Consider the following 57,671-nt stretch of genomic DNA (forward strand, 5'->3'; position numbering starts at 1 on the left):
GGAAACGCCCGGTCCCATTCCGAACCCGGTAGCTAAGCTTCTCAGCGCCGATGGTACTGCACTGGTGATGGTGTGGGAGAGTAGGACGCCGCCGGACTTTACTTAAAGTAACGCCGCTGCCGACCTCGGCAGCGGCGTTACTGCTATATGGGGACCTGCCGGTGTGGTGGCACCCACGGGATGGGTCGGACGACCATGCCCAGTACGTTGTGAACCGGAGGTGGAGAGTGGCCGACGCAGGCGGGTACGGACGCGGCGACGCGCAGGGTGACGACCGGCGGGGCGACCGTCAGGGTGGTCCGCGCGGTGGTGGGCGTCGTCCCTCCGGTGGCGCCGGCTCCTCATCCGCCGGGCGAGGCCAGTCCCCACGCACCGGCACGTCCCGCGGCGGTCATTCTCCTCGCGCCGGTGGAGGCGCCCGGGGCACAGACGGTCCGCGCGCCGGTCGCCCCTTCCGCGACGGCGACGCTTCCCGCGGTCCAGACGCCCGCGGCGGACGTCCTTTCCGCGACGGTGACGCCTCCCGCGGTGGTCAGTCCCGCGGCGGGGACTCCCGCGGCGGCTATTCCTCCCCTGGGGACGACGCGCCCCGCGGTGACGGCCCCCGCGGTGGGCGTCCGACCGGCGGCGGTGCGCGCGATTCCCGGGGTGGCGACTCGCGAGAGGGCCGCGGACGTCCGGGCGGATCGCATTCCGGAGACGGCTTCGCAGGCCGGAGCAGTTCGGGCGGTGGCGCCCGCTCGCCCCGCCCGCAAGGCGCAAGCTTCACTCGTGGCGCCCGCCCGCACGGGTCCGGCCGATCCGGAGACTCGACCGGCCGCCCGCCCTACCGCGAGAACCGCGACGATCGCCCCCGGGGCAGCGACAGCCGGCCTCCCCGTTCCGACCGGAGTGAGGGCGTCAACCGCTCCTCCGGCGACCGTCCCGGAGACCGCGGCGACCGTCCGTCCGGACGTTCGTACGAGAATCGTCCAGACCGCCCGTCGGGCGACCGCTCCTACGGCGACCGGCCGAATCGTCCCCCGAGGGACAACGATCCGCGGGACAGGGACCGTCCGTATCGGAACGACACCGCGGGGCGCGGCGACCGACCGCAAGGCGGAAACCGCCCCTTCCGCGGCGGCGACGCCGGCGCGCGCCCGTTCCGCGGCGACGGACCGCACGGCCCAGACCGTTCCGCCGGCGGCGCGCGGTCGTACGGGTCGGAGCGCGGTGACTCCTCCCGCGGGAACCGCCCGCAGGGCGGAGACCGCCCCTTCCGCGGCGGTGGCGCGAACGGCGGAGGTCGCGGCGAGCGCCCCGTCCGCAGCGATCGTCCGCAGGGAGGCGGCCAGGGCTACCGCGGCGGCGACGCCGGTCGTGGCGACCGTCCGTCGGACAGCGACCGTTCGTTCCGCAACGAGACTTCGGGACGTGGTGACCGGCCGCAAGGAGGCGGGTACCGCGATCGTCCTTACTCCGGTGGCGACGCCGGTGGCGGGCGCCCGTACCGCGGCGACCGGGACAATGCCGCCGGCCGCGGCGACCGTCCGGATCGGGGCTTTCGCAACGACCGAGCAGACAGCGCGGGCGCGGCCGAGCGTCCGTATCGCGGAGATCGGTCCGGCGGACCGGGCCGCGGTGACCGTTCCGGCGGCGCGGGCCGCGGCGACCGTCCGTTCCGCGACGACCGGTCCGGAAGTGACCGGTCGTTCCCGGGTGGCCGGGGCGGCTCGTCGGGCTACGGCGACCGCGCGGCCCGGCACGGATCCGGCGAACGTCGTCCGGACGGGCGGGGCTCCGGTCCTCGGACGACGCGGCCCGGGTCCGACGGTCCGATCGTGGTCGGTGCCACCGGGCGCGTACGTCCGGTCGGACCGGACATCCCCGTCGACATCGAGGTCCGTGAGCTCGATCGGGACGTTCGCGCGGAGCTCCGTGCGCTCCCGAAGGGGGCCGCGGACACGGTCGCACGGCATCTGGTCGCCGCCGGTCGGTTCCTCGACACCGATCCGGCCCGTGCCCTCGAGCACGCCCAGGCCGCCCGCGCGCAGGCCGGACGGATCGCGTCCGTGCGCGAGGCCGTCGGGCTCGCCGCGTATCACGCCGGCGAGTGGAAGCTCGCGATCGGCGAGCTGCGTGCGTTCCGGCGCCTGACCGGTTCCGACGTGCACCTGGCCGTGATCGCCGACTGCGAGCGTGCGCTCGGGCGGCCGGAGAAGGCCATCGAGCTGGCCGCGAGTCCGGAAGCGGCGAACCTCGACACGGAGACGCGGGTCGAGCTCCTCATGGTGGCGGCCGGCGCCCGTCAGGACGCTGGTGACCTCGACGGGGCGCTGTCCACGCTCGAGGTGCCGGAGCTCCGGGCGAACCGGGCGTCGTCGTGGCTCGCACGTCTGCGGTACGCCTACGCCGAGCTGCTGCTGACCGCCGGGAGGGTGGACGAGGCGCGGGAGTGGTTCGTGCAGTCGGCCGATGCCGACGTCGATGGGGATACCGACGCCGACGAACGCATCCTCGACCTGGACGGCGTCCTCTTCACCGACGAGGGCGACGCCTCCGACGACGACGCCTCCGACGACGACGCCTCCGACGACGAAGCCTCCGACGACGAAGCCTCCACTGGCGACCCCTACGGCTATGCCGCCACCGGCGACGGCGACGGCGAGAACCAACCGTCCGCGACGGTCCCTGCCGACGAAGAGGAAGACGCCTACGACGAAGAAGGGCTCGTGAGCGGCGACGAGCAGATCGCGGCCAACCTCAACGACGACGGCGCCGACCTCGACGGCGAGGACGCACGGCTCGGCTCCGAGGGCGATTCGCGCGCGACGGGCCGCGCGGAGGACCTCGATGACGAGGACGACGACGAGGACGCGGCGGAGTTCGCCGCCGACGGGTCCGCAGCGACGGATCGCGCCGGCGAAGACGAGCAGGCCGCCGGCCAGTCCCGCTCCGCGACCGACCTCGACGCCGGGGACGAGGGCGAAGACCTCGACCACCCGGCGCCGGCTGACGTCAGCGACGACGACTGGAACGACGACGAGGACGTGGCCGAGTCGCCCACCGACGAGGAACTAGCGGTCGAGGCGGACGACGAGTCCCCCGATGCGGTGTTCAGCGACCGGGCGGCGACCAGCCGGCCCGACCCGTCCCCGCCCAGCACCCAGACACCCCCAGCACCCGCCCCGCACGTCACCGCCCCCCAATTCGCTGCCCCTCAGTTCGCCGCTCCCCAGTTCGCCGCCCCGGATTTCGAAACCCCCGACGTCAGCCCCTCCGACGTCGACCCCTCCGACGTCAGCACCCCCGATGTCAGCCCCTTCGGCGTCAGCGCCTCCGACGTCAGCCCCTCCGACGTGAGCGGTCCCACCGCCCCAGCGGACGGTGCCGTCGTCAGCGAGGACGACCGCTCCGGCAGCAAAGACGACCGCCCCGGCGCGGCCGACCCGAACGGCGGATAGCCCCACCCCTCTTCTCGCGGCCCCATCCCGCCGCCAGCACGCGCTCACCCCGGAGGCTGACGCATGACCGAGACCCCGGAACCCGGCACGCCGACCGGAGAAGCCTACGACTGGTTCCGCCGCGGCGAGGAGCTGCTGCGCCAAGGCAACGCGGCCGCCGCCGCCCAGTTGCTCCAGCGGGCGCTCGCGGCCGAGCCGGGCTCCCGCCAGGCCCGGGAAACCCTCGCCCGCGCCCTCTTCGACGCCAAGATGTACGAGGAGGCACGCGAGCTCTTCGCCGCGATCGTCGCGGACCATCCCTCCGACGACTACGCGCTCTTCGGGCTCGGCCTGGCCGCACTCCGCTCCGGCGATCCGAAAGCCGCCGTCGAGCACCTCTCGCTCGCGGTCGCGATGAAGCCGCACGACCACCACTACGCGACCGCGCTCCGCAACGCCCGGGCGCAGAACGCCGTCGATCCGGTCGGCGGCCCGGCCACCGCAGGCATCGCCGACCTCGACGTCCCCGCGCGCTCGGACGAGCTCAACGCCCCCTCGGAACTCGAGCAGTTGCTCCGCACCTTCGAGCCCGGCCCTGACCCCGGGAAAAATCCCGGCGACGACGCGAACGGAGCCCGGTGAGCACCAACTGGCTGCCCGGCAGCGACACCCCGCTGACCACCCGGTACGACGCCGCCCTGTTCGACCTCGACGGCGTCCTGTACACGCAGGAAGAACCGATCGACCACGCGCCGGCCGGAGTGTCGGCGGCCCGTGACGCGGGTATGCGGATCGGCTTCGTCACGAACAACGCCTCCCGCCGTGCGCCGGTCGTGGTCGCCCTGCTGGCGAAGGTCGGCGTCGACGGCACCGAGGACGAGGTCGTCACCGCGGCGCAGGCGTCCGCGGCGTTGCTCGCCGAGGAACTCGCGCCCGGCACTCCGGTGCTGATCGTCGGGGCCGAGGGTCTGGCCGGCGAGATCGCCGACGTCGGCCTGCGTCCGGTCCGGTCGGCGGACGAGAACCCGGCCGCGGTCGTGCAGGGCTACTCGCGCGAGGTCGGCTGGGAGCAGCTCGCCGAGGCGGCCGTCGCGATGCGCCGGGGCGCGCGCTGGGTGGCGACCAACCGCGACGCGACGATCCCGTCCGCGCGCGGCCCCGTCCCCGGTAACGGTTCGCTGGTGGCGGCGCTGGTCACGGCCATGCGCCGCGAGCCCGACGTCGTCGTCGGCAAGCCCCACCCGCGCCTGCACCAGGAGTCGGTCCGGCGCACCGGTGCGACGCGTCCGCTGGTGATCGGCGACCGGCTCGACACCGATATGGCCGGTGCCGTGAACGGTGGCTCGGACAGTCTGCTCGTGCTCACCGGCGTCACCGAACCGGCCGACCTGCTGCGCGCGGGCGCGGGGGAGCGTCCGACGTACGTCGCGGCCGACCTGCGCGGCTTGAGCGCCGTTCACCCGGCCGTCGCGGTCAGCGCCGAAGGCGCCTCCTGCGGAGGCTGGACGGCGCGTGCGGACGGCTCCGGCCTGGTCCTCACCGACACCGGCAACGACCATGTGGACGCTCTACGAGCCCTGTCCGTGGCCGCCTGGACGCTGACCGGGGCCGACGAGTCCGACTGGTCGGGCCCGACGTCGATCAAGCCCGAAGGCCCCTCCGCCGAGGCCGCCCTCCGCGCCCTGAACCTGTAAGCCCAAGTGCCGCCCGACCGAGCGCCACCCGACCGAGCGCCGCAGGCGCGAGCGTTCTGACCTGGAGCCCGCCGAGGACGAGGCTGGCAGTCGCGCGCGAGGCCGTCGCGACCTTCAGCTGGTCTCAAGGCCTCGCGCGACTGCCAGGCTCGCCCCCTCGGCGGGCCGCCCACCTAAAGAAGTTTGCGGAGTTGGAAAAGGTCCTTCATCCCCGCCTGCACCTTCACCTTGCCCGACGCCCAGGCCTTCGCGAAGTTCAGCTCCCCGCGGCTCAGCGCGACCAGATCGTCGCTGCTCAGCGTCAGTGCGATCTGCGCCTTGGGGTCGTCGCCGTCGGCGATGTCCCGGATCGTGCCGCCGGTGATGCGGGCGTTGAATCCGGTGCCGAGGTCGGTGATCCGGCACGCCAGCGACCGGTCGAACTTCGGCGGCTCGCGGTCGCCGGTGTCGCCGGACGCGATCCGGTCGGCCACGTCCTGCAGCGCTTTGCGGCACTCTTCCAGCGTCGCCATCGTCGTGGCCCGATCCCTTCGTTGCGAGGTACCCCCGGGACGTTACCTCGGACATCACAGCCTGCGACCGCCGCGACCGGAGGGGCCTGCGGCGTGTCCGGCCGATGTGGTCGATCAGTAGGCCTTCGAAGTGGGATTCTGCGCTCTGTCAGGCGTCCGTCGACCGCAGCGGTGTGCTGTTCGCTGAGACGGACGGGTAGCGTGGGGTGACTCGGCCGCGGGGCCAACGCGGCGCAGCGGAAGGTGTTTACCCAATGCAGGATGCTCTGAAGACCTACCTCGCCCTCGCTACGGGGCTCGCCGAGGTACCCAAGAAACAGGCCAAGGCGGCTGCCAAGAAGCTCGCGAAGAGCGGTGGCGCGACCGTCGAGCAGGTTCAGGCTCTCACCGAAGACCTCCTCGCGACCAGTCTCCAGAACCGCGAGTCGCTGATCAATCTGGTTCGTGCCGAGATCGAGAAGTCCCTCAACCGGGTCGGCCTGGCCACCGCCGACGAGGTCGGCCAGCTCACCGCCCGGATCAAGGAGCTCGAGGCCGCGCTGAAGGCGGCCGGATCCGGTGACGACTCGGCCGGTGGGCCGCAGGGCGACCCGCTGGCGGCTGCGGCCTCCGGCAAGGTCGCGAAGAAGGTGGCGGCCAAGAAGGTGGCGAAGAAAGCCGCCAAGGACGCGGCTCCGGTCGCGAAGAAGGCGCCCGCCCCGGCGCCGGTGAAGGTTCCCGCGACGTCGGCGCCGGTCCCGGCGTCCGAGACCGCGACGACCAGTGGCGCCCAAGGCGACCCGCTGGCGACCGCCGCCTCCCCGGCGAAGGCCGCCAAGGCGGCGAAGGCCGTGGCTGTGCCCGCGAAGGCGGCCAAGGCGACGAAGTCCGCGCCCGCCAAGAGCGCGCCCGCCCCGGCGAAGGTCGCGCCCGCCCCGGCCAAGGGCGCGAAGGCCGCGCCGGTCCCGGCGAAGGCCGCGAAGGTTGCGTCGGCTCCGGCGAAGGCTGCGTCTACCCCGGCCAAGGGCGCGAAGGCCGCGCCCGTCCCGGCGAAAGCTGCGAAGGTGGCGTCGGATCCGGCGAAGGCTGCGTCTACCCCGGCCAAGGCTGCGAAGGTTGCGCCGGCTCCGGCCAAGGCCGCGAAGGCTGCGTCCGCCCCCGCCAAGGCTGCAAAGGTTGCGTCCGCCCCGGCGAAGGTTGCGTCGGCTCCGGCGAAGGTTGCGTCGGCTCCGGCGAAGGCGGCCCCGGCCGAGGCCGCGAAGGCTGCGCCGGCTAAGGCTGCGCCCGCCTCTTCGGACGCGGCGAAGGCGGCTCCCGCGAAGTCCGCGACGGCATCGGCGCCGGCCAAGTCGGCGGCTCCGGCTCCGGCGAAGTCCGCCGCGGCCAAGACCACCGCCACCAAGGCGACGCCGGCGACCAAGGCGACGCCCAGCCCGGCATCCGCGGCCAAGGCGACTGCCGCCAAGTCCACCGCGGCCAAGACCGCCGCCGCCAAGTCCACCGCGGTGACGGCGACGCCGGCCCCGGCCGAGGCTGCGAAGGCGACGCCGGCCAAGGAGACGCCGACCAAGAGCACGGCGGCGAAGGCCACCGCGGCGAAGGCCGCTCCGGCGAAGCCGGCGTTCACGGCCGCGACGGCGCCGGAGACCGCTCCGGCGAAGTCCGCCGCCAAGGCCGCTCCGGCCAAGTCCCCGGCCGCGAAGTCCGCCCCGGCGAAGACGACTGCCGCGAAGACCACCCCGGCCAAGACGGCACCGGCCGAGTCCGCGCCTGCCAAGTCCGCGCCGGCCAAGTCCCCGGCGGCCAAGTCCGCGCCGGCCAAGGCGACCCCCGCGGCCACCGCCGCCAAGTCCACCCCCGCCAAGTCCCCGGCGGCGAAGACCGCGCCGGCGAAGACCGCGGCCGCCAAGTCGACCGCGGCCAAGGCCACCCCCGCACCCGCCACCCCGGCGACGGCGATGCCCGCCAAGGCCGCCGACGCGGTCGCGCCCCTGACCACCAGCTCCACCAACGGCTCCTCGGCGACCGCTCCCGCGAGCTCCGCGGGTGAGAGCAACGCGTCGTCGAGCGCCACTCCCACCAACCCCGCCCCGTCCGACGGGCCGAACGCCTCGTGACGTCCGAACCGGACGCACCGCCCCCCAGCGCCACCCCCGGCAGCGCCACCCCCGGCGGCGCTATACCTGGCGCCGCCACCTCCGGCGGCGCCAACCTCGGCGGCGCTACGCCCGGCGTGGCGACCCCCGGCGGCGCGCCTGGCGCCGCCACCTCCGGCAGCGCGACCTCCGGCAGCGCGACCTCCGGCAGCGCGACCTCCGGCAGCGCGACCTCCGGCAGCGCGACCTCCGGCAGCGCGACCTCCGGCAGCGCCGCGTCGGCCTCGCCCGCGTCGGGCCCTGTGATGCGACCGGGTCCGCCCACGCCCGGTCCCACCGCGCGGCCAGGTCCGCCCAGCCCCGGTCCGGCCGCGCGGCCAGGTCCGCCCAGCCCCGGTCCGGCCGCGCGGCCAGGTCCGCCCAGCCCCGGTCCGGCCGCGCGGCCAGGTCCGCCCAGCCCCGGCCCCACCGCGCGGCCAGGTCCGCCGAACCCCGGCCCGACTGCGCCGCCAGGCCCGCCTGGCGTCGGACCGGCTGTGCGGCCAGGTCCGTCCACCCCGAGCCTGACCGCGCGGCCGGGCCGGCCCGGCTCCGGTCCGGTGTCCGGACCGGCTCCGGGCGAGCCCGGCGTGGCGGCGGGGAACACGTCCTCTCCGCTCGCGGCTCACCGCGGGCGGGCGGCCGGTGCGCCGGACGGGGAGGCGGAGGCTCAGGTCTCGGCGGTCCTGACGCAGCTCGACGACCTGGACGCCCGTCCGGTCGCCGAGCACGTCGCGGCCTACGAAACCGTCCACCGCACCCTCCAGGACACCCTCGCCGCGGTAGACGGGAGCTGACCGACCCACCGTGGCCCGACGCACACGACTGGACGCGGAGCTCGTCCGCCGCGGCCTGGCCCGCTCCCGCGAGGACGCCGCCGAGCTGATCGCTGCCGGCGCCGTCAAAGTCGACGGCCGCCCGGCCGCGAAACCGGCCACGGCCGTCGACCCGGCCAGCGCGGTGACGGTCACGGTCGAGGACGGTCCTCGGTACGTCTCCCGCGGCGCCCACAAGCTGCTCGGTGCGCTCCAGGCGTTCACGGGCCTGACCGTCGAGAAGAAGCGCTGCCTCGACGCCGGCGCGTCCACCGGGGGCTTCACCGACGTGCTGCTCCGGGCCGGTGCCGAGCGGGTCATCGCGGTCGACGTCGGCTACGGCCAGCTGGCCTGGTCGCTGCAGACCGACGACCGGGTCACGGTGATCGATCGCACGAACGTCCGCACGCTTGAACCGGAAACCATCGGCGGCCCGTGCCAAGTGACGGTGGCCGACCTGAGTTTCATCTCGCTGGGCCTGGTGCTCCCGGCTCTGGCCGCGTGCACCGAACCCGACGGCGACCTGGTCCCGATGGTCAAGCCGCAGTTCGAGGTGGGCAAGGAGCGGCTGGGCTCCGGAGGGGTGGTCCGCAACCACGAACACCGCATCGAGGCGGTGCTCGGCGTCGCGGAGACGGCTGCCACGATGGGGTTCGGCGTCGCCGGGGTGGTGGCCAGTCCGCTTCCCGGTCCGTCCGGCAACGTCGAGTTCTTTCTCTGGCTGCGCCGGGACGCCCCGCCGGTGGACCCCGCCGCGGTCCGGACCGCCGTCGAGCAAGCCCCAGCGCCGTAATCGCCACAGGCAGGGAGGCCCACCCGAGATGAATCGGCAGGCATTGATCGTCACGCACGCCGGCCGAGCGCTCAACGTGGTCCACGCACGCAGAGTGGCGGCGCAGCTCGCGGACGCGGGATTCGGCCTGCGGGTACTGACCGACGAGGCACCCGACTTGAACATCGACGCCCAGGTCGTCCGTCCGGACGAGAAGGCGGCGGTGGGTGCCGAGATCGTGCTCGCGCTCGGCGGCGACGGGACGCTCCTTCGCGCGGCAGCTCTCGCACGTCCCTCCGGTGTTCCCCTGCTCGGCGTAAATCTCGGGCGGGTGGGGTTCCTGGCGGAGACGGAGGCCGAGCACCTGGAGGAGACCGTCCGGCGGGTCGTCGCCGAGGATTACGCCGTCGACGAGCGGATGACGCTGGACCTCACGGTGGGCAGGCCCGACGGGACCACCGCGCACGGGTGGGCGCTCAACGAGGCCTCTGTGGAAAAAGCCATGCGCGAGCGGATGCTCGAGGTGATGGTGTCGATCGACGGCCGTCCGCTCTCGCGCTGGGGGTGCGACGGGGTGGTCTGCGCGACGCCGACCGGTTCCACCGCGTATGCGTTCTCGGCCGGAGGGCCGGTCGTCTGGCCCGACGTCGAGGCGATGCTCGTCGTGCCGATCAGCGCTCACGCGCTGTTCGCGCGGCCGCTGGTCACGGCTCCGACCTCGACGATCATGATCGAGGTACTGGCCGACGGCGTGCCCGCGGTGGTGTCCTGCGACGGGCAGCGGGTGGTGGCGATGCCGCCCGGCAGCCGCGCGGTGATCCGCCGGGGGAGCGACCCGGTGCGGGTGGTCCGGATGAGCCCGCGTCCGTTCACCGACCGCCTGGTCGCGAAATTCGGCCTCCCGGTCCAGGGGTGGCGGGGCGACGCCGAAGCGGCCCGCAACGAGCGGGCTGTCGGTGGGGCTGGGTAGCCTCAGCGACGTGCTGGAGGAAATCCGAATCACCGGACTGGGCGTCATCGAAGACGCGACGCTGGAGCTCGTTGACGGATTCACCGTCGTCACCGGGGAAACCGGTGCCGGCAAGACGATGGTCGTGGCCGGTCTCGGCCTGCTCTTCGGCGGCCGTGCCGACGCCGGGCGGGTCCGCCGGGGCACCGGCCGGGCGCTGGTCGAGGGCCGGTTGCGGTTCGAGCCCGACGACCCGGCCCAGAAGCTCGTGCTCGATCGGGTGGCCGAGGCCGGTGCCGCGCCCGACGACGACGGCACGCTGCTGCTCGCCCGCAGCGTCGCCGCCGAGGGGCGCTCTCGCGCGCACGTCGGCGGGCGCACGGTGCCGGTTGGTCTGCTCGGCGAGCTGGCCGAGCAGATGCTGGCCGTGCACGGGCAGTCCGATCAGCTGCGGCTGCTCTCGGCGGCCGAGCAGCGCGCGGCGCTCGACCGGTACGCCGGCGAAGAGGTCACCCGGTTGCGGTCGCAGACCGCCGAGCAGTACCAGGCCTGGCGGGCCGTTTCCGCCGAGCTGCTCGACCGTACGAACCGGGCCCGCGAGCGCAGCCAGGAGGCCGACGCGCTGCGTTTCGGCCTCTCCGAGGTCGAGGCCGTCAACCCGCTGCCGGGCGAAGACGAGGAGCTCAAGGCCGAGTCGAAACGACTCGAGCACGCCGAGGAGCTGCGGATCGCCGCCTACACCGCGCACCAGGCCCTGGCTGGAGACCCGACGACCGACATGGAGTCCGCCGACGTCGCGGCGCTGCTCGGGGTGGTCCGGCGGTCGCTGTCCGGTGTGTCCGCTCACGACGCGACGCTGGCCGATGCGGCGCGCCGCGCCGACGAACTGGCCGCACTCTGCGGCGAGCTGGGCACCGAACTGGCTTCCTACACCGACAATTTGGACGCTGATCCCGCCCGGCTCGCGGCGGTGCACGAGCGTCGCGCCCAGCTGGCCGGCCTGACCCGCAAGTACGCCGACTCGATCGACGGCGTGCTGGCCTGGGCGCAGCAGGCGGCCGCGAAGCTCGACGACCTCGACACGTCCGAGGAGGCGCTCGACGCGTTGCGCGTCCGCCGCGACGAGCTGGCGGCGGAGCTCGCGAAGACCGCGGCGGCGCTGTCGGGCGCCCGGTCGGCCGCCGCCGAGCGGTTCGGCGAGCAGGTCACCGCCGAGCTCACCGGGCTCGCGATGCCGCACGCCCGGGTCGTCGCGGCGGTGTCCCAGAAAGAGGTCGCCGAGGGCGTTCCGTCCGTCGTCGTCGACGGCAGGAGGCTGGCGGTCACCACCGAGGGCGTCGACGAGGTCGAGCTGCGGCTGGCGTCGCACCCGGGCGCTCCGGAATTGGCTTTGCACCGCGGCGCGTCCGGTGGTGAGCTCTCCCGCGTGATGCTCGCGATCGAGGTGGTGTTCGCCGGTGCCGGTGGCCCGCCGACGATGGTCTTCGACGAGGTCGACGCCGGGGTCGGCGGCCGGGCCGCGGTCGAGATCGGTAAACGGCTGGCCCGGCTGGCGCGCACGCACCAGGTGCTGGTCGTGACGCACCTGCCGCAGGTGGCCGCGTTCGCTGACCACCACGTCGTCGTGGTGAAGGACTCGGACGGCTCGGTCACGACGAGCGGGCTGCGGTCGCTTCCGGAGGGCGAGCGTCCGCGCGAACTGGCCCGGATGCTGGCCGGTCTCGACGACAGCGATCTCGGCATCGCGCACGCGGAGGAACTGCTCGCGGTGGCCCGCGCCGAGAAAGACGCCGCGGCATGACGATCGAGGTCGTCCGGCTCACGCTCGAGGACGAGCGGTTCATCCAGCACGGCGCGCATCTGCTGCGGACGGCGTTCGGCGGTGACCCGTCCGGCGGCGAGGAGCGGGGCGTGCGCTACCGGCGTGCGGTCGAGCGCGACGTGGTGTTCGCCGCGGTCGAGGGCCGCGAGTTGCTCGGCGTCACGACGATCCGGCGGTACCGGCAGTGGTTCGCGGGACGCGACCTGGCGATGGGTGGCATCTCGTCGGTCGCGGTGGCGGCGCACGCGCGGCGCCGGGGCGTCGCCCGGAAGCTGCTGAGCCGGGCGACCGAGCAGATGCACGACGACGGGCAGCCGGTGAGCACGCTGTACCCGTCGATCCCGCCGGCGTACCGGGCGTTCGGCTGGGAGGTGGCGGGCGTGTTCGCCCGCATCGATCTCCCGGTGGCGGTGCTGGCGTCGGCCGGTGCGGCCGGTCCGGCCGGGGCCGGGCCGCGGGAGACGGTCACGCTCCGGGCGCTCGACCGCGAGGAACCGGCCGAGGCCGACCTCACGGCGATCCACGCGCTCTACACCGCTGCGGCGAGCCCGGCGGTGGGCCCGCTGACCCGGACCGGCCCGCTGTTCGACCCGGCCGAGCCCGCGGCACTGGACGGCGTGGTGATCGCGTCGGTCGGCGGCGTCGACGCCGGGTACGTGAGCTGGTCGCGGCAAGGCCACTCGGAGGAGCCCGCGCGGCTCGACGTGTTCGACCTGATCGCCGACCGGCCCGACGTGCGTGACGCGCTGCTGACCGCGGCCGGGTCGTGGCGGACGTCGATCCGCAGCGCGCGGGTCCGGCTGGCCGACCCGGCGGTGGCCGGGCTGGGGCTGCCGCGCGGCGGGCGCGCGGAGTACGAGCCGTGGATGCTGCGGCTGATCGACATGGAGTCCGCGGTCGCCGAGCGCGGGTTCGGGCCGCTCGGCGCGTCGGTGGACCTCGAGGTCACCGACCCGCAGGCGCCGTGGAACTCCGGGGCGTGGCAGCTCTCGGTCACCGACGGGCGCGGAAAGCTGACCCGTGGCGGCACCGGCGCGGTGCGGATCGGCTCGCGGGGGCTGGCCGCGGTGTTCACCGGGTACGTGGGTGCGGCGGCGTTGCGGAGTGCGGGTCTGGCCGAGGGCGACGAGGACGCGCTGGCGCGGCTGGCGGCGATGTTCGCGGGCCCGACGCCCTGGATGCTCGACGAGTTCTGAGCCGCGCGGCCGGCCCGATGGGGCCGGGCGGCCGGCGTGCCTCCTCGCGCGCAAGAAGGCACCAGAAGGGCGGTTATTTCCCAAAAAAACTTCTAGGGGCCTTTGTGGGGGTTTGCGAGATCAGGCGCGTCGCTGCCGAACCGAGTGGCGGGCGATGAGAGGATGCAGGAGATGCGCCTTCCGACTCTCCGACGCCCCCGCTCCGCCGACGGTGACACCGCGACGGCCGGGCCGGCGCGTCTCGACCGCCGGACGAAGCGACTGACTCAGCGGCTCAAGCCGGGCGACGTCGCGATCATCGATCACGTCGACATCGACCGGGTCGCCGGAGACGCGCTCGTCGCGTCCGGCGTCTCGGCGGTCGTCAACGCCTCACCGAGCATCTCCGGCCGCTACCCGAACCTGGGCCCGGAGGTGATCGTCGCCGCCGGCATCCCGCTCGTCGACTCGGTGGGCCAGGAGATCTTCGACCGCCTGCGCGAGGGCCAGCGCGTGCGCATCGAAGGGAAGTCGGTCTTCCTCGGCGACGAGGAGATCGCGACCGGCCAGCGGCAGGACACCGAGACGGTCTCGGCCGCGATGGCGGAGGCCAAAGCCGGGCTGTCGGTGCAGCTGGAGGCGTTCGCGGCCAACACGATGGAGTACATGAAGCGGGAGCGCGACCTCCTGCTCGACGGCGTCGGTGTGCCCGAGATCAAGACGCCGATCGACGGCAGGCACTGCCTGATCGTCGTCCGCGGCTACGACTACCGGGAAGACCTCGACGTCCTCGGCTCCTACATCCGCGAGTTCCGCCCGGTGCTGATCGGGGTCGACGGGGGCGCCGACGCGCTGGTCGAGGCCGGTTACACGCCCGACCTGATCGTCGGCGACATGGACTCGGTCTCCGACGACGTGCTGCGCTGCGGCGCGGAGGTCGTCGTCCACGCGTATCCCGACGGGCGGGCACCGGGCCTGGCCCGCGTCGACCGGCTGGGCGTCCGCGCGGTGGTGTTCCCGGCTGCCGCGACCAGCGAAGACATCGCGATGCTGCTCGCCGACGAGCGGGGGGCCACGCTGATCGTCGCGGTCGGCACGCACGCTACGCTGGTCGAGTTCCTCGACAAAGGACGCGCCGGCATGGCGTCGACGTTCCTGACCCGGTTGCGGGTCGGCGGCAAGCTGGTCGACGCCAAGGGCGTGAGCCGGCTATACCGCCAGCGGGTGTCGTCGATGTCGCTGTTCGTGCTCATCGCTTCGGCGCTGTGCGCGATGGCCGCGGCGTTGGCGATCTCGACCATCGGACGCACCTGGATGCAGCTGCTCGCCGAGCAGTGGGACAACCTGGTCTTCCAGCTGCAGAGGCTGTTTTCGTGATCAACTTCCGTTACCACGTGGTCTCGCTGACCGCGGTGTTCCTCGCGCTCGCCGTGGGCCTGGTGCTCGGCACCGCCGCGCTCAACGGCACCGTGCAGAACCAGATCAACGAGCAGGTCAGCGGCTTGCGCAACAGTAACGGCCAGCTGCGCGACCAGGTGGAGGAACTGCAGACCCGCGCGGCGTCGCAGGACCAGTTCGTCCAGCAGATCGCGCCCGGCCTGCTGGCCGGCCGGCTCACCGGCCGGACGACGCTGGTCATCAGCGGCCCGACCGCCGACAACGAAGACACGACCGCCGTCGTGAAGATGATCACGACCGCCGGTGGCTCGGTCACCAACCAGGTGCGGCTCAAAAAAGACTTCACCGACCCGAACAAAGAGGACGCTCTGCAGGACCTGGCCGCCCGCACCACACCGGCCGGGGTGACCAACCTGCCGAACAACGGCGTCGGCGTGGAGACGGCGACGGCGCTGCTCGCGACCGTGCTGCTGGCGAACAAGGCGCAGATCACCGACTTGAACCGGACGATGATCCTGTCCGCGTACGAGAACCTGGGCGTGCTCGACCTCGACGGTGAGGTCAGCAAGACGCGGCCCACCTCCGTCGTGATCGTCACCGGGGCCCCTGAGACCGGCAGCGACGCGGTGACCCGCAACAAGGCGTTCGTGAGCGTGGTCAAGCAGTTCGACGCGGTGGCGACGCAGACCGTGCTGTCGGCGCCGACCGCCGCCGGGGCGGGCAACCCCGTCGCCGCGGTCCGGGACGACGGTAGTCTGGCGAAGACCATCTCGACCGTGGACGGGGTGTCCCTCGCGGAGGGCCAGGTCGCCACCGCGATGGCGCTGGCCGAGCAGTTCAGCGGCCGCGCCGGGCACTACGGCACGGGCAGCGGCGCGAGCGCACGGATCCCGACGCTCCGCAGCTGAGGAGCCGCTGACGAGGAGGGAACGTGCTGTCCGCACGTCGTACTGTCACCGCGGTACTGGCCGGGGTGACGACGGGCGCCGCGCAGCGCGCGAGTTCGCGTCTGCCCGGGTCGGTGACCGAGGCACTGGCCCGCACCAATCACCGCGGCGAGGCCGTGACGCTGGCGGAAGGCCCCGCGGTGGCGCTGGGAGCCACGCTGGCGGCCGTGACCGGTAGCGCGCTGGCCGGTGCGCCCCGGACGGCGGTCGCGGCGGCTGTGGCCGGCCTGGGGGCCGCCGCCGTGGGGACGTACGACGACGTGGTGGGCGCGCGTCCGGATCAGAAGCGTGACAAGGGGTTCGCCGGGCACCTGCGGGCGTTGCAGGAGGGCCGGGTGAGCGCGGGCGCGGTGAAGATCGCCGGCGTCGGGGTGAGCGCGCTGCTGGCCGGACAGGCGCTGTCCGGCCGGTCGTCGGGGTTCGGGCGGGCGATCGACACCACGTTGTCGGCGATCGTCATCGCCGGCGCGGCGAACGTCGTGAATCTGTTCGACCTGCGGCCGGGGCGGGCGTTGAAGGTGGGCCTGATGGCGGCCGGTCCGCTGGTCGCGGGCCCCGACCGGGACGGTTCCGCCGCGGTCGCGGCCGCGGTCACCGGTGCTGCGGTCGCCGCGCTCCCCGACGACCTGGGTGAACGCAGCATGCTGGGGGACGCCGGGGCGAACGCACTCGGCGCCCTGCTCGGAGTCGGGCTGGCCGCACGTCTGGGGCGGCCCGGAAAAGCGCTGGTCGCCGCCGGGCTGATCGGGCTGATGGCGGCCAGCGAGCGGGTCAGCTTCACGAAGGTGATCGCGCGCACCCCGGCGCTGAACGCCGTGGACCTGTGGGGCCGGCGCCCGCCTTCCCGAGAGCCTGCCGTCGAAGCGCCAGCCACCCCGGTGGCCGAGGTCACGGCGGCACCGAACGCGGGGGACGTCACGGGCGCGGGGGACGCGGGGGAGCCTGGGGCGGGCGCCGGAGGGCGATGACCGTGCCGGATACCGCGGCGGCGCCCGACTCGACCGGGACGCCGCCGACCTCAGCCGCGGCCCGGGCGACGCGCACGCTTTTCGGGGCGGCCGGGCTGATCGCCGGTCTCACCGTGCTGGCCCGTCTCATCGGTTTCGGCCGGATCGTCGTGTTCACCGGCGCGGTCGGCTACCACGGTGTCGGCGACATCTACCAGGTCGTCAACACGATCCCGAACATCGTGTTCGAGATCGTCGCCGGTGGCGCGCTGGCCGCCGTCGTCGTGCCGCTGCTCGCCGGTGCCGCCGACCGCAACGATCGGCAGACCGTCGACCAGGTCACGTCCGCGCTGCTCACCTGGGCATTGCTCCTGCTCGTGCCGCTCTCGATCGTGATCACGGTGGCCGCCGGTCCGATCGTCGCCGGGCTGCTCGGTCCCGACGCCGCCGCCGCCGACGGCGCGTTCGGCCGGTTGCTGCTGCGGGTGTTCGCGCCGCAGCTCGTGCTCTACGGCGTCGGTGTCGTGCTGACCGGCGTGCTGCAGGCGCACCGCCGGTTCGCCGGGCCCGCGCTGGCCCCGCTGCTCTCCAGCGTCACCGTGATCGCGTCGTACGTGGTCTACGGGCGGCTCGAGCCGGGCGCCGACACGGCCGCGGAGGTGGGGCTGACGAGCCAGCTCGTGCTCGCGGTCGGTACCACGCTCGGCGTCGTCGTGCTGTCGCTGAGCCTGCTCGTGCCGTTGCGGGGCACCGGCGTCCGGATCCGCCCGACGCTGCGGTTCCCGGCCGGAGCGGTCGAGCGGGTGCGCAGCCTGGTCGGCAGCGGCGTCGCGGTCGTGGCCGGCCAGCAGCTGGCGACGCTGGTCGCGCTGCTGCTCGCGAACCGCTGGTCGGCGCCGGACGGCTCGGTCGTCGTCTACACGATGGCGCAGACCGTGTACCTGCTGCCGTGGGCGGTGCTGGCGGTGCCGCTGGCGACGTCGGCCTACCCGCGGCTGGCGGCGGCCTGGGACCGGGGCGACCGGTCCGCCTACCGGGCGACCCTGCGGACGACGACCACCGGTGTGCTCGTGCTGTGTGCGCTGGCCGTCGCGGCGATGATCGCCGGGGCCGAGCCGGTGGCCGTACTCGTCACCACGGCCGGAGACGGCGACGCCAGCCGTCCGGCGGTCGCGGCCGGTATCGCGTTCTTCGCGCCGGGGCTGATCGGGTTCGGGCTGTTCGCGGTCCTCTCCCGCGCCCTGTACGCGGCCGGGAAGGCCGGTACCGCCGCGTTCGCGGTGCTGGGCGGCTGGGCGGTCGCCGCGGTCGCGGACGTCGTCCTGGTGGCTCTGCTCCCGGCTCACGACCGGGTCGCGGCGCTCGCGGCCGGCAACACGATCGGGATGAGCGCGCTGGGCGTCGCTCTGCTGGTGCTGGTCGCGCGCGAGGCCGGTCTGGGCGCGTTGTCCGGCCTCGGTCGCCTCGCGGTGGCGCTGGTGCCGGCGACCGTGCTCGCCGCGGCCGGTGGGGCGGTGGCGCACGCGCTGCTGCCCGGGGACGGGCTTCCGATGGTGGTCGGGTCGGGTGTGGTGACCGCTGCGGTGGTTTTAGTGCTGTTCGCCGCACTGTTCCTGGCCGCGGCGAAGCTGGCCGGCGTCGATACCACGGGAGTGCTGCCCCGGCGGCTTCGTCCACAAGACCGCGGTTATCCCCAGGGGCGGGGCTCCGAGAGACACGGTCCGGAGCGGCAGGGCATGCTGGACCGGACCACTGAGCGAACCGGCGATGAAGGAGAGACGACGTGAGCGGCGCACGGCCACGGGTAGCGCTGGTGCTCGCGTCCAGCACCGGCGGCGTCGGGCGGCACGTGCGGTCGCTGGCCGAGCACCTCGTGCAGTCCGGGCACCGCGTCGACGTGCACGGCCCGGCCGCCACCGAGGAGCTGTTCGGCTTCCGGGCGGCCGGGGCGGGGTTCGCTCCGGTCGAGATCCCGGCCCGTCCGCACCCGGTGAAAGACGCCGCCGCGCTCGCGATGCTGCGCCGCCGCCTGCGGGCCGAGAAACCCGACGTCGTGCACGCCCACGGCCTCCGCGCCGGCCTGGTGGCCGCGCTCGCCGGCCGTCGTCCGCTCGTGACCACCTGGCACAACCTGCTGATGGGCGAGAACGCACGCAACCCGGTGCTGCGCGGGCTCGAGCGCGTCGTCGCCCGGTCGGCCGACGTCACGCTCACCGCCTCCGACGACCTGGTCGGCCGCGTGCTGCGGCTCGGCGGCCGTGACGTGCGGCCGTCGCCGGTCGCCGCGCCCGTGCTCCCGGCGCCGGTCCGCTCGGCCGCCGAGGTCCGCGCCGAGCTCGGCGAGGGTGACGTCCCGCTGGTACTCGCCGTCGGCCGGCTGCACCCCCAGAAGCGTTTCGACGTTCTGGTGGACGCGTCCGTGCGCTGGTCACCGGCCGTGGTGCTGGTGGCGGGCAGCGGTCCGGAGGAGTCGGCACTCCGGCGCCGGGCCGCCGCGCTCGGGGCGCCGGTGCGCTTCCTCGGGCACCGGCCGGACGTCGCCGACCTGCTCGCCGCGTGTGACGTCGCCGTCGTGACCAGCGACTGGGAGGCGCGCCAGCTGTTCGCGCAAGAGGCGCTACGGGCCGGGCGTCCGCTGGTCGCCACCGCCGTCGGCGGGCTGCCCGGCCTGGTCGGCGACGGAGCCCGGCTGGTGCCGTCCGGCCACCCGGACGCGGTGGCGGAGGCGGTGAGCGCGCTGCTGACCGACCCGGACGCGGCCCGTGAGCTGGCCGAACGGGGCGCGGAGGTCGCGGCGGGCTGGCCCGACGAGGCCACGGTCGCCGCGTCGATCGCCGCCGTCTACGACGAACTCACCGGCGAAGCCCCGGAGACCGCGGGGCTGCCGCCGGCCGGAGGCTCGGAGACCGCGGGGCTGCCGCCGGCCGGAGGCTTGGGGACCGCGGGGCTGCCGCCGGCCGGAGGCTCGGCGAGGCCGGGCCTATGAGAGGCAAGCCGGGCATCGGGGTGGCGGGGGAGCGGCCCATTTTGTTGCTGCTCCGGGTCGCCGCGGTGTGCGCGGTGGTGGTGATCGCCGCGATCACCGGTATCACCGCGGTCCCGGGCCTGCCCCAGGCGGCGCCGCGCGCCGTGATGGCCGCGACCGCCCACGTCGTGATCGTCGGCGTCCCCGGGTTGCGCTGGGACGACGTCGACGCGGCCCGCACCCCGAACCTCGACCGGCTGCTCGCCGAAGGCAGCGCCGGTTCGCTCTCGATCCGCACGGCCGGGCCCTTGACCTGCGCGGCCGACGGCTGGGTCACGCTCGGGGCGGGCAACCGGGCCCGCGGCCCGCGCCACGGCGCCACCTGCCCGGCGGAGTTCCCGCTGAACTCGCCGGTCACCACCCGCGACACCGGTGCCCGGCTCCCGCAGCAGAACGCGATCATCGCCCGCAACAGCGAGCTCTCCCAGGGCGCCCGGCCGGGTGCGCTGGCCGACGGCGTCCGGTGCGTGACCGCGGTCGGGCGCGGCGCGGCGGTCGCCGGTGCCCACCCGAGCGGCCGGATCGACCGGTACGCGGCCGTGCTGCCCGCCGACCCCGCCGATCTGCTCACCCGGTGCCCGGTGACGGTCGTCGAAGCGCCGACCGTCGCCGGTTCCGACACCCGCGCGACCGAGGCCGCGGCTGCCGACGCGTTCGTCGCCCGGGTCGACGCCGCCCGGCCGCCCGGGTCGATCCTGCTCGTCGTCGGTGTGGCCGACACGTCCGAGGTACCGCGCCTGCACGTCGCGCTCGCCGTGGGGCCGGGGTTCCAGCCCGGTGCCGAACTGTCGTCGCCCACGACCAGCAAGGCGCCATTCGTCCAGCTGATGGACGTGGCACCGACCGCGATCGCCGCGCTCGGGCTGCCCGCGGTGCCGGCGATGACCGGTGTCTCGGTACTGAGCGCGGGCACGCAGGCGGCCGACACCGCCACGGAGGTCGACCGGCTGGTCGACCGCGACAGGGCCGCCGGTGCCCAGCGGCCGCTGGTCCAGCCCTTCTTCACGATCATGGTCGTCGCCGTGATCCTGCTGCTGCTCGTCTCCTGGCGGGTGGTGTTCAGCCGCTGGCAGGCCGCGGTGGCCGCGGCCGGCACGATCCGTCCGGCGTCGTCGCGGTTCCGCTGGCCCCGGGCGATCGAGACGATCGAAGTACTGGCGGTCGCGCTGGCCACGGTGCCGGTGGCGGCCTTCGCGGCCAACGTGTTCGCCTGGTGGCGCTCGGACCATCCGCTGCTCACGGTGACCGCGCTGATCGGGGCCGGGGTGGCCGGGCTGACCGGCCTGGCCTACGGCGGCCCGTGGCGCGGGCGCCCGACCGGCCCGATCGGCTGCGTCGCGATCGGCACCGCGCTGGTGCTCGGTGCCGACGTGCTGACCGGTAGCAACCTGCAGCTCAATGCCCTGCCGGGGTACTCACCGCTGGTGGCCGGGCGGTTCACCGGCTTCGGCAACCTGGCGTTCGGCGTCTACGCGGCGGGCGTCCTGCTCGGAGTGGGCTGCCTGGCCCAGGCCGTGCCGGGCTGGCGGCGCCCGACTCTGTTCACGTTCGCCGGTGCGGCCGCCGTGGTGGTGGTCGGTGCCCCCGGCTGGGGCGCCGACGTCGGTGGCATCCTCGCGCTCACGCCGGCCGTCCTGCTGGCCGCGGTGCGCCTCAGCGGCCGGCGCGTGTCCGGCGGCGTCGTGGCGGGTGCGGCGGTGGCCGCGCTCGCCGTCGTGACCGCGTTCGCCGCCGTCGACTACGCCCGCCCGGAAGAGAGCCGCTCGCACCTCGGGCGCTTCGTCGCGCAGCTGTTCGACGGCTCGGCCGGCGCCGTGATCCAGCGCAAGGCCGAGGCCAACGTGACGCTGCTGCTGACCAGCCAGCTCACGCTCCTGGTACTCGCGGTCGCGGTCTTCGTGACGTTCGTGCTGCTCGTGCCGACCGCCCGCCTGCGTCGCGTCCTCGGCTTGTACCCGGCGGTGCGGTCGGGCATGGTCGGCCTGCTGGTGGCCGCGGTCCTCGGCTTCGCGCTGAACGACTCCGGCGTCGCGGTTCCGGCGTTCTCCGCGATGGTCGCGGTGCCGCTGGCCATCGCCCTGACGATCCGCGTCGCGGTGGCGGGCCAACGCACGGTCCGTCGCGACCCGTCCCGTCCCGCGCCCCCGGCCGCCGCCCCTCCCGATCCCGCCGACCCGGAACGCGCCCGAGCCGTTCCCGCCCCGGCGCCCACGGAGCCCCCGCCGACCCAAGCCGACCCCGAGCCCGCCCCTGCGAAGCCCGCCCCTGCGAAGCCCGCCCCTGCGGAGGGCGCGTCTCCGGAGGTCGCGCTTGTGGAGGCTGCGGCGCCGGAGGCCGCGCCCTCGTTCGGGGAGGCCACGTCTGCGACGCGCGCCTCCGCGACGCCCGCGTCTGGGGCGCCCGCGTCTGCGAGGCCCGGGTCCAGGGCGGCGTCTGCGTCTGCGACGTCTGCGTCTGCGACGTCCGCGTCTGCGGCGCCCGCGTCTGCGAAGTCCGCGGCTGCGTCTGCGGCGCCCGCATCCGCGACGTCCGCGGCTGCGTCTGCGGGGGCTGCGTCTGCGGGGGCCGGGTCTGCGGAGGGCGGGGCGGCGGCGGAGGGCGGATCGGGGCGCGGTGGAGCGGGAATTGTTGATGCGGAGGGCGGGGAGGGCACGGTGAGTGAGAGCGACGACCGTTCGTTGTCGGCGGCCGGGTCCCGGGCTCGGCCGCCGGCACCGCGACGGGACGCCAGTCCGCTGGGGCGGGTGGTTCGGTGATCCGCCGTAGCTGGGTCGCCGCGGTGGTGGGTTTGCTGGCCGCGCTCGGGCCGGCCGCTCCGGCGGCGGCGGGTCCCGCGGACGAGACGATCCGTTCGAACGCGGTGGTGGTCGTGGGCGTCGCCGGGCTGGAGTGGTCGGACGTCACGGCCGAGCGCACTCCCACGCTGGCCAAGCTGGCGTCCCGGGGATCGGTGGGGACGCTGTCGGTGCGCGCCGCACCGGCCGTGACCTGTATCGGCGAGGGATGGCTGACGCTCGGGGCCGGACGGTCGGCGGCGATTCTCGACCCCTCCGACATCGACTCGGGAGCCGGCTGCGGCCCCCGCACGGCCCCTCCGGTCACGGTGACCAAGAAGGGCGCCAGCGTCGTCGGCTGGGACGAACTGAGCGAGATCAACCACAACCTCCGGTTCGGCGCCCAGCCCGGCCTGCTCGGCACGCGCCTGAACTGCACCGGCGCCGTCGGCACCGGGGGAGCGCTGGCCGCCGCCGACACGTCCGGGAACGTCGACGTCTACCGGCCGACGTTGCCCGACGACCCCGGGCCCCTGCTGCGGGCGTGTCCGTTCACCGCCGTCGACCTGGGGATGCTCCCGGACGCCGCGGCTCACGGCGACCGGCGCGCCGACGCGCTGCGTCAGGTCGACACGGCGCTGGCGCAGATCGACGCCACCCGGCCGACGAACTCGACGTTGCTGGTCGTCGGGGTCGCGGACACCGACGCGACCGACGGGCGGCTGCACGTCGCGATCGCCGACGGTCCGGGGTTCGACGGCGGCTGGCTCCGTTCGCCGAGCACCGGGCGCACGCCGTACCTCCAGCTCGTCGACGTGGCTCCGACCGTGCTCGCCGCGCTCAACCAGACCGTGCCCGACGACATCGCCGGGCGACCGGTGTTCCAGTCCTCGGAGCACCGCCCGCAAGGCTTCGACGCGACCCGCACGGTGCTCGTCGACGCCGACACCGCGGCAGTGGCGCGCAAGCACCTCGTCGGGCCGTTCCTGGCCGGGTTCGTCGTGGTGTTCGCGCTGGTCATCGGCCTAGCGGCGGCGGTGCTCCGCCGCCGTCCGACCGCCGGCACACCCCGCCGCCGCTGGTGGACCGCCGCCACCGACCGGCACTCGGCCGACCGCCCTCGGCCCTCGGCCCCCGACCCCGGCGGGCACCCGGCGCCCGAAAGCGGCCCGCACCCGACCGCCGACCCCGACCCGCTCCCAACCGCTGCCGCCGGCCCGCACCCGGCCGCCGCCTCCGACCGGCACCCCGCCGCGACTGACCGGCTCCCGGCCGCCGCCTCGGACCTGCACCCCGCCGCTGCCGCCGACCGGCATCCCGCTGCCGCCGATCGGCTCCCGGCCGCTGCCTCCGACCTGCACCCCGCCGCCACCGACCGGCACCCCGCCGCGACCGACCGGCATCCGGCTTCCGGCACCGACCGGCTCCCGGCCGCCGGTACCGACCGGCTCCCGGCCGCCGGCACCGACCGGCATCCCGCCGCTGTCTCCGGGCACCACCCGGCCGGTGGCTCGCTTCGGGGGTGGCTCTCGGTCGCGGTGACCGCCCTGGGGGCGTTTCCGGTGGCCACGTTCCTGGCGAACCTCGTCCCCTGGTGGCGGGCCGATCCGCCGGCACCCGCGCTCGCGGCCACGATCCTGGGGGCGCTGGCGATCGTCACCGCGATCGCGATCGCTCCGCCGTGGGGGCGGACGGCGTCCGGGCGGATGGCCGCGGTCAGCGCGATCACGGTCCTGGTGCTGCTCGCCGACGTGATGACGGGCGCCCGCCTGCAGCTCAACAGCCTGCTCGGCTACACCGCGCTGGAGGCCGGGCGGTTCGTGGGCTTCGGCAACGTCGCGTTCGCGGTGCTCGGGGCCTCGGCACTGCTGCTGGCGGCAGCGCTGGCGACCGGACGCCCGCCCCGGTCGGCGGTCGCGGTGGCGCTCGCGGTGGCGGTACCGGTGATCGTGGTCGAGGGCTCGCCCGGCTGGGGCACCGACTTCGGCGGGATCCTCACGCTGGTCCCGGCGTTCGGCGTGCTGGCACTGCTGGTCGCCGGGCGGAAGGTCACCACCGGGAAGGCCGCGGCCGTACTCGGCGCCGGGGCCGGGCTGGTGGCGATGCTGGCGACCGCCGACTACCTGCGTCCGGAGGAAGACCGCACGCACTTCGGCCGGTTCGTCGCGACCGTCCTCGACGGCGACGGTCTGGCCACGGTCGACCGCAAGGTCCGGGCCAACCTCGACCTGCTGTTCGCCGGGCCGCACACGATCACAGCCGCTGTGCTGCTCGTGATCGCGGCGGCTGGGGTATTCCGACCACCGGCCGGTCTCCGGGCCGCCTACGTGGCTCACCCCGGGCTGCGGACGGGTCTCCGTGTCGTCGTCGTCCTCGGCCTGGTGGGATTCGCCGTCAACGACTCCGGGATCGCGATCCCGCTGAACGCCGCGCTCGTCGCGCTGCCGGCGGCGGTGGCCGCGTGGCTGCGACCGGCCCCATCGGTGAAGTTCGGTTCCGACCCGTCACCCGACGGACGAACCGACCCCGATGGCGCCGTGGCAGGCGTCGAACACAAGAACGGACAGGGAACGCCGGGCAGCAACCAGGTGACCACGGCGGGTGAAACCGACGGCGGGAAACCGGCGGACACGCCCGCGCGCTCCGCGGAGGCCACCGCAGACGTGTTACCGTGAAATTCCGTGGGCGCGCGGGCCACCAGGCCGCGCCATTACCGCGGGAGTCCCCTTGTCGCTGTCGTCGCAGGCGACCACGCATGTCTTCGTCACCGGGGGAGTCGCATCCTCGCTCGGTAAAGGTCTGACCGCGAGCAGTCTGGGCAATCTGCTCAGCGCTCGCGGGTTGCGGGTCGTGATGCAGAAGCTGGATCCGTATCTCAACGTCGATCCCGGCACGATGAATCCTTTCCAGCACGGAGAGGTGTTCGTCACCGAGGACGGGGCCGAGACCGACCTCGACGTCGGTCACTACGAACGGTTCCTCGACACGCAGTTGCGTGCGAACGCGAACGTCACCACCGGCCAGGTGTACAGCCGGGTGATCGCGAAGGAACGCCGCGGTGAGTACCTGGGCGACACGGTCCAGGTCATTCCGCACATCACGAACGAGATCAAGGAACGGATCCGCAGCATGGCCGCCGCCGGTCCGGACGGCGTCGTGCCCGACGTCGTGATCACCGAGGTCGGCGGCACGGTCGGTGACATCGAGTCGCTGCCGTTCCTGGAGGCGATCCGGCAGGTCCGGCACGACGTGGGCCGGGACCGCGTGCTGTTCCTGCACGTCTCGCTGGTGCCGTACCTGGCGCCGAGCGGCGAGCTGAAGACCAAGCCGACCCAGCACTCGGTGGCCGCGCTGCGCAACATCGGCATCCAGCCCGACGCGATCATCTGCCGGTCCGACCGGGAGATCCCGGAGGCGCTCAAACGCAAGATCAGCCTGATGTGCGACGTCGACGCGGACGCGGTGATCTCCTGCTCCGACGCCGCCTCGATCTACGACATCCCGAAGGTGCTGCACCGCGAGGGTCTGGACGCGTACGTCGTGCGCCGGCTCAACCTGTCGTTCCGTGACGTCGACTGGACCCGCTGGGACGACCTGCTCGACCGGGTCCACCGGCCGCACCACGCGGTGACGATCGCGCTGGTCGGGAAGTACATCGACCTGCCCGACGCCTACCTGTCGGTGACCGAGGCGCTGCGCGCGGGGGGCATCGCCAACTACGCGAAGGTCAACATCCGCTGGGTCCCGGCCGACAAGTGCGCGACGCCCGCCGGTGCGGCGCAAGCCCTGGCCGACGTCGACGGGGTGCTGATTCCGGGTGGCTTCGGCGTCCGGGGCATCGACGGGAAGCTCGGCGCGATCAAGTTCGCCCGCCAGAACCGCATCCCGACGCTGGGCCTGTGTCTCGGGCTGCAGTGCATGGTGATCGAGGTGGCCCGGTCGCTGGCCAAGCTCGAGGGCGCGGACTCGACCGAGTTCACGCCGGACGCGCCGCACCCGGTGATCTCGACGATGGCCGACCAGAAGGACGTGGTGGCCGGCGATCGGGACATGGGCGGGACGATGCGGCTGGGGGCGTACCCGGCCGCGCTGGTGCCGGGCAGCGTCGTGGCCGAGGCGTACGGGTCCACGAGCGCCTCCGAGCGGCACCGGCACCGGTACGAGGTCAACAACGCCTACCGCAAGCAGCTGACGTCGGTCGGGCTGGAGTTCTCGGGCACGTCGCCGGACGGCACGCTGGTGGAGTTCATCGAGCTCGACCGCGAGCAGCACCCGTACTTCGTCGCGACCCAGGCGCACCCGGAGTTCAAATCCCGGCCGACCCGCGCCCACCCGCTGTTCCGGTCGTTCGTGGCGGCGGCGCTGGAGTACAACGACGCCGGTCGGCTGCCGGTCGAGGTGCCGGTGCAGGACACGCCCGCCGGTGCGCTGTCGTGACGTACTCCGTGGTGTCCCGGACGCCGCAGTTCTCGTCCGGCCGGGTGATCGACGTCGTGACCGACGAGGTGACGATGCCCGGCGGGGGTACGGCGCTGCGTGACTGGGTGCGGCATCCGGGCGCGGTCGGGGTCGTGGCGGTCGACGACGCCGACCGGGTTCTGCTGGTGCACCAGTACCGGCATCCGGTGGGGCGTGAGCTGTGGGAGCTGCCCGCCGGCCTGCTGGACGTCGACGGTGAGAAGGCGGTGGTGTCCGCCGGACGCGAGCTGGCGGAGGAGGCGGATCTGCGGGCCGCGCGGTTCGAGGTGCTGGTGGATCTGCTGACGACGCCGGGGGCGTCGGACGAGGCGATCCGGCTGTATCTGGCGCGGGGGTTGTCGCCGGTGCCGGCGGAGGCGCGGTTCACCCGGACCGACGAGGAAGCCGGGATGACGACCCGCTGGTTCGGCCTCGACGAGGCGGTCGATCTGGTCCTGGCCGGAACGATCGAGAACGCCGCCGCGGCGGCCGGAATCCTCGCCGCGACGGCGGCCCGGGCCCGCGGCTGGAAGGGCCTGCGAGGCGTGAACGCCCCCTGGGCCGCGCGCCCGTCCCGGGTCTGACGATTCTCGGCGGGGCTGTCTCCGGCCCCGCTGCGTCGGCGGCCCGCCGGAAAAGTCGGCGGCCCGCCGGGAAAAAATAGAGCGCCGCGCCCCCAGGGGGCGCGGCGCTGGGAACGGGGATGCTCAGTTGGGACGCAGCGGGCGGCCCTGCGCGTCGGTGCCGCCGTTGACGAGGATCATGATCCCGTCGATCAGCGGCCACAGCGCACCGAGGCCACACGTGAGCCACGTCGCCGCGATCTGACCGATCGCGATGCCGGTGTGACCGGTGTAGAACCGGCCCGCGCCGAAGCTGCCGAGCAGGATGCCGAGCAGGCCTGCGATGAGCTTCGACTTGTCGGAGTACGGAAGGCCGGTTGCCGGGTCAACGTCGCCGTAGCCGGGCTGTCCGCCCGGGTAGCCGCCCGGCTGACCGCCGGGGTACCCGCCCGGCTGACCGCCGGGGTACTGGCCAGGAGGTGGAGAGTAGGTCATGGCGCCGCAGCGTAGCGACCTTTGGTTACGTCAGACGATCGGGTAGGCGACACCAGTTAATTCGTGTCCGATAACTGTCTCATTGACCGGCGATATGTGACGTTCGCTCCGATCGTTCCCTCACGCATCACGGAGGGCGTTCTCGCTGACCGTCATGGTTTCTCCACACAACCGGCCGAGAGGCGGCTCGAACGCCCGATCTCACGGTCTTTTCCTTCCCGGACAGAAGAAACCATTGTAACCTCGCGCGGGGAGTCGCTGTTTCCGTGGTTAAGGGCATGAAAAGCCTCGGTTTCGGTGGTCCGGAACAACCAACTCGAGGCTTAGACTCAGCCGCGCCGAGCCTCGTCGAAGGAAGGTGGCCTACGTGAAGATCGGTGTTCCGGCAGAGGTGAAGAACCATGAGTACCGGGTGGCGCTCACGCCGGCCGGCGTCCAGGAACTCGTCCGGCACGGGCACGACGTCGCGGTCGAGGGCGGAGCGGGGCTGGGGTCCTCGCTGACCGACGCCGATTTCGCCGGCGCGGGCGCGCGGATCGTGGACGGTCCGGAGGCGGTCTGGGCCGAGGCCGACCTCGTGCTCAAGGTCAAGGAGCCGATCGCGGAGGAGTACGACCGGATGCGGGAGGGGCAGACGCTCTTCACGTACCTGCACCTGGCCGCGTCGAAGGAATGCACGGACACGCTGGTCGACCGGAAGATCACCGGCATCGCGTACGAGACCGTGGAACTGCCCGACCGGTCGCTCCCGCTGCTGGCGCCGATGAGCGAGGTCGCCGGGCGGCTCGCACCGCAGGTCGGCGCCTACCACCTGATGGCCTCCGGCGGCGGGCGCGGCACGCTGATGGGCGGCGTTTCGGGCGTGTACGCGGCGAAGACCGTCGTGATCGGCGCCGGGGTGTCCGGGATGAACGCGGCGGCGATCGCGCTGGGCATGCAGGCCGAGGTGCTGCTGCTCGACACCGACATCAACAAGCTGCGCGCCGCCGACCGCATCTACCAGGGGCACCTGCAGACCGTCGCGTCCAACAGCTACGAGATCGAGCGCGCGATCATGGACGCCGACCTGGTCATCGGTGCGGTGCTGGTGGCGGGGGCCCGAGCGCCCAAGCTGGTCACGAACGCGATGGTCGCCGAGATGAAGCCGGGCAGCGTGCTCGTCGACATCGCGATCGACCAGGGCGGCTGCTTCGAGGACTCGCGCCCGACCACGCACGCCGACCCGACCTACCGGGTGCACGAGTCGGTGTTCTACTGCGTCGCGAACATGCCGGGCGCGGTGCCGCACACGTCGACGTACGCGCTGACCAACGTCACGCTGCCGTACGTGCTGACGCTGGCCGACCACGGCTGGAAGGACGCGCTGCGAGCGGATCCGGCACTCGCACTGGGCCTGAACACCTACGCCGGCCAGGTCGTCTACGAGCCGGTGGCGGCCGCGCACGGGCGTTCGGTACTGCCGTTGGCGGAGGTCCTAGCCTGACCCCATGGAGGCAGCCGTCCGGGGGTATCTCGACCACCTCGCGGTGGAGCGCAACCTCGCCCGCAACACGCTGACGGCGTACCGGCGCGACCTCGGCCGGTACGTCGCGTTCCTCCGGTCGCGGGGCATCGACGGCCTGGCCGGGGTCGGGGAGCGGGACGTCGGCGAGTTCCTCGCCTCGCTCCGGGCCGGCGACGACGAGCATCCGCCGCTCGCCGCCTCCTCCGCGGCCAGGGCGGTGGTGGCGGTCCGCGGCCTGCACCGGTTCGCGGTCCGTGACGGCCGCGCCGGCACGGACCCGGCCCGCGACGTCCGGCCCCCCACGCCCGCGCGCCGGTTGCCCAAGGCGTTGCCCCTGTCGGAGATGGAAGCCCTTCTGGACGCCACCGGGCCGGCCGACGGCGGGCCGCTCGTGCTCCGCGACCGGGCGCTGCTCGAATTGCTGTACGGCACCGGGGCGCGCATCTCCGAGGCGGTCGGCCTGGTCGTCGACGACGTCCCCCCGCCCGACGGCGAGCGGGACACGGTGGTCCTCACCGGCAAGGGCGACCGGAGCCGGCTGGTGCCGATCGGGTCGTACGCCCGGCGCGCGGTCGACGCCTACCTGGTGCGCGCCCGCCCGGCGCTGGCCACCGCCGGCCGGGGCACACCGGCGCTGTTCCTCAACGCCCGCGGCGGAGGCCTGACCCGCCAAGGTGCCTGGGGGATCCTCGCGGCCGCGGCCGGGCGGGCCGGGCTCGGCGGGAAGGTCTCGCCGCACACGCTCCGGCACTCGTTCGCGACGCACCTGCTCGACGGCGGCGCCGACGTCCGGGTCGTGCAGGAACTGCTCGGGCACGCGTCGGTGGCCACGACCCAGATCTACACGCTGGTCACGGCCGACCGCCTGCGCGAGGCCTACGCGGCGGCCCACCCGAGGGCCCTGGGCTAGGCCGGCGTTTCCCGGGCCAGCAGCTCGCCGTGGCCGAGGCCGAGGCGACCCGGCCGAACCCCCGGGTAACCCCTGAGAGCCGGATCCGGGTCGAACCGGGGCGAGTCCGGATGGGGCCGGGCCGGGTTTGCCGAGACTCTGGGTGCCGACACGAGGAGGTCGGCGATGGACGCGCGCACGGGTGGACGGATCGCGGCGGTCGTAGGACTGGTCGCGGCCGCGGCGCTGCTCAGCGGCTGCGATCAGATGCTGCGGGAGAGGCACGACGAGCACTACGAGGTCACCGGCGACGTCCGGACGCTGTCGGTGGCGGGCGACGGCGTCACGCTCGACGTGGTGGCCGGCAACGGGCCGGTGTCCGTGGACGAGGTCGTCCGCTACCGGGGCGACCGGCCGGAAACCCGGCACCGGGTGGACGACGGCGTCCTGACGCTCGACTCGCCGGGATGCGAGGGCAAGAAGGCGTGCAAGGTCGAGTACCGGGTGACGATGCCCGCCGGCACCGCGCTGAAAGTGGACGTCGACGCCGGAAAGGTCGAGACGACCGGCCTGGCGGCCTCCTTCGACGTCCGGATCGACGCTGGGCAGGTCACCACGCACCGCTCGAGGAACAAGTCCACGGACGTCCGGCTGGACGTCGGCGACGTCGACCTCGGGTACGCCACGGCTCCCGACAAGGTCGCGGTCACCACGAACACCGGGGCGGTCTCGCTGCGGCTTCCCGGCGCCGGCCCCTACGCCGTGCAGACCCACACCGAGGTCGGCGACACCGACATCACCGTGCCGGTCTCGGCATCGTCGAAACGGGCGGTTTCGGTCCGGGTCGACGTCGGCCAGATCACCGTCGCGCCTGCGTAGGACACAAAGGACCGCGCACCGTGCGGTCGCGGTCGCGGAACGACACGCCGAGCGACTTGCGGTTTTATCGACAATCTTTGCGTTGGCCCCACCGGCTCCCTAGGGTTCCGTTGCAAGTTCGGCGGCGGGAGCTGGTGAGATGTCAACGAACCCGGTGATGAGCGACGACGCGGGCGCTCTGGAACAGGCCACCCTTGACCTGGCAGCGCTGGGCATCGTCCACGAGCCGCGGCGTGACCGCCGCCCGGACGAAGCCCTCGCGCCCAAAGAAGGCCATGGCCCGGCCCGGATCATCGCGCTGTGCAATCAAAAAGGCGGCGTCGGCAAGACGACGAGCACGATCAACCTCGGTGCCGCGCTGGCCGAGTGCGATCAGCGTGTGCTGCTCGTCGACTTCGACCCGCAGGGCGCGCTCTCGGTCGGTCTGGGCGTCAACGCCTACGACCTCGAGCTCACGGTCTACAACCTGCTCATGCAGTCCGGCATCCGGACCGAGGACGTGCTGGTCAAGACCAACGTCACCGGTCTCGACTTACTGCCGTCCAACATCGACCTGTCCGCTGCCGAGGTGCAGCTGGTCAGCGAGGTGGCCCGGGAGCAGACGCTGGAACGCGCGCTCCGCCAGGTCAGGGACGACTACGACTACATCCTGATCGACTGCCAGCCGTCGCTGGGCCTGCTGACCGTCAACGCGCTCACCGCGGCCCACGGCGTCATCGTCCCGCTCGAGTGCGAGTTCTTCTCGCTGCGTGGTCTGGCGATGCTCATCGACACGATCGACAAGGTGAAAGACCGGCTCAACCCCGATCTCGAGCTCGACGGCATCCTCGCGACGATGTACGACTCGCGCACCGTCCACTCTCGCCAGGTACTGTCCCGCGTCGTGGAAGCGTTCGGCGACAAGGTGTACGACACGGTGATCTCGCGCACCGTGCGGTTCCCGGAGACGACGGTGGCCGGCGAGCCGATCACCACCTGGGCTCCCGGGTCCGGTGGTGCGAAGGCGTACCGGGCATTGGCCCGCGAGGTGCTCGACAGGTGAGGCGACGGGTTCAACTCCCCGGCGCGTCCGAGCTGTTCCGGATGACGACCACGCCCTCCGGTGCCAGCACGGTCGAGGTGATCGGGGGGACGCCCGCAGGTGCGTCCCGTCCGGCTCCGCCTCGTTCGGCGCCTCCGGCGTCGCCGCGCCCGCTCCCGAGGGCGGACGGTCCTCCGGCGGATGTGACGCCGATCCGCGCGTCGCCGCGGTCTCCGAGCGGCCGGCAGCGGCACGATGAGAAGATCACCGTGTACCTGTCCTCCGGTGAGCTGCTCGAACTCGAGCGGACCCGGCTGGACCTACGGGCTCGTCACGGCATCGGCATCGACCGCGGCCGTATCGTCCGGGAGGCGATCGCGATAGCGCTGGCGGAGTACGACGCGAACGGAGAGCACTCGTTGCTCGTCCGGCGGCTCGCGAGCGGCCACTGACGTGCTGTTCGCGCTCCAGTCGCCGGTAGCGCTGGCCGGCCTGCTGCTGGCGTTCGTCCTCGGGCTGGCGATCCGGGTGGTCGCCATCCGGCTCGTCCAGCGCAGGCGGGTGCCCGCGGGCTGGGACGTGCCCCGGCGTTCCGGCGGCAAGCTCGTCGACGTCCGGCGCGACGTGGACATCTTCGGGGTGGTCGCCGCCGTGGTGGGCGGCACCGGCTGGGGCAAGCGGGTGGAAGACGCCGGGATGGCGCCGGCGCCGTTGCGGGTACTGCTGGCCGGCCCGGTCGCGGTGCTCGTGGCGTCCCAGCTCGCGTTCCTGTCGTTCATCGTAGTCGCCGGCCCGGTGTCGCTCGGCTCGCTGAGCGCGTCCAGCGTCCTGCGCGGCGACCTGGTCGGTGGCACCAGCGTCGAGCTGTTCCTGCTGTCGTTCGCCGTCGGGATGCTGTGTTTCGGGCTGCTCGACCTGGTGCCGCTGCCGCCGCTGGACGGCTGGGGGCTGCTGCGGCACGCGGTGCGGCGTCCCGGAACCGGATTCCAGAAGGCCCGGTACTGGCTCGAGGACCAGAACGTCGGCATCGCGATCCTGCTCGCCGGGATGCTGTTGCCGCTGTTCCGGGGCCTGCCGCTGTTCCTGTTCCTGCTCGACATCGTGTGTTGGCCGTTCTTGCTGCTCTGGGGTTGACGGTACGGTTCTGCTGTGACCGAGAGCCCGCCCGACGCCGAGGCGCCGCCGGAGGAGGCTCCGCCGCCGCTGCTGCCGGAGGCGGCTCCGCCGCAGGGGTCGGGGTACGGCGAGAAGTTCCACATCCGTCTCGACAACTTCGAGGGCCCGTTCGACCTGCTGCTCCAGCTGATCAGCAAGCACAAGCTGGACGTCACCGAGGTCGCGCTCAGCCAGGTCACCGACGAGTTCATCGCGCACATCCGGGCGATGGGCGACGACTGGGACCTCGGACAGGTCAGCGAGTTCCTGCTGATCGCGGCGACGCTCCTGGACCTGAAGGCGGCCCGGCTGCTGCCGTCCGCCGAGGTCGAGGACGAGGAAGACCTGGCTCTCCTGGAAGCCCGTGACCTGCTGTTCGCGCGTCTGCTGCAGTACCGGGCGTTCAAGCAGGTGGCGTCGTTCATCTCCGAGCGCGAGCAAGAGGGTGCGACCCGCTGGCCCCGGGCGGTGCAACTCGAGCCCCGGTTCGCGGCGGCGATGCCGGAGGTGCTGCTCGGGCTCGGCCCGGAACAGTTCGCGGCACTCGCGGTCAAGGCGATGTCGCCGAAGCCGGTACCGACCGTGTCGATCGACCACATCCACGCGCCGCGGGTCTCGGTGCGGGAGCACGCGGCGATCCTGCGGGAGAAGCTGACCCGTCTGGGCCAGGCGTCGTTCCGGGCGTTGTGCTCGGACTGCACCACCACGCTGGAGATCGTCGCCCGGTTCCTGGCGCTGCTGGAGCTCTACCGCGAGGGCGTGCTGCATTTCGACCAGGTCGAGCCGCTGGGCGAACTCCACGTACGCTGGGTAGGCGGTGGCGAGCGCGAGGCGGTCGAAATCGACGAGTACGGCACGGACGAGGTGCAGGCCGGCGACGGGATTCCGGCGGTGCCTGCCAGCCGCTCGGCCCCCGAGATCGAGACGAAGGAACGTGGGTGAACGAGGAAGGCGTGCTTTTCGGATCGCCGGAACCCGAGCGTGACCGGATCGAACCGGCGCTCGAGGCGATCCTGATGGTCGTCGACGAACCGGTGACCGAAGGGCTGCTCGCGCAGACCCTGGGCTGTCCGGTGCCCGACGTGACCACCGCACTCCGGGGCCTCGCCGGGGAGTACGACGAGGCCGGCCGTGGTTTCGAGCTGCGCCAGGTCGCCGGTGGCTGGCGCCTTTACACGCGCTCGGAATACGCGCCGTACGTGGAACGGTTCGTGCTGGAGGGCCAGCAGGCCCGGCTCACCCAGGCCGCGCTCGAGACGCTGGCCGTGATCGCCTACAAGCAACCGGTCACCCGGTCGTCGGTGGCGGCGATCCGGGGCGTCTCGGTGGACGGGGTGATCCGGACGCTGCTGTCCCGCGGGTTGATCGAGGAATGTGGTACCGATCCGGAGACCGGTGGGTACCAGTTCCGTACGACCACGTTGTTCCTCGAGAAGCTCGGCCTCAACTCATTGGATGAACTGCCGGCCCTCGCGCCGCTGCTGCCCGGAATGGATGCCCTGGATGATGTCATCGCCGCGTCGTAACCCCACGCCCCGCGGGAGCGGTCGCACAGGGGACGCCGCCTCGCGCGGCACCGACGCACGCCGCGGGAGCGGCGCCGGCTCCCGCCGTGAGAGCGCGGGTCGCTCGGACGCGCCCCGCCGCGCGACCGGCGACGGCGGGGCTCGTGACGACGCCCCCCGTCGAACCGGCAGCGGCTCCGGCGGCAGCGGCTCCGGCGGCGGCGCCGGCCGGGGTGGAAGCGGCGGCGGCTCGGGCCGGGGAGCCGCTCCTCGGCGCTCCGCCGGTGGCGGCCGCGACGGCGCCGGCCGCGAGGTCGGTGGCCGTGACGGCGCTGGCCGTGACGGCGCTGGCCGTGACGGCGCTGGCCGTGACGGCGCACCCCGCACCGGCGGAGGCCGGGACGGTGCCCCGCGCACAGGCGCCTCCCGCACGGGTGGCGGCTCCCGCACAGGTGGCGCTTCCCGCACCGGTGGCGGCGCACCGCGCACCGGGGGTTCACGATCGGCGGAGACGCCTCGGCGCGCGAGTTCCTCGGAGCCGCTCGGCCGCGACGGCGCTCCGGCCCCCCGGAGTGCTTCGCGCACGGTCGGCCGCGGCAAGGCCGCCACTGACAATCGTCCGTACCAGGACGTGTGGGAAGAAGAAGAGGGCGACCCGAACTGGGCCGCGAAGCTCGACGAGCCCAAGGAAGGCGAGCGCCTGCAGAAGGTGCTGGCGGCAGCGGGCATCGGGTCGCGCCGCGCCTGTGAGGAGCTGATCGAGCAGGGGCGGGTCAGCGTCGACGGCAAGATCGTCACGGTGCAGGGCAAGCGGGTCGACCCGCTGACCGCGGTGATCCACGTCGACGGCCAGCGGGTCATCGTCGACGACCGCATGGTCTACATGGCGTTCAACAAGCCGACCGGCGTGCTGTCCGCGATGACCGACGACAAAGGCCGCCTGAACATCGGCGACTACGTGGCCGACCGCGACGTCCGGGTGTTCCACGTCGGGCGGCTCGACGCCGAGTCCGAGGGGCTGCTGCTGCTCACGAACGACGGCGCGCTCTCGCACCGGCTCACCCACCCCTCCTACGGGGTGCTCAAGACGTACCTGGCCGAGGTACCGGGCCCGATGCACAGCGACGTGAAGAAGCGTCTGCTGGAAGGCGTCGAGCTCGAGGACGGGATCGTCAAGGTCGACGACTTCCGCGTCGTCGACAACCTGCCCGGCAAGCTGCTCGTCGAGGTCGTGATCCACGAGGGCCGCAAGCACGTCGTCCGGCGGTTGCTCGAGGAGGTCGGGCACCCGGTCAGCCGCCTGGTCCGGACGGCGATCGGCCCGATCAAGCTGGCCAACATCAAACCGGGCAAGGCGCGGCACCTCAGCCAGGCCGAGATCGGTCAGCTGCACTCGGAGGTCGGGCTGTAGTGCGCCTCGGTTAGGCTGCCGGGGTGGCGGTCAGAGCACTTCGCGGAGCGATCCAGGTCGACGAGAACACGCGCGACGCGATTCTCGAGGGCACGACCGAACTGATCAAAGCGGTCATGCACCGCAACGCGATCACGCCCGACGACCTGATCAGCGTCATCTTCACGGCGACGCCCGACCTCGACGCCGAGTTCCCGGCATACGCCGCGCGGCTGCTCGGATTCACCGACGTCCCGCTGCTGTGCACGACCGAGATCGGGGTACCCGGGGCGATGCCCCGGGTGCTCCGCATCATGGCGCACGCCGAGGTCGACCGGCCCCGCGCCGACCTGCACCACGTGTACCTACGAGGCGCCGCGGCGCTGCGGAGGGACCTGCCTCAGTGATCTCCCCGGTGGTCCGAGCGGTGGCGCTCGGCGTTCTGCTGATCGTCCTGGTGGGGTTCCTGCTCACCTACGGCGTGCCTGAGCCGTCGGCTCTCCGCTCTTTCGTGGCGGACGCCGGCCCGTGGACGCCCATCGGGGTGGCCGCGGTCGCGGTGGTGACGTCGGTGGTGATGGCGCCGCGCGGCGTGCCGGCGTTGCTGGCCGGGCTGCTGCTGCCGCCGGTGGTAGCGGTGGGCGCCGCGTTGTGCGGCATCGTGATCGGCGCGTCGGTGGCGTTCCTGCTCGGGCGCTGGCTCGGGCGTCCGTTCCTGGCCGGGCGGACGCAGGCGGCGGGGCCGGACGCGCGGCTGACGCGGCTGCAGTCGTGGCTCGACCGGGACGGGACGCGCGCCGTGGTCTATGCGCGGATCCTGCCGGTGTTTCCGTTCGGGTTGTTGAACTACCTGTTCGGGGCGACGACCGTGAAGATGCTGCCGTTCGTGCTGGGAACCGCGGCCGCGATCGTGCCCAGCACGACGGCGTACGTGCTGGTCGGGGCATCGGCGAGCCATCCGGGGTCGCCCGCGTTCCTGTTGTCGGTCGGGCTGGTCGCACTGGTCGGAGCGCTGGGGCTGGCACACGCCTGGTGGTCGCGGCACCGAGCGCGCCGAGCGTCCGTGGCCGCGTCACCCGAGCGCGTTCTGGCCCTCACCGCCGCCGAGTAGAGCCGGGTGGCCGGTTCGGGCCATCGCACGGAGATGGCCGGTTCTCGGGACGCGGCGGGTGGTCGTCGCTGCGTACAACTGGGATATCCGATCGAGTGATATCGCAGGAGTCATGATGCTGTTGAACCGCGCCTTCGCGGCGGTTTACGACCCGTTTCTCGCGCTCGGCGAGAAGCGGACGATGGGACGGCAGCGGGCCGAACTGCTCGCGACCGCCAAGGGTGACGTGCTGGAACTCGGCGCGGGCACCGGGCTCAACCTCGGCCACTACCCGGAGAAGCTCACCACGCTGACCGTGTCCGAGCCGGACGCCGCGATGCGGGCCCGGCTGCAGCGGCGGGCCGGACGGGTCCGGACGAGCTACCCGGTGACGGTGTCGCCGGACCGCGCCGAGGCGCTGTCGTTCCCGGACGCCGCGTTCGACGCGGTCGTGTCGACGCTGGTGCTGTGCACGGTTCAGGATCCGGCCGCGACGCTGACCGAGGTGCGGCGGGTGCTGCGGCCGGGCGGGCGGTTGCTGCTGATCGAGCACGTCAGCGCGCCGGCCGGGAGTCGGCTGGCCCGGTGGCAGCGCCGCTCGGCCCGGCCGTGGAAGGCGTTCGCGGGTGGCTGCCGGTGCGACCAGGGGACGGTCCGGCTCCTGACCGACGCCGGGTTCAGCGTCGCCGCGCTGAAGGAGGAGACCTGGACCGGGATGCCGAAGATCGTGGCGCCGCTGGTGGTCGGGTCGATCGGGGACGACGTCTGGGCGTGCTGAGCGCCCCGCTCAGATCAGGCCGAGGCGAATCGCGGTGGCCGCCGCCGCCGCCCGCGACGGCTGGCCGAGCTTGCGGCGGATGTTGGCGACGTGCCGGTGCACGGTGTGGGTGCTGAGCACGAGTTCGGCCGCGATCTCGGCGTCGCTCCGCCCGGCGGCGACCTCCCGGAGGATCTCGCGTTCCCGCTCGGTGAGGGCCGTGCTGTCTCCGGACGGCGACGGCTCGGCCCCCGGGACGTCGGCGGCCAGGAACGGCAGCAGCGCGCCGAGCACCGGGGCGGAGTCGCCGAGCCAGGGCGGATGGATGTTGCCGTCCAGGGGCACCAGGCGAGCACCGGGAATCGCCGCGGCGACCTCGCGGCCCAGTTCGAACGGGATCGCGCGGTCGCCGCGCCGGTGCAGCACCAGCGTCGGAGCCCGGATCGCGCCGAGCACGTCCCGGATGTCGACGTCGTAGACCGCGGCCAGCACCGCTGCCGCGGTCTCGCCGTCGGAGGCGTCTCGCTGGAGCCGCACGAACCCCTCGCGCACCGACGCGTCCACGCCCGGCATCCAGACGTCGGCCAGCACGCGCGATCCGGCGCCCCAGTGCGCGCGGATCGTCGCCAGGATCGCGGCCCGCAGCGCCTCCGGTGCGGTGCGCGCGCCGTCCGCGTAGCCGCCGGAGATCGCCAGCCGGGTGATTCGCCCGGGGTGCGCGGCGGAGTAGCAGAGCGCGGCACACGCGCCGATCGAGAACCCGAACAGCGCGGTCTCCGCCAGCCCGAGGCCGTCGATGACCGCCGACAGCACCGCGGTGTCGTTCGGGACGCTCGGCGCCAGCGCCCCGGTCAGCGCGGGACGATCGGACAGCCCGCAGCCGAGCCGGTCGTACCGGATCACCCGGTGCGTGCGGGCCAGCGCACCGAGGAACGCCCGGAACTCCGGCCCCTCCCAGTCGCGCTCCAGATGGCTGATCCACGGCGTCGGCAGTACGAGCGGTGGGCCGCTGCCGACCTCGGCGTACGCGACCCGGCCGCCGGGCGCGGCCACGAAGCCGATCTGCTGGTCGGTCACTCGAGTGCCTCGGCCAGCCGGTCCAGGAACGTGACCTGGGCCTTGATCAGCTTCTCGCGTGCGGTGTCCAGATCGAACCACTCCACCCGGTCGAGTTCCGGGAACTCCTGCATGCGGCCGGAGCGCGGTGGCCACTCGGTCGTGAACGTGCCGGGTACGACGTCGTCGGGGGAGAGGTCACCCTCGATCGCCCACACCGTCACGACCTTGCCGCTGGACTGCTTCACGTCGCCGAGCGGCAGCAGCGCGCCGTCCGGCGCGGGCAGGCCGAGCTCTTCCAGGAACTCCCGCCGGGCCGCCGCCTCGGGCGTCTCGTCGCCTTCGTACTCGCCCTTCGGTACCGACCAGGCCGCGGCGTCCTTGCGGGCCCAGAACGGGCCGCCCATGTGCCCGAGCAGCACCTCCGGCCGCCCACCGCTCGTCCGGTACACCAGCAGTCCGGCACTTCGCTTCGGCGTCGAGCGCGGTGAGGGCATGCCCGAACGCTAGCCCGGAACTCGCGTCCGTACGGGCACGTCGTCGGGGGCGGAGCCGCTTCGGACGAGCGGCGTGATCCTTGACACGTCCGGCGCATTGGCCCCATCCTGCCTTACGCGAACGTTCGCCTAGAGGATGTTTGCGGTCACATGCGCGAAATGAGGTGACCCCGTGTACGTCTCGTTGAAAGACGTGGCCGAGCGCGCCGGGGTCAGCTTCCAGACCGCCAGCAAGGTCCTCAACGGAAATTCCGCAGTCGTCTCCGCGGCCACCCGCGAGCGAATCCTCGATGCGGCCCGCGAACTCGGGTACGTCCCGAACGCGCTCGCCCGCGGCCTCGTGCGCCGCGACTCGCTCACCGTCGGTATCCTCGCCGACGACTTCTCCGACGTCGCGCTCTCCCGGTTCGTCGTCGCCGCCCAGCAGGCGATCGAGCGAGAGGGCCACGCCGCGCTGGTGACCACGACCGGTCCCGGGCGCCAGGAACCGCTGCGGACCCTGCAGGAACACCGCGTCAGCGGCGTCCTCGTCATCGCCCCGAGCCTGGAGGGCGACGTCGGCATCGGCGAGTACCTCCGCGGACCGCTGCCGGCCGTGACGCTCAACCACATCCCCGGCGGCGGCGTCCCCGCCGTCGGGTCCGACCACCGGCAGACCGGAGTGCTCGCGGCCGAGCACCTGCTGGCCCTCGGCCACCGGGCGATCGGCACGATCACCGGCCCGACCGGCCGCCGCGTCGTGGTCAGCCGTCTCGACGGCTTCCGGGCGACGCTCGCCGCGTCCGGGGTCGAGCTTCCCGGCCACCGGATCCACCCGACCGGCTGGGAGGCCCGCGACGCCGCCGAGGCCACCCATCATTTGCTGGACGCCGATCCGTCGATCACCGCGGTCTTCGTGCACAACGACAACATGGCGTTCGGTGTGCTGTCCGCGCTCCGCACCCGCGGAATCCCGGTGCCGGCCCGGCTGTCGATCGTCGGCTGCGACGACGCGCCGCTGGCCGAGTTCGCGGCACCACCGCTGACGACGGTCCGGGTGCCGTTCGAGGCGACCGGTGCGCGCGCCGCCGCGCTGCTCCTCGCCCGCATCCGGGGTGAACCCACCGACCGCAAGAACCTGCTCCCGGTCGAACTCGTCGTCCGCGAATCCACTGCCCCGCCTGCCTGACCCCCGGGAAGGACAAAGATGACCTCTCCGCCACGTTTCTCCCGACCCTCTCCCTTATCCCGACGAGCTCTGCTCCGCGGTGCCGCCGGCGTCGGAGCTCTGGCCGCGCTCAGCGGCTGCGGCTCGGTACTCGACGGGCTGTCGACCGCCGGCGAATCCGCCGACACGCTGCAGTACTGGGACCTGTTCGGCGGCGGGGACGGCGTCCGCATGCAGTCGATGCTGGACACCTACCGGAAGCAGAACCCGGGCATCACGTTGAAGGGCACCACGTTCAACTGGGGCAACCCGTACTACACGAAGCTGTCGCTGGCGACGGTCGGGAACAAGCCGCCGGACGTGGCGGTCGCCCACCTGACCCGGGCCAAGTCGATGGTCGAGGGTGACCTGCTGCAGGAGCTGACTCCGGACGCCTTGGAGCGGGCCGGCCTGTCCGCCGACAAGTTCAACAGCAAGGTCTGGCAGGCCGGTCTGGTCGACGGCAAGTCGTACGTGATCCCCCTCGACACGCACCCGTTCGTGATGTTCTACAACACCGAGATCTGCAAGCGGGCCGGCCTGCTCGGCGCCGACAACCTGCTCAAGCCGATCAAGGGCGAAGCGGCCTTCATGGACGCCATGAAGAAGGCGAAGACCGCCAGCGGAGGGTACGCCGGCGCGATCGCGCTCGGCTCCGAGGTCGTGACGGCCTGGCGCGCGTTCCAATCGCTCTACTCCCAGCTCGGCGGTCAGATCCTGGCCGACAACGGCACGAAGGTCGTGCTCGACGACGCGAAGGCGCTACGGACGCTGACGTTCCTGCGTGGGCTGACCAAGAGCGGCCTGTTCCCCGAGGCGACCGACTACCAGGGCTCGATCGCCGACTTCGCGGCCGGCCGGACCGCGTTCCTCTTCCAGGGGGAGTGGGAGATCACGACGTTCCAGACGGCGAAGACACCGTTCTCGATGACGTTGTTCCCGCACGTTTTCGACGAAGGCCCGTACGCCGTGCAGGCCGACTCGCACACGCTCGTCGTCCCCAAGAGCCCGAAGCTGACGCCGGCCCGGCTCGACCGGGCGCTGAAGTTCGTCCGCAACCTGCTCGACCAGAGCAAGACCTGGGCCGAGGGGGGCCACATCCCGGCCTGGCTGCCGTACCGCGACAGCGCCGAATACCAGTCCCTGCAGCCGCAGGCCCAGTACGCGGCGGCGGCCGACAGCGCGGCCTACGACCCGGCGGGCTGGTACTCCGGCTCCGGGTCGAACTTCGAGACCGTCACCGGCTCCGCGGTCGGCGCCACGATGGCGGGCCTCACCGAGGCCGGGCAGGCGCTCGACGACATGCGCACCAAGCTCGACAACCTCGCCGCCACCGCCTCGCCGATCTGACCGGGAGTCAACGATGACCACACCCGCGACGCGGCCGGGCCGCGCCCCCGGGCAGGGGCGTTCCGCCGCTGCCTTCCTCGCCCCGTTCCTCCTCCTGTACGTCCTGTTCATCGTCGGGCCCGCCCTCTACGGCCTGCTGATGAGCTTCTTCGACACGTCGATGGTGAAGTCGGGTCTGTCGACCTTCGCCGGTCTGCAGAACTATGTGGACGCGTTGGGCAGCTCGGACTTCTGGTCGTCGCTGTGGCACACCGTGTGGTTCACGATCCTGACCACACCGCCGCTCGTGATCATCGCGCTGGCGCTGGCCCTGCTCGCGAACCGGGTCGGACGCGGCCAGTGGTTCTACCGGCTGGCGTTCTTCCTGCCCTACGTGCTGCCGTCCGCGGTCGTCGCGCTGATCTTCATGTGGATCCTGTCGCCCGGTATCGGGCTGCTGGACACCTCGCTCGGAAAGATCGGGATCACACCGCCGAACTGGCTCGGCGACGAGAACTGGGCGATGCCGGCGCTGGCGTTCACCACGGTCTGGTGGACGATCGGCTTCAACTTCGTGCTCTATCTGGCCGGTCTCCAGGAGATCCCGCGGGACTTGTACGAGGCGGCCGCGCTGGACGGCGCGACCCCGTGGCAGCAGATCCGCCACGTCACGATCCCGCTGCTCGGCCGCACGACGACGCTGGTGGCGGTGTTGCAGGTCATCGCGTCGCTGAAGGTGTTCGACCAGATGTACATCATGACGTCCGGCGGACCGAACTACTCCACCCGGTCGCTGCTCGAGTACGTCTACGACGAGAGCTTCACGAATTACCGGGTCGGCTTCTCCTCCGCGGTGTCGATGTTGTTCTTCGTCGTCGTGCTCGCGGTGTCGGTGGTCTGGTTCCGGCTCGTCCGTTCGCAGCAGAAGGAGGTCTGATCATGGCTACCGAGACGCTGGCGCCTCCTCTGCGGGCCCGCGTGGTCACGGTGGAAACCGTCGATCGGCGGGTCGCGATCTTCAACCGCGTCTGCATCGGGGTGTTGATCGCGTTCGCGCTGCTGTGGCTGGTGCCGATCCTGTGGGCGCTGGACACCGCGATGAAGCCGAACGCCGAGACCGTCAACACCACGTGGTGGATCGAGAACCCGACGTTCGCCGCCTTCGGGCGGGTCTTCACCGACACCGACATGCTGCGGTGGTGGGCGTCGACGTTCATCGCGTCGGCGCTGTCGACGGTGCTGACCGTGGTGACCGCGAGCCTGGCCGCGTTCGCGCTGTCCCGGATGCGGTTCCGGTACCGGAACCTGGTGTTCTGGTTCATCCTCGCCGGCATCATGGTGCCGTCGCAGGTGCTGATGGTGCCGCAGTTCCGCGAGTTCCAGTCGCTGGGCCTGCTGAACACGTTCTGGGCCGTCGCGCTGCCGCAGGCGCCCACCGCGATCGCGGTCTTCATCTTCAAGCAGTTCTTCGACGGGTTGCCCGCCGACCTCGAGGAAGCGGCCCGCGTCGACGGCGCTTCGTTCTTCCGGATCTACCGGCAGATCGTGCTGCCGCTCTCCCGGCCGGCGGTCGCGGCGGTCGCGATCTTCTCGTTCGTCTGGGCGTGGAACAGCCTGTTGTGGCCGCTGCTGGTGCTGACGAATCCGGACCTGATGACGATCCCGGTGGGGCTGGCGACCGTGCAGGGCGCGTTCGGCATCCGGTACGCCGACACGATGGCCACCGCGGTACTGGGCGCGGTGCCGCTGGTCGCGCTGTTCCTGCTGTTCCAGCGCAACATCGTCGAGGGCATCGCGGGGACGGGGATCAAGGGATGATCAGGGCGTCGTTGTCGCTGGACCCGGCCTTCACGATCGGGGACGTCGATCCGCGGCTGTTCGGGTCGTTCGTCGAGCACATGGGGCGGTGCGTCTACACCGGCATCTACGAGCCGGGCCATCCGTCGGCGGACTCGGACGGCTTCCGCACCGACGTGCAGGAGCTGGCCCGTGAGCTCGGGGTTCCGCTGATCCGGTATCCCGGCGGGAACTTCGTGTCCGGGTACAAGTGGGAGGACGGGATCGGGCCGTCCGCCGACCGGCCCACCCGGCTCGATCTGGCCTGGCGCTCGCTGGAGACGAACCAGGTCGGCGTCGACGAGTTCGTGCCCTGGGCGTCGGGTCTCGGGGCCGAGACGATGATGGCGGTCAACCTGGGGACGCGGGGGATCGACGCGGCCCGGGACCTGATCGAGTACTGCAACATCCCGGGCGGCACGTACTGGTCGGATCTGCGCCGGAAGAACGGATCTCCCGACCCGTACGGGATTCGCACCTGGTGCCTCGGCAACGAGATGGACGGGCCCTGGCAGATCGGCCACAAGACCGCCTACGAGTACGGGCGGCTGGCGTCGGAGACCGCGAAGGCGATGCGGCTGGTCGACCCGTCGATCGAGCTGGTCGCCTGTGGCAGCTCGAACTCGTCGATGCCGACGTTCGGGTCGTGGGAGGCGACCGTGCTGGCCGAGACGTACGACCAGGTCGACTACGTCTCGATGCACGCGTACTACGAGCAGCGCGGCGACGACCGGGACAGCTTCCTCGCGGCCAGCGTCGACATGGACCGGTTCATCGACGCGGTGGTCGCGACCGCGGACCACGTCCGGGCGGCGCAGCGCAAGAAGAAGCGGATCGACGTCTCGTTCGACGAGTGGAACGTCTGGTACCTGAAGAAGTTCGGGGGAGAGGCGTCGCTGTCGATCGAGGAGGCTCCGCGGCTCATCGAGGACGTCTACTCGGTGACCGACGCGGTCGTCGTCGGGAACATGCTGATCAGCCTGTTGAAGCACGCCGACCGGGTGAAGATCGGGTGCCAGGCCCAGCTGGTGAACGTGATCGCACCGATCCGCGCCGAGCCGGGCGGTCCGGCCTGGAAGCAGTCGACGTTCCACCCGTTCGCGCTGTCGTCGCGATTCGGGCGGGGCACGGTGCTCCGGGCCGAGCCGCGGTCGCCGCTCTACGAGACGAAGTGGCTGGGGGAGGTGCCGCTGCTGGACGCGGTCGCGGTGCAGAACGCGGACGAGGGCCTGTCGGTCTTCGCGGTGAACCGGTCGCAGACGTCGCCGATGGTGGTGGACGTCGACCTGCGGGCCTGGCCCGGCTACCGGGTCGGGTCGCACACCGCGATCGCCGACGACGACCCCGACGCCGTCAACACCGCCGTCGACCCGGACCGCGTGACGCCCCGATCGCTCGACGTGCCGGAGGTCGACGGCGGCCGGGTGGCGCTCGAACTCCCGCCGCTCTCGTGGAACCTGGTGCGTCTCGTGCGGGGTCAGTAGCGCACGGCGTGGGATTCCAGGTGGGCCATCATCGTCTGGTTGGCGGCCCACCCGTCGGGGAACTTGACCGGGTCTCCCAGGTGCACGGGCGCGCTCGACGGGTGGGCGTCCAGCAGGTCGCGGATGCCCGCCCGGGCCACCACGACGCAGGCCTGCCGGTGTCTCGACGCCAGCACGCACAGCCGCCCGGCCTCGAGGTGGAACGCGGTCGCGTCCCGGCGTCCGGACAGGGGGTGCAGGAAGACCGTGACGTCGTACTCCCGGCCCTGGAGCCGGTTCGCGGTGTCGACGGTCACCGGCACGTCCCCGAGGGCGGCCCGGATCGCGGCGACCTGATCGCGGTGGGCGGCCCCCACCGCGATCCGGTCCGGGCCGACCGGGGCCGACGACGTGCCGCTGCGGGCCACCGCACCGCGCTGCAGCAGGCGGGTCGTCACGTCGGCGACGGCCTGGACCGCCTCGGCGTCGGTCCGCATCGTGTGCCGGGCCGGCAGTTCGAGCAGGCCCCAGCCGGACTCCGCGGCGAGCCCCAGCACCCCGTCCAGGGCGTTGCGCCCGAACCGCGGGGTCGTGAACGACAGCTCGCGCTCGCCCGGGCCGGTTCCGGTCCGGAAACCGGTGTACGGGTAGAACGCCGACGCGACCACGTCCTGGGCCGAGTGCGGCAACCGCCACGACACCGGCAGCCGGTGGACGGGCACGTCCGGGTTGTTGCGCAGCAGCACCGACACCGCGCTCTGCATCGGGTCCCACAGCAGGCCACGCCAGCGGTCGTTCTCCACCGTCGAGAACGGATCGAGCTGCCCCGGGTCGCCGACGAACAGCGCCCGCTCGAAGCGGGGGGCCAGCGTCAGCAGCGCGTCCGAACGCATCTGGTAGGCCTCGTCGACGATCGCCCACGGCCAGGTGCGGTCGCGGACGTGGGCCCACTTCGCCGCGGTCGCGATCGTCACCAGCGGGTCGTTCAGATCGGGCAACCCACTGCCCACGACGACGTTGGCCAGCGCGGACAGACGTGGCGGCGCGAGGAAACCGGCCCGCGACAACCGCCCGACGCGTGCGTCCGGGCGCAGTACCGCCAGATCCGGCGCCAGCCGTACGATCAGGTCGTCCACCTGCTCGTTCGTCTGGGCGACGATCATGATCGGCTGCCCGCTGGTGGCCAGTTCCAGGGCGGCCCGCACGACCAGGGTCGACTTTCCGGCGCCGGGTGGCGAGTCGACGACCACGCCCCGGTGCGTACCCGAGACCAGGTCGGCGAGGATCGCGTCGGTCACCTCCGCGGCCGCTACGGCGGGGGCGGTCACTCCCAGACCTCCCCGGCGTCGTCGTCCGACGGCACGTACGGCTCCGGCGGGCCGCCGTGGGTCCACGGTGTCTCGTCCGCGGCCGGGAGCGCCGGTCCGCGAATGGCGGACGCCAGCACGCTGCTGTACGTGATCGCCTCGCCCACCGACGGCAAGACGCCCGGTGCCGGGGTCTTCCCGCGCCCGAAGCCCTTGTCGAGCTCGATCGTGACCAGCCCCGACGTCACGTCGAGTACGCTGCCGCTCTGTTTCGGCCGGGCCGGCGCCGCGACCGTCGTCCCGGGTGCCAGGTGCACCGGGTCGGCGGACTGCACCAGCACCAGCGGACGCGTCACCAGGTTGCCCTTGTCGTTGGTCACCCGCCGGGTGGCGTCCACCGAGAGGACGGTGCCGGCGAACGCCTCCCCGGTGACCCGGTACCCGGCCATCACCAGCGGATCGTCGAACGAGCGGGCCACGTCGTAGGACGCCTGCGCCCGCTCGAGCTGGGCCAGCCGCCGGGCCGCGGCGACCGCGCCGTCACGGCGGGCCTGCGGCAGCCCCTCGGCGGCGAGGTAGGTCGAGAACCCCGCGTACGACGAGCAGTCGGCTTCCCAGCGCGCGGCCACCGACGCACCGGCCGGCAAGGCGGCCAGCAGCGAGACGGCCTTCCACATCAGCCCCCAGGTGGGCTCGAGCTGCGACGCCAGCGCCTTCTCCAGCGCGGACACCGAACCTCCGCGGATCAGCGGCCCGAGCACCTCGTTGTCGAACGTCGGGTCGGTCGTCGGCCCGGCCGGCGGCCACTCGAGCGGGTCCTCGGCCTCCCGTGCCGCCTGGGCGCCCGACAGGCCGACCGGCGGCGCGATCCACCCCAGCAGGGCGGCCAGGTTGTTGTCTTCGAACGCACTCTGCCCGGTGGCCCAGTGCAGCGTCAGCGCCTCGGTCGCGGCCAGCGCGGTCGACGACCCGGGGTGCTCCGACCGCTCCGCGAACCAGGTCAGCCAGCGGCCCAGCACCGGCACCGACGGGTCGACCGGATACGGCCCGGTCACCCGCCGGAACCGCGTCGAACGGCCCAGCAGCCGGACGAACGCCAGCCCGGCCCGGTTCGGCACCAGCAACTGCGGCCCGTCGGCGGCGGTCGGCGACTCCTCGTCCGAGGGCGCCGGCGAAACCGGGAACGACTCCAGGTAGTCCACGAACACCCGCGCCAGCGACGCCGCGAACGCGAACCGCAGCGCCCGGTCTCGCGGCTGCGGCACCACGAGCAGCCGCCCGTCCGACCCGGACGTGCCGATCAGCGCGGCCAGCGGGGCGTTCGCCTCACCGGCCAGCGACAACGGGACGAACACCAGCGGCCGCGCGGACACGTGCACGTGCGCGACGGTCGCGATCGGCTGGGCGACCCCCGCCGCTACGGCGCGAGCTTTGGCGTAAGCGCTGATCACGGGACGGGCACCACCGGTGCCGGCAAAACGCCGGGCCCCGAAACGCCGGGCCCCAGAGCGTCGGTATATACGCGGAAAGCCGAACGCAGGACCTCGGCCGCCTCGGTCTGGTCTTCGGGCACGGCCTGATCGCCGTGGGCGATCCGCAGGACCTCGGCCACCGTTTCCACCCCACCGAGCTGTTCGCGGACGCTCGTGCCGAGCGCATCGGTGCAGCCGGCGGACTCCTCGCGGCAGAAGAACCCGAGCTCACAGCTCGACAGACAGCCCGGGGCATAGCGCGCCTCGAGCGGGCCGAGCGCGGCGCTCAGCGCCGGAGCGGGCTGCCCGAGGTCCAGCGTCAGGCCCGGGGGCAACTGGTCCAGTAGCGTGTCCACCCTGGTCAGACGGCTGAGCTGGTGCTCGAGCACGATCAGCTGCTTGCGGACGTCGACCTTGGTAGCGACCGGACGGTTGGAGAAGTTCTCCGGGCAGACCAGGATCACGTCGGGCGAGACCGCGTCGTCGCCGCGGCCGAGCAGCCGCCGCAGCGCGAGCACGTAGACCGCGGACTGGATCGCCGCCGCGGCGACCTTCCCCGGGTCGGCCTGGCCGTCGATCACCGCGAACGACTTGATCTCGACGACGTGGAACAGACCGTCGTGCTGGAACGCGACCAGGTCGGGCTCGAGGTAGACGTGCTGGCCGGCGACCGGCAGCCGGAGCAGCGGGTGGTCGAACAGCGTCCCCGGCTCGTCGGGGCGGGTCAGCTTCTGCGTGGAGTACGTGTGGCGGACGTCCTGGCTGTCGATGCCGCCGACGTCGTCCAGGTTCGTGTACGCGACCTCGGCCAGGTCGAGCCCGAGCGTCTCGCGGAGCAGCCGCAGCAGCTCGGCGCAGCCGTCGGCCTTCACCTGGGCCTCGAACGCGTTGCCCCGGGTGATCGCGAACGAGGACTGCCCGAACGGTGCCGGGAACCCGACCTGCCGGGCCAGCGCGTCCTTGTCGATGCCCGCGGTGTCGAGGATCGCGCGGCGGGCACAGCCGGGATTGGTGGTCAGCGCGGCGATCGTGCGGGCGTTGTGCCGCTTGGGTGGGGCGTCGCCGCGGAGTTGCGCGAGGCGCGGGTCCATCAGCTCCCTGTCCCTCGTACGGTCTGCAGGCGGCTGCCGAACAGTTGCTGGACGTCGTCGAGTTGCGCCCGGGCCCTCGCCGCGCCGTCTTCCCGGTGGGCGCGGTCGGCGTCGCGGTGGATCGCGAGTTCGGCCTCCGCGGCGGCCGCGACCGCGGCCGGGTCCTGCCTGGCGGGCGCGCCCGGGACGTTGGCCGCGCCCGGGATGTTGCCCGCGAACCGCCACAGCAGCCGGGTCGCGGCCGGCCCGGGGTCGGGAATCCGCTGCAGCTGCTCGGCCAGCCGGGCGGCCGCGGTGAGGAAGTCGACCCGGGGGCTGAGCGGACCGATGATCCGGGTCGCCATCGGCCAGGTCGAGATCGCCAGCAGTCCGCGGGCGGGAGCGAGGAGGTCGTGGGTGAGCGCGGCGCAGAGGTAGTACGGCCGCGCGTGCGGCGCCGACCGGTACGACCGCTCCTCGTCGCGACGCAGGGACGTCAGCCGCGCCGAGGGCACGGGGTCACCGGAGAACGCCTCGTGCACGGCGACTATCAGCCGCGGTGCGGCGGGTGCGCCGAGCAGGGCCAGCGCTTGGTGCACCTGCTCCCGCAACGGCAACAGCGTCGGTACGCCGGCGTCCACTCCCTGGCGGACGCCCCGGGCTTCGTGCCGGCGGGCTTCGGCTTCGGGCTGGTGGGCTTCGTGCGGGTGGGCTTCGTCTTGCAGGGCGTCGAGGGCGTCGTCCCAGGCGGCTTCGGCGGCGCGGAGGTCGGCGCGGAGGGTCCGCGCGTCGGCGCGGTCGCCGCGCATGACCGCCCGCCGCACCTCGGAGCGGAGCTCGTCGATGCGCCGCTCGAGTTCCTCCGCGGACCCACCCATCGTCGGCACCGTAACCGTTCCAGTGATCTCCAGCAATAGCCAGGGTTTGCCGGTGTGTCGCGTGACCACAGATGACCACCGAAGAGACGTCAGCACAGTCTCTTCTCAAGTTTTCCAGTAACATCCAGTATTGAGATCGCGGGTGGGGAATCGGCGCATCGGAGGGGCATGCACCGCCCCCACCCGCTGCACCGGTTCGGAGGTTGGAGCCGGAGCGGGCATGATAGTAGGGGCGTCGGGAGCTTTCGCTCTGCGCCACCGCGCGTGCACACCGCACGCGTCCGGGCGCACGAGGAGGTCAGGCGTTGAGTACACCCGCCGAGGCGGCACACCCGGCAGGAGGCTTCCGGGGCGTGATAGCCGTCGACGGCCCCTCCGGATCGGGTAAATCCAGCGTCTGCCGCGCCGTCGCCCGCCGGCTCGGACTCCGTTATCTCGACACCGGTGCGATGTATCGGGCCGTCACCTGGGCCGCGCTCGACCGGGGTCTCGACCTCGACGACCGGGCGGGCGTCGCGAGGCTCGGCCGCGGGCTCGTGCTCGACGTCGCCACCGACCCGGCGTCGCCCGGCATCCGGGTCGACGGCGTCGACGTCACCGCCGAGATCCGGACGCCGCGGATCTCCGAGTCGGTCAGTGCGATCGCCACGAACCTGGACGTGCGCAGCGATCTGATCGCCCGCCAGCGGGTCATCATCGCCCGCAGCGAGGGTGTCATCGCCGAGGGCCGCGACATCACCACGGTCGTCGCCCCCGACGCCGACGTCCGGCTGCTGCTCACCGCCGACGAGAACGCCCGGATCGCCCGCCGCGCCCGCGAGTTGCACGGCACCGACGACGCCGCCGCGCTCGAGGCCACCCACGCCCAGATCTCCACCCGCGACGCTCGCGACTCGACCGTCGTCGACTTCCTCGTGGCCGCCGACGGGGTGGTGGAAATCGATACGTCCGCGCTGACGTTCGACCAGGTCGTGGCCACCGTTCTGCAGGTCGTGACCGAGACCGCCGGAGCAGGCGTCCGATGAGTGACCACCGGGCGCGGCTCGCGGACGATTACCAGATCACCGACGCCGGTTCGCCGGACGCCGGCCGGAAAGTGGAGACAGAAGTCCGATGAGTGACAACTGGACGCAGCTCGCGGACGAGTACGAGATCACCGACGCCGAGCTCGCCGCGTTCGACGAGGACGGCCCGGACGACGAGGCCCCCGGCTCGCTCCCGGTGCTCGCCGTCGTCGGGCGGCCCAACGTCGGCAAGTCGACGCTGGTCAACCGCATCCTCGGCCGCCGCGAGGCGGTCGTGCAGGACGTCCCCGGCGTCACGCGCGACCGGGTCGCGTACGACGCGAACTGGAACGGGCGCCGGTTCACGCTCGTCGACACCGGCGGCTGGGAGCCCGACGCCCAGGGCCGCGCCGCCGCGATCGCCAACCAGGCCCGCTACGCGATGAGCGTCGCCGATGCCGTCCTGCTCGTCGTCGACGCCCGGGTCGGCATCACCGACACCGACGCCGCCGTCGCCCGGGTGCTGCAGCGCGGCGGGAAGCCGGTCCTCGTGGCGGCCAACAAGGTCGACGACACCAAGGGCGAGGCCGATGTCGCCGAACTCTGGCGGCTCGGCCTCGGCGAGCCCTGGCCGGTCTCGGCGCTGCACGGCCGCGGCTCCGGAGACCTGCTCGACAAGGTTCTCGAGGTGCTGCCGGAGGCGCCCGCCGAAGGCCGGTTCGGCACCGGCGGCCCGCGCCGGGTCGCGCTGGTCGGACGTCCGAACGTCGGCAAGTCGAGCCTGCTCAACGCGCTGACCAAGGAAGACCGCGCGGTCGTCGACTCGGTCGCGGGCACCACGGTCGACCCGGTCGACAGCCTGGTCGAGCTCGGTGACGAGGTCTGGCGGTTCGTCGACACGGCCGGCCTGCGCAAGAAGGTCTCGTTCGCGAGCGGCGCCGAGTACTACGCCAGCCTGCGCACGTCCGCCGCGATCGAGGCCGCCGAGGTCGCGGTCGTGCTGCTCGACGCCAGCGAGCCGCTGTCCGAGCAGGACCAGCGCGTCATCACCGGCGTGGTCGAGGCGGGCCGCGCGCTGGTGATCGCGTTCAACAAGTGGGACCTGATGGACGAAGACCGCCGCGAACTGCTCGACCGGGAGATCGACCGCGACCTGCAGCGGGTCCGCTGGGCTCCGCGGATCAACGTCTCCGCCCGCACCCGGCGCGCGGTCGACAAGCTCGCGCCGATGCTGCACACCGCGCTCGAAGGCTGGGAGCAGCGGATTCCGACCGGCCGGCTGAACTCCTGGCTGGCCGAGCTGGTCGCGGCCCACCCGCACCCGGTGCGCGGCGGCAAGCAGACGCGTATCTTGTTCGCGACCCAGGCCGGCAGCAAGCCGCCCCGGTTCGTCCTGTTCACCACCGGTCCCGTCGACGTGGCCTATCAGCGATACATCGAACGGCGGCTCCGGGAAGACTTCGGCTTCGTGGGCACGCCCATCCAGATCTCGGTCCGGATCAAGGAGAAACGGAAGCGCCGATGAAGGGATTGGGCCGATGAGCATCATCTCTCGGGGTTTCACGGGGCGTCGGCGGCACGACCGCGACCTGCCGCCCGGCCAGTACCTCACCGACGGGTTCCCCGTCCTCACCTACGGCCCCACGCCGAAGGTCGCGCTCGACGACTGGAATTTCGAGATCGTCACCGAGACCGGCACGGTGCACGGCTGGGGCTGGGAGGCCCTTCAAGCGGTCCCGCACGAGACGCCGCACGTCGACATCCACTGCGTCACGAAGTGGTCGAAGCTCGACACCGACTGGGAGGGCGTGTCCCTGGACACGCTCTTCGAGAACGTCGAGACCGAGGCCGAGTACGCGAAGATCTACTCCTACGGCGGGTACACCACGAACCTGCCGCTGGAGGACCTGCTCGACGGCAAGTCCTGGATCGCGTTCGGCTTCGACGGCGAGCCGCTGGAGCCCGAGCACGGTGGCCCGGCCCGGCTGCTGGTCCCGCACCTCTACTTCTGGAAGTCGGCGAAGTGGGTGCGTGGCATCCAGCTGGTGGTCGAAGACGAACCGGGCTTCTGGGAGACCAACGGCTACCACAACTACGGCGACCCCTGGCGCGAGCAGCGCTACGAGGGAGACTGACGGCGGATGAGCGCTAGCGCGAAGGCGGTGGGCTCGCGTCGTCGGCTGACGTGGCAGATCGCCACGGTCGCCGCGGTGCGGGACGAGTCGGTGTCGGCGCGCACGCTGGTGCTCGACGTCCCCGACTGGCCCGGACACCTGGCCGGCCAGCACATCGACGTGCGCCTGACCGCGGACGACGGTTACTCGACCGAGCGCTCGTACTCGATCGCGTCGGCCACCGCCGAGGGCCGCGTCGAGATCACCGTGCAGGTCGTGGCCGACGGTGAGGTCTCGCCCTACCTGGCCCAGGTGCTCCGCGTCGGAGACCCGCTCGAGCTGCGCGGACCGGTCGGCGGCTACTTCGTCTGGCGTCCGGGAGCCGACCCGTCGGAAACCGGGCCGCCGGTCGAGCTGATCGCCGGTGGATCGGGGATCGTCCCGCTGATGGCGATGGCGCGCACGCGCGCGCAGGTCGGCAGCACGACCCCGTTCCGGTTGCTGTACTCGGTCCGCAGCCCGGCCGAGGCGATCTACGCCGACGAGCTCGCGAAGCTCGGCCTGCAGGTCGACTACGCCTACACCCGGCAGACGCCCCCCGGCTGGCCGACGCCGGCCGGCCGGGTGACCGGCGCGCTGCTGGCCGAGGTTTCCTTCGCGGCGGACGCGCGGCCGCGCATCTACGTCTGCGGCCCCACGCCGTTCGTCGAAGTCGTCGCGAACCTCCTGGTGGACGCCGGGCACGAACCGTCGCAGATCCGGACCGAGCGGTTCGGCCCCGCCGGACAGTGAACTCGCTGTGGAGCGTTCGGGCGGGGCTGCGCGGGGGTGGTAGCGTCGCGCCCCGATGAGCACGACGCAGGAACTCACGAACCCGGTACCCGACGTGGCTGACGAGCCGCACGAGCCCCGGCGCTGGTGGAGACGGCGTCCCGACGCACTGACCGCCGCCGTCGTGTTCGCGATCGCGCTGTTCGCGCTGGCGGGCATCGGGTCTCCGCTCTGGGGCCAGACGTCGCTGACCGAGACCGGGCTGCTCGGACGGGTCAGCCCGTACACCGACGGCCAGTTGCTCGGCGTCCAGCGGCAGACGCTCGACCTCGGCGACACTGTGGACGCGGCGATCCCGAACGCGGCCCTGTTCGGCGACGCGATCCGCGACGGCGAGTGGCCGAACTGGAACCCGTACGTGCTCGGCGGCGGCACGCTCGGCGGCACCCCGAACGCGGGTATGGCCTCGCCGGTGGCGCTGCCGTTCTGGTTCCTGCCCGCCTGGCTCGCGCCCGCGTACATGCTCCTGCTGACGCTCCTCGTGTCGATCGGCGGGACGTACCTGTTCCTGCGCCGGCTGAAACTGGGCAAACCCGCCGCTCTGCTCGGCGGCCTGGCGTTCGCGACCAGCGCGTTCATGGTCGTCTGGCTGAACTGGCCGCAGACCCGGGTCGCCGCGTTCATCCCGGCGCTGTTCTGGGCGCTGGAACTCCTCGTGCAGAAGCGGCGGATCCGGGACGTGGCGCTGGTCGCGCTGACCGTGGCCGCGATGCTGCTCGGCGGGTTCCCGGCGGTGACCGGGTACGCGCTGGGCACGGGTGCTCTCTACGTGCTCGCCCGATCCGGGTGGGGCCGCCGGGCGGTCGGCACGTGGGTGCGGGCGCTCGTCGGGGTCGGCGCCGGTGCGGCGCTGGTCGCCGTCCAGTTGCTGCCCTGGGTGTCGGTGATGTCGACGGTGCTGGTGCGCGGCCGCGCCCAGACGCCTGACCAGCACATCCCGACCCAGGTGCTGCTGACCTCGATCGCGCCGTACGTGTTCGGGACGGTCCGCCCGGGGCAGGGCCCGGCCTGGTACGAGGCCCGGATCTTCCTGGAGGAGGTCTCGTACGTCGGGGCCGGGGTCGCGGTGCTCGCGATCGTCGCGGTCGCGCTGGCCCGCTCCGGACGCGCGGCTCTGCCCCGGGGCACGTGGTGGTTCTTCGTCCTGATGACCGGCGGCTGGGGCGTCATCATCTACCTCGGCGGGACACCGCTGGAGTTGCTGCAGAAGCTGCCGTACCTGTTCTCCAGCAACGCGGTCGAGCGGGCGCGGAGCGTCCTCGGGTTCCTGATCGCGGTGCTGGCCGCGGTCGGGTTCCAGGTGCTGCTCGACCGGGCCCGCGAACACCGGCCGTTCCGCAACCGGGTGCGCCTGCTGTGGGGCGCGCTGGTCTGGGGCGGCGTCGCCGTCGCCGGTGCCGGGCTCTACGTCATGGCGCGCCGGTTCGCGCTGGTGCACGACGCCGGGTGGGGCTTCCCGGGCGGGGGACCGCATCTGGGCTGGCTCAACCGCGAGCTGGCGATCGGGCTCGCGTTCGTCGCGGTCGCGATGGGGGCGGCCTTCTGGCTCTGGTTCTTCCCCGAGCGTCGGCTGCTGCGGTTCGCCGCCGCTGCGCTGCTGCCGCTGCTCGTGGCCGGGCAGGGGCTGCTCTGGGTGCAGAACTACTGGCCGCGGACGGATCCGAAAGACTTCTACCCGGTCACCGACGTCCACCGCTACCTCGAGGCGAACCTGGGGCACGAGCGCTTCTGGGGCTCGAACGGCGCGGTGCTCGGTGGCGTCCACCAGCTCGACAAGCTGCGGGCACTGCAGGGGCACTCGTTCATCGAGACCCGGTTCGCCGAGATGCTCGACAAGCTCCCCGGCTACCAGTTCAGCGCGCCGCCGAAGCCGGCCACGTTCCTCTGGCCGCAGCCGCTGAACGACGGGACGTCACCGACGAGCCCGCTCCTCGACCGGCTGTCGATCGCCGAGTACGTCACGCCGCCCACGCAGATCCCGTACGGCCCGCAGAAGACCGACGCCGGGGACGGCTCGACGTACACGCTCGCGCCGGGGAAGCCGGTCACCGCGACAGTGCCGGTGACCGGCGCGTTCCGGGGCATCGGCTTCACCCCGACCGGGCCCGGCATCACCGGGACGCTGCACCGGCACATCACGGTGACCGTGAAGGACGCGAGCGGGCGCGAGGTGGCGTCGGCGACCCGGCTGGATCGCTACCTGACCGCGGGCAAGCCGTTCTACGTGCCGCTGGCCGGAGAGAACGCGCCCGCAGGCACGCAGTTGACCGCTTCGATCTCCCTCGACCAGGGGCCGGCCATCCCGATGCTGGCGCGGGCGGGCGCCCCGGCGATCTCGGTCGTCTCGAGCACGAACGACGGGCTGAAGCTCGTCTTCGACGGCGATTCGGTGATCTATCAGCGCACGACCGCGCTGCCGCGGGCCCGGTGGGCGTCGAGCACGGTGGTGGAGCCGTCCGGCGCCAAGCGTCTGGACCTGCTCGCCGGCGGCACGCTGGCCGCGGACGCGGTGCTGCTGGATGCCCCGGGCCAGGCCGCGGACGGTAAACCGGCCGACGTTCGCTGGGACGTCGACGGGTACGACGAGTTCAAGCTGAACGTCGACGCGGACGGGGCCGGGTATCTGGTGCTGGCCGACGCGATCCAGCCGACGTGGCAGGTCACCGTGGACGGCCGGAAAGCCGACCTGGTACGTGCGGATCACGGGCTGGCGGCCGTGCACGTCGGTGCGGGCAAGCACGTCGTCGATTTCACCTACGGCCCGAAGTACGCGAACCTGGGCGCCTGGGTCAGTGGGGTCACGCTGGCGATCCTGGTCGCCGCGGTCGTGGGGGAGTGGTGGTACCTGCGCCGCCGCGAGCGCGTCGCGCCGGCTGCGGGGGCCGTCCGGGCCGACGGCCCGCCCGAGCCCGAGCCCGGCCGGGGCGGCGGGGCCGGCCGGGCTGCGTCGGGCGCGGCTGCGTCGGGCGGGGACGGTGGGTCTGCTTCCAACGGGGCCGCACCCTGAGTCTGGCGTTCGTGGTGCTGGGAGGCGCGCCCGCGGTGCTGGCGGCAGCCCGGTCCGGGCCCGTCCGTCCCGCACCTCGTCGGTGGCCTCGCGGGTGCGCTCGCGGCCGGGAGGTACGAGCGTCCCGGCCCGGCGCGGCCGGCATCGGGCCGCTGGTCAGACGGGTGGGGTACGGACGGAGCTGAACAGGGTGTTCTTCCGCAGGACGAAGCCCAGCTTCTCGTAGAGCGCGATCGCGCCGGTGTTGGTGGCCGCGGCGTGCAGGAACGGGATTTCGCCCCGGGCGTGGATCTCGGCCGCCACCGCCCGGACCAGCCGGCCACCCAGACCCTGGCCCCGGTAGGCCGGGTCGGTGCAGACCGCGCTGATTTCGGTGTGGCCGGGCGGATGCATGCGCTCACCGGCCATCGCGATCAGCGCGCCGTCGCGCCGGATGCCGAGGTACGTGCCGAGCTCGATCGTCCGGCGCTCGAACGGCCCGGGCTTGGTGCGGGCCACCAGTTCGAGCATCTCCGGCACGTCGGCGGCGGTGAGCCGGACCACCTCGGC

At 72.9% G+C, this 57,671-nt stretch carries 49 protein-coding genes and 1 rRNA gene (1 of these 50 running past the window's edge); 41 read left to right on the forward strand and 9 right to left on the reverse strand.

What is annotated here, in order from left to right:
* The 4 genes from rrf to ACIBZJ_RS19200 form a co-directional block, all read left to right on the forward strand.
* A 5S ribosomal RNA gene (rrf, locus tag ACIBZJ_RS19185) occupies nt 1-97 on the forward strand; the annotation flags it as partial.
* Nucleotides 98-1,820: 1,723 nt separating this feature from the next.
* Nucleotides 1,821-3,443, forward strand: a complete 1,623-nt coding sequence (locus ACIBZJ_RS19190; protein ID WP_395931283.1) for a hypothetical protein — start codon at nt 1,821-1,823, stop codon at nt 3,441-3,443.
* A 63-nt stretch (nt 3,444-3,506) separates the two neighbouring features.
* Nucleotides 3,507-4,064, forward strand: coding sequence for a tetratricopeptide repeat protein (locus ACIBZJ_RS19195; RefSeq protein WP_395931285.1), 558 nt, complete (start codon nt 3,507-3,509; stop codon nt 4,062-4,064).
* Entirely contained in the window at nt 4,061-5,116 is a 1,056-nt protein-coding gene (locus ACIBZJ_RS19200; RefSeq protein ID WP_395931287.1) for an HAD-IIA family hydrolase, read from the forward strand. Before ACIBZJ_RS19195 ends, ACIBZJ_RS19200 begins: the two co-directional genes overlap by 4 nt.
* Nucleotides 5,117-5,289: 173 nt before the next feature.
* Here ACIBZJ_RS19200 and ACIBZJ_RS19205 read toward each other — a convergent pair whose 3' ends face one another.
* Nucleotides 5,290-5,628, reverse strand: coding sequence for an SCP2 sterol-binding domain-containing protein (locus ACIBZJ_RS19205; RefSeq protein WP_395931289.1), 339 nt, complete (start codon nt 5,626-5,628; stop codon nt 5,290-5,292).
* Between the two features lie 254 nt (nt 5,629-5,882).
* Here ACIBZJ_RS19205 and ACIBZJ_RS19210 point away from each other — a divergent pair, with 254 nt between their 5' ends.
* The 15 genes from ACIBZJ_RS19210 to ACIBZJ_RS19280 all read left to right on the forward strand — a co-directional run bounded on the left by ACIBZJ_RS19210 (nt 5,883) and on the right by ACIBZJ_RS19280 (nt 27,408).
* Complete coding sequence (locus ACIBZJ_RS19210; RefSeq protein WP_395931291.1) at nt 5,883-7,724, forward strand: phasin family protein; 1,842 nt, start codon at nt 5,883-5,885, stop codon at nt 7,722-7,724.
* Between the two features lie 608 nt (nt 7,725-8,332).
* The gene (locus tag ACIBZJ_RS19215) at nt 8,333-8,539 is read left to right on the forward strand and encodes a hypothetical protein (RefSeq protein WP_395931293.1); all 207 of its coding nucleotides are present in this window, start codon (nt 8,333-8,335) and stop codon (nt 8,537-8,539) included.
* 10 nt (nt 8,540-8,549) lie between these two features.
* Nucleotides 8,550-9,350, forward strand: coding sequence for a TlyA family RNA methyltransferase (locus ACIBZJ_RS19220; RefSeq protein ID WP_395931295.1), 801 nt, complete (start codon nt 8,550-8,552; stop codon nt 9,348-9,350).
* A 28-nt stretch (nt 9,351-9,378) separates the two neighbouring features.
* Nucleotides 9,379-10,299, forward strand: a complete 921-nt coding sequence (locus ACIBZJ_RS19225; RefSeq protein ID WP_395931297.1) for an NAD kinase — start codon at nt 9,379-9,381, stop codon at nt 10,297-10,299.
* A gap of 10 nt (nt 10,300-10,309) precedes the next feature.
* Nucleotides 10,310-12,079, forward strand: a complete 1,770-nt coding sequence (gene recN, locus ACIBZJ_RS19230) for a DNA repair protein RecN (protein WP_395931299.1) — start codon at nt 10,310-10,312, stop codon at nt 12,077-12,079.
* Nucleotides 12,076-13,296, forward strand: a complete 1,221-nt coding sequence (gene eis / locus ACIBZJ_RS19235; protein ID WP_395931301.1) for an enhanced intracellular survival protein Eis — start codon at nt 12,076-12,078, stop codon at nt 13,294-13,296. The genes recN and eis overlap by 4 nt, the downstream gene beginning before the upstream one ends.
* Before the next feature lie 171 nt (nt 13,297-13,467).
* The gene (gene steA, locus ACIBZJ_RS19240; RefSeq protein WP_395931303.1) at nt 13,468-14,652 is read left to right on the forward strand and encodes a putative cytokinetic ring protein SteA; all 1,185 of its coding nucleotides are present in this window, start codon (nt 13,468-13,470) and stop codon (nt 14,650-14,652) included.
* Nucleotides 14,649-15,581, forward strand: a complete 933-nt coding sequence (locus ACIBZJ_RS19245) for a copper transporter (protein ID WP_395931305.1) — start codon at nt 14,649-14,651, stop codon at nt 15,579-15,581. The genes steA and ACIBZJ_RS19245 overlap by 4 nt, the downstream gene beginning before the upstream one ends.
* A gap of 23 nt (nt 15,582-15,604) precedes the next feature.
* Nucleotides 15,605-16,588: a hypothetical protein gene (locus ACIBZJ_RS19250; RefSeq protein ID WP_395931307.1), complete on the forward strand. Its 984-nt coding sequence runs from the start codon at nt 15,605-15,607 to the stop codon at nt 16,586-16,588.
* A complete protein-coding gene (gene murJ, locus ACIBZJ_RS19255) occupies nt 16,585-18,354 on the forward strand; it encodes a murein biosynthesis integral membrane protein MurJ (protein ID WP_395931309.1) in 1,770 nt (589 codons plus the stop codon). The genes ACIBZJ_RS19250 and murJ overlap by 4 nt, the downstream gene beginning before the upstream one ends.
* Complete coding sequence (locus tag ACIBZJ_RS19260) at nt 18,351-19,553, forward strand: glycosyltransferase family 4 protein (protein ID WP_395931311.1); 1,203 nt, start codon at nt 18,351-18,353, stop codon at nt 19,551-19,553. The genes murJ and ACIBZJ_RS19260 overlap by 4 nt, the downstream gene beginning before the upstream one ends.
* Nucleotides 19,550-22,348 (forward strand): hypothetical protein, encoded by a 2,799-nt coding sequence (locus ACIBZJ_RS19265; RefSeq protein ID WP_395931313.1) that lies wholly within the window; start codon nt 19,550-19,552, stop codon nt 22,346-22,348. The genes ACIBZJ_RS19260 and ACIBZJ_RS19265 overlap by 4 nt, the downstream gene beginning before the upstream one ends.
* Complete coding sequence (locus ACIBZJ_RS19270) at nt 22,345-25,041, forward strand: hypothetical protein (RefSeq protein ID WP_395931315.1); 2,697 nt, start codon at nt 22,345-22,347, stop codon at nt 25,039-25,041. The genes ACIBZJ_RS19265 and ACIBZJ_RS19270 overlap by 4 nt, the downstream gene beginning before the upstream one ends.
* Before the next feature lie 52 nt (nt 25,042-25,093).
* Nucleotides 25,094-26,803: a CTP synthase gene (locus tag ACIBZJ_RS19275; protein WP_395931317.1), complete on the forward strand. Its 1,710-nt coding sequence runs from the start codon at nt 25,094-25,096 to the stop codon at nt 26,801-26,803.
* A complete protein-coding gene (locus tag ACIBZJ_RS19280) occupies nt 26,800-27,408 on the forward strand; it encodes an NUDIX domain-containing protein (RefSeq protein ID WP_395931319.1) in 609 nt (202 codons plus the stop codon). The genes ACIBZJ_RS19275 and ACIBZJ_RS19280 overlap by 4 nt, the downstream gene beginning before the upstream one ends.
* Before the next feature lie 123 nt (nt 27,409-27,531).
* On the opposite strand, the gene ACIBZJ_RS19285 is transcribed toward ACIBZJ_RS19280, so the two are convergent.
* Nucleotides 27,532-27,882: an NINE protein gene (locus ACIBZJ_RS19285; RefSeq protein WP_395931321.1), complete on the reverse strand. Its 351-nt coding sequence runs from the start codon at nt 27,880-27,882 to the stop codon at nt 27,532-27,534.
* Between the two features lie 367 nt (nt 27,883-28,249).
* On the opposite strand from ACIBZJ_RS19285, the gene ald reads away from it, so the two are divergent.
* The 12 genes from ald to ACIBZJ_RS19345 all read left to right on the forward strand — a co-directional run bounded on the left by ald (nt 28,250) and on the right by ACIBZJ_RS19345 (nt 38,093).
* The gene (gene ald, locus ACIBZJ_RS19290; protein ID WP_395931323.1) at nt 28,250-29,365 is read left to right on the forward strand and encodes an alanine dehydrogenase; all 1,116 of its coding nucleotides are present in this window, start codon (nt 28,250-28,252) and stop codon (nt 29,363-29,365) included.
* Between the two features lie 4 nt (nt 29,366-29,369).
* Complete coding sequence (locus ACIBZJ_RS19295; protein WP_395931325.1) at nt 29,370-30,296, forward strand: site-specific tyrosine recombinase XerD; 927 nt, start codon at nt 29,370-29,372, stop codon at nt 30,294-30,296.
* 165 nt (nt 30,297-30,461) lie between these two features.
* Entirely contained in the window at nt 30,462-31,154 is a 693-nt protein-coding gene (locus ACIBZJ_RS19300; RefSeq protein ID WP_395931327.1) for a DUF4097 family beta strand repeat-containing protein, read from the forward strand.
* Nucleotides 31,155-31,293: 139 nt separating this feature from the next.
* Nucleotides 31,294-32,196, forward strand: a complete 903-nt coding sequence (locus tag ACIBZJ_RS19305) for a ParA family protein (RefSeq protein ID WP_395931329.1) — start codon at nt 31,294-31,296, stop codon at nt 32,194-32,196.
* Entirely contained in the window at nt 32,193-32,627 is a 435-nt protein-coding gene (locus ACIBZJ_RS19310) for a cobyrinic acid a,c-diamide synthase (protein ID WP_395931331.1), read from the forward strand. The genes ACIBZJ_RS19305 and ACIBZJ_RS19310 overlap by 4 nt, the downstream gene beginning before the upstream one ends.
* Nucleotide 32,628: 1 nt before the next feature.
* Nucleotides 32,629-33,309 carry a hypothetical protein gene (locus ACIBZJ_RS19315; protein WP_395931333.1) on the forward strand — a complete coding sequence of 227 codons (681 nt, stop codon included), beginning with the start codon at nt 32,629-32,631 and terminating at the stop codon, nt 33,307-33,309.
* Nucleotides 33,310-33,324: 15 nt separating this feature from the next.
* Nucleotides 33,325-34,272, forward strand: a complete 948-nt coding sequence (locus ACIBZJ_RS19320) for a segregation and condensation protein A (RefSeq protein ID WP_395931335.1) — start codon at nt 33,325-33,327, stop codon at nt 34,270-34,272.
* Entirely contained in the window at nt 34,269-34,856 is a 588-nt protein-coding gene (scpB, locus tag ACIBZJ_RS19325; protein WP_395931337.1) for an SMC-Scp complex subunit ScpB, read from the forward strand. Before ACIBZJ_RS19320 ends, scpB begins: the two co-directional genes overlap by 4 nt.
* Nucleotides 34,857-35,466: 610 nt before the next feature.
* Nucleotides 35,467-36,246, forward strand: coding sequence for a pseudouridine synthase (locus ACIBZJ_RS19330; RefSeq protein ID WP_395931339.1), 780 nt, complete (start codon nt 35,467-35,469; stop codon nt 36,244-36,246).
* A gap of 23 nt (nt 36,247-36,269) precedes the next feature.
* Entirely contained in the window at nt 36,270-36,632 is a 363-nt protein-coding gene (gene aroH / locus ACIBZJ_RS19335; protein WP_395931341.1) for a chorismate mutase, read from the forward strand.
* A complete protein-coding gene (locus tag ACIBZJ_RS19340) occupies nt 36,629-37,336 on the forward strand; it encodes a TVP38/TMEM64 family protein (RefSeq protein ID WP_395931343.1) in 708 nt (235 codons plus the stop codon). The genes aroH and ACIBZJ_RS19340 overlap by 4 nt, the downstream gene beginning before the upstream one ends.
* A gap of 112 nt (nt 37,337-37,448) precedes the next feature.
* The gene (locus ACIBZJ_RS19345) at nt 37,449-38,093 is read left to right on the forward strand and encodes a class I SAM-dependent methyltransferase (protein ID WP_395931345.1); all 645 of its coding nucleotides are present in this window, start codon (nt 37,449-37,451) and stop codon (nt 38,091-38,093) included.
* 9 nt (nt 38,094-38,102) lie between these two features.
* Here ACIBZJ_RS19345 and ACIBZJ_RS19350 read toward each other — a convergent pair whose 3' ends face one another.
* The gene (locus tag ACIBZJ_RS19350) at nt 38,103-39,149 is read right to left on the reverse strand and encodes an alpha/beta fold hydrolase (RefSeq protein WP_395931347.1); all 1,047 of its coding nucleotides are present in this window, start codon (nt 39,147-39,149) and stop codon (nt 38,103-38,105) included.
* A complete protein-coding gene (locus tag ACIBZJ_RS19355; RefSeq protein ID WP_395931349.1) occupies nt 39,146-39,625 on the reverse strand; it encodes an NUDIX domain-containing protein in 480 nt (159 codons plus the stop codon). Before ACIBZJ_RS19355 ends, ACIBZJ_RS19350 begins: the two co-directional genes overlap by 4 nt.
* A gap of 172 nt (nt 39,626-39,797) precedes the next feature.
* On the opposite strand from ACIBZJ_RS19355, the gene ACIBZJ_RS19360 reads away from it, so the two are divergent.
* The 5 genes from ACIBZJ_RS19360 to ACIBZJ_RS19380 are packed head-to-tail and all read left to right on the forward strand — an operon-like array spanning nt 39,798 to nt 45,460.
* Nucleotides 39,798-40,793 carry a LacI family DNA-binding transcriptional regulator gene (locus ACIBZJ_RS19360; protein WP_395931351.1) on the forward strand — a complete coding sequence of 332 codons (996 nt, stop codon included), beginning with the start codon at nt 39,798-39,800 and terminating at the stop codon, nt 40,791-40,793.
* Between the two features lie 18 nt (nt 40,794-40,811).
* Nucleotides 40,812-42,161: an extracellular solute-binding protein gene (locus tag ACIBZJ_RS19365; protein ID WP_395931353.1), complete on the forward strand. Its 1,350-nt coding sequence runs from the start codon at nt 40,812-40,814 to the stop codon at nt 42,159-42,161.
* 13 nt (nt 42,162-42,174) lie between these two features.
* Nucleotides 42,175-43,077, forward strand: a complete 903-nt coding sequence (locus ACIBZJ_RS19370) for a carbohydrate ABC transporter permease (protein WP_395931355.1) — start codon at nt 42,175-42,177, stop codon at nt 43,075-43,077.
* 2 nt (nt 43,078-43,079) lie between these two features.
* Complete coding sequence (locus ACIBZJ_RS19375) at nt 43,080-43,958, forward strand: carbohydrate ABC transporter permease (RefSeq protein WP_395931357.1); 879 nt, start codon at nt 43,080-43,082, stop codon at nt 43,956-43,958.
* The gene (locus tag ACIBZJ_RS19380; protein WP_395931359.1) at nt 43,955-45,460 is read left to right on the forward strand and encodes an alpha-N-arabinofuranosidase; all 1,506 of its coding nucleotides are present in this window, start codon (nt 43,955-43,957) and stop codon (nt 45,458-45,460) included. The genes ACIBZJ_RS19375 and ACIBZJ_RS19380 overlap by 4 nt, the downstream gene beginning before the upstream one ends.
* Here ACIBZJ_RS19380 and ACIBZJ_RS19385 read toward each other — a convergent pair.
* Genes ACIBZJ_RS19385 through ACIBZJ_RS19400 form a run of 4 tightly spaced genes read right to left on the reverse strand, consistent with a single transcriptional unit; the run spans nt 45,454 to nt 50,166 of the window.
* The gene (locus tag ACIBZJ_RS19385) at nt 45,454-46,773 is read right to left on the reverse strand and encodes an AAA domain-containing protein (protein ID WP_395932277.1); all 1,320 of its coding nucleotides are present in this window, start codon (nt 46,771-46,773) and stop codon (nt 45,454-45,456) included. The two genes, ACIBZJ_RS19380 and ACIBZJ_RS19385, sit on opposite strands and share 7 nt — an antisense overlap.
* Nucleotides 46,764-48,197 carry a hypothetical protein gene (locus ACIBZJ_RS19390; RefSeq protein WP_395931361.1) on the reverse strand — a complete coding sequence of 478 codons (1,434 nt, stop codon included), beginning with the start codon at nt 48,195-48,197 and terminating at the stop codon, nt 46,764-46,766. The genes ACIBZJ_RS19385 and ACIBZJ_RS19390 overlap by 10 nt, the downstream gene beginning before the upstream one ends.
* Nucleotides 48,194-49,309, reverse strand: coding sequence for a hypothetical protein (locus ACIBZJ_RS19395; protein WP_395931363.1), 1,116 nt, complete (start codon nt 49,307-49,309; stop codon nt 48,194-48,196). The genes ACIBZJ_RS19390 and ACIBZJ_RS19395 overlap by 4 nt, the downstream gene beginning before the upstream one ends.
* On the reverse strand, nt 49,309-50,166 hold the full coding sequence (locus ACIBZJ_RS19400; protein WP_395931365.1) for a hypothetical protein: 858 nt from the start codon (nt 50,164-50,166) through the stop codon (nt 49,309-49,311). The genes ACIBZJ_RS19395 and ACIBZJ_RS19400 overlap by 1 nt, the downstream gene beginning before the upstream one ends.
* 305 nt (nt 50,167-50,471) lie before the next feature.
* On the opposite strand from ACIBZJ_RS19400, the gene cmk reads away from it, so the two are divergent.
* From cmk to ACIBZJ_RS19425, 5 genes are all read left to right on the forward strand, one after another.
* A complete protein-coding gene (gene cmk, locus ACIBZJ_RS19405) occupies nt 50,472-51,191 on the forward strand; it encodes a (d)CMP kinase (RefSeq protein WP_395931367.1) in 720 nt (239 codons plus the stop codon).
* Nucleotides 51,192-51,279: 88 nt separating this feature from the next.
* Nucleotides 51,280-52,695 carry a ribosome biogenesis GTPase Der gene (gene der, locus ACIBZJ_RS19410; RefSeq protein ID WP_395931369.1) on the forward strand — a complete coding sequence of 472 codons (1,416 nt, stop codon included), beginning with the start codon at nt 51,280-51,282 and terminating at the stop codon, nt 52,693-52,695.
* A 13-nt stretch (nt 52,696-52,708) separates the two neighbouring features.
* Entirely contained in the window at nt 52,709-53,305 is a 597-nt protein-coding gene (locus ACIBZJ_RS19415) for a sulfite oxidase-like oxidoreductase (RefSeq protein WP_395931370.1), read from the forward strand.
* Nucleotides 53,306-53,311: 6 nt separating this feature from the next.
* Nucleotides 53,312-54,076, forward strand: coding sequence for a ferredoxin reductase (locus tag ACIBZJ_RS19420; protein ID WP_395931371.1), 765 nt, complete (start codon nt 53,312-53,314; stop codon nt 54,074-54,076).
* A gap of 55 nt (nt 54,077-54,131) precedes the next feature.
* Complete coding sequence (locus ACIBZJ_RS19425; protein WP_395931372.1) at nt 54,132-57,122, forward strand: YfhO family protein; 2,991 nt, start codon at nt 54,132-54,134, stop codon at nt 57,120-57,122.
* Between the two features lie 156 nt (nt 57,123-57,278).
* Here the strand turns inward: ACIBZJ_RS19425 and ACIBZJ_RS19430 are convergent, their stop codons facing one another.
* Nucleotides 57,279-57,671 carry the 3' portion of a GNAT family N-acetyltransferase gene (locus ACIBZJ_RS19430; protein WP_395931373.1) on the reverse strand. It continues 324 nt past the right edge of the window, so the window shows 393 of its 717 coding nt (coding positions 325-717); the start codon falls outside the window, past its right edge; the stop codon is at nt 57,279-57,281.

Origin of the sequence: Cryptosporangium sp. NPDC051539 (assembly GCF_044454545.1) — a bacterium.
Classification (GTDB): Bacteria; Actinomycetota; Actinomycetes; order Mycobacteriales; family Cryptosporangiaceae; genus Cryptosporangium.

Coding starts and splice junctions, on each gene's coding strand:
- ACIBZJ_RS19225 (WP_395931297.1), top strand. CDS start 9,379: ATGAATCGGCAGGCATTGATCGTCACGCACGCCGGCCGAGCGCTCAAC.
- ACIBZJ_RS19400 (WP_395931365.1), bottom strand. CDS start 50,166: ATGGGTGGGTCCGCGGAGGAACTCGAGCGGCGCATCGACGAGCTCCGC.
- ACIBZJ_RS19305 (WP_395931329.1), top strand. CDS start 31,294: ATGTCAACGAACCCGGTGATGAGCGACGACGCGGGCGCTCTGGAACAG.
- ACIBZJ_RS19300 (WP_395931327.1), top strand. CDS start 30,462: ATGGACGCGCGCACGGGTGGACGGATCGCGGCGGTCGTAGGACTGGTC.
- ACIBZJ_RS19395 (WP_395931363.1), bottom strand. CDS start 49,309: ATGGACCCGCGCCTCGCGCAACTCCGCGGCGACGCCCCACCCAAGCGG.
- ACIBZJ_RS19210 (WP_395931291.1), top strand. CDS start 5,883: ATGCAGGATGCTCTGAAGACCTACCTCGCCCTCGCTACGGGGCTCGCC.
- ACIBZJ_RS19285 (WP_395931321.1), bottom strand. CDS start 27,882: ATGACCTACTCTCCACCTCCTGGCCAGTACCCCGGCGGTCAGCCGGGC.
- steA (WP_395931303.1), top strand. CDS start 13,468: ATGCGCCTTCCGACTCTCCGACGCCCCCGCTCCGCCGACGGTGACACC.
- ACIBZJ_RS19345 (WP_395931345.1), top strand. CDS start 37,449: ATGATGCTGTTGAACCGCGCCTTCGCGGCGGTTTACGACCCGTTTCTC.
- ACIBZJ_RS19295 (WP_395931325.1), top strand. CDS start 29,370: ATGGAGGCAGCCGTCCGGGGGTATCTCGACCACCTCGCGGTGGAGCGC.
- ACIBZJ_RS19380 (WP_395931359.1), top strand. CDS start 43,955: ATGATCAGGGCGTCGTTGTCGCTGGACCCGGCCTTCACGATCGGGGAC.
- ACIBZJ_RS19355 (WP_395931349.1), bottom strand. CDS start 39,625: ATGCCCTCACCGCGCTCGACGCCGAAGCGAAGTGCCGGACTGCTGGTG.
- ACIBZJ_RS19370 (WP_395931355.1), top strand. CDS start 42,175: ATGACCACACCCGCGACGCGGCCGGGCCGCGCCCCCGGGCAGGGGCGT.
- murJ (WP_395931309.1), top strand. CDS start 16,585: ATGACCGTGCCGGATACCGCGGCGGCGCCCGACTCGACCGGGACGCCG.
- eis (WP_395931301.1), top strand. CDS start 12,076: ATGACGATCGAGGTCGTCCGGCTCACGCTCGAGGACGAGCGGTTCATC.
- ACIBZJ_RS19420 (WP_395931371.1), top strand. CDS start 53,312: ATGAGCGCTAGCGCGAAGGCGGTGGGCTCGCGTCGTCGGCTGACGTGG.
- ACIBZJ_RS19195 (WP_395931285.1), top strand. CDS start 3,507: ATGACCGAGACCCCGGAACCCGGCACGCCGACCGGAGAAGCCTACGAC.
- ACIBZJ_RS19265 (WP_395931313.1), top strand. CDS start 19,550: ATGAGAGGCAAGCCGGGCATCGGGGTGGCGGGGGAGCGGCCCATTTTG.
- ACIBZJ_RS19425 (WP_395931372.1), top strand. CDS start 54,132: ATGAGCACGACGCAGGAACTCACGAACCCGGTACCCGACGTGGCTGAC.
- ACIBZJ_RS19375 (WP_395931357.1), top strand. CDS start 43,080: ATGGCTACCGAGACGCTGGCGCCTCCTCTGCGGGCCCGCGTGGTCACG.
- ACIBZJ_RS19205 (WP_395931289.1), bottom strand. CDS start 5,628: ATGGCGACGCTGGAAGAGTGCCGCAAAGCGCTGCAGGACGTGGCCGAC.
- ACIBZJ_RS19415 (WP_395931370.1), top strand. CDS start 52,709: ATGAGCATCATCTCTCGGGGTTTCACGGGGCGTCGGCGGCACGACCGC.
- der (WP_395931369.1), top strand. CDS start 51,280: ATGAGTGACAACTGGACGCAGCTCGCGGACGAGTACGAGATCACCGAC.
- ACIBZJ_RS19365 (WP_395931353.1), top strand. CDS start 40,812: ATGACCTCTCCGCCACGTTTCTCCCGACCCTCTCCCTTATCCCGACGA.